Below are 55,787 nucleotides of genomic sequence, written 5' to 3' on the forward strand. Positions count from 1 at the left end.
AACATCCTGACCGAAGACAACAGCAATGCCAAAGCACTGATCCTGTATGGCCGTTGCCTGGCCGAACGCGGTGAATTGACTGAAGCCCAAGCCGTGCTGGATGCGGTCAAAAGCGACGAGCACAAGGCCGAACTGGCGGGCGCCAAGGCGCAACTGACATTTTTGCGTCAGGCAGCTGACTTGCCGGATGTTGCCGACCTGAAAACCCGCGTGGCGCAAAACCCGCAGGACGACGAAGCCGCGTATCAACTGGCGATTCAACAGTTGGCGCGCCAGCAATATGAAGGGGCACTGGACGGGCTGCTGAAGTTGTTTACCCGCAACCGCAGCTACAACGAAGGCATCACCCACAAGACATTGCTGCAAGTGTTCGACCTGCTGGGCAACGACCACCCGCTGGTCACCACCTACCGCCGCAAGCTGTTTGCAGCGTTGTACTAACCCCTGCTGGGATCTTTTTGTGGGCGCGCCCACCAATGGCAAAGCTATTCAACCCAACTGTAAACCGGTGAGTCAGCCCCGCTGACCACCTTGACCTCGGCACAATGGCGCAGGCGCACCAACAGGCGTTTGCCTGCGCTTGCGCTGCCGGTCAGCGCTTCAAGCTGCCCCAGCAATTCAGGCCCGCTCATCTGCCCGGCCTTGCGCAACAAGTCCTTGGTGGTTTCCCACACGGCATCGTCCTGATTCGCAGGCCTGACAGGCGCCTGACTGATCGGCGCTTCACTGACGTGCAATTGTGCGCCCAGCCTGGCCCAGTCGCTCTCATCCAGCTCCACCGTCAAATCCACCGGCCAGTCACCTATCGTTCCGCGAATGCGCACCATCGTCGAGCTCCTCAATTTTCATGCCGTCATGCTCCCATGCGTCTTGCGTAACGCCAAGCACACGGGCAAACTCTCGCTATAGTTGTTATAAGATCACATAACAATATTTTCACATTTCTGCTGGAGTCTTCCCATGCGCCGCTTGCTTCTTGCTTTGCCGTTTGCCTTGTTGCCGCTGGCGATGGCTCATGCCGCCGACGATCACGACCATGAACACAGCAGCCTGCCACCCCATGAACATGGCGTGGGCAGCTTGAATGTCGCACTGGACGGCCAGACCCTGGAACTGGACCTCGACGGCCCGTCAATGAATCTGGTGGGCTTTGAACACCTTGCTACTACTGACGCAGACAAGGCCAAGGTCAACTCGGCGCGCAAGCACCTGGAAGACCCGCTGGTGCTGTTCAGCATCCCCAAGGCCGCCGGTTGTGCAACTGACGCACAAGAGCTGAAGAGCCCGCTGTTTGATCCTGCCCCCGAAGAAGGCGCGGCCAAAGGCGAACACCACCATAGCGATATCGAAGCCCACTACGCATTTACCTGCAGCAAGCCTGAGGCGTTGGAGGCACTGGACCTGGCCCAGTTTTTCAAAACATTCCCGGGCACGCATAAATTCAAGGTACAACTGATTGCTCCGAGCGGTCAGCAAGCGGTGGAAGTGACGGCCAAGGCACCTACGCTGAAGTTTTAAACACCTGCCTCCCCCTGTGGGAGCGGGCTTGCCCGCGATGACATCACCTCGGTGTACCTGACAGACCGCAGCGTCTGAATCGCGAGCAAGCCCGCTCCCACAGACAGTATTCCCCCACTCCCAGGTGATTCTCTCCCCCCATGACCCAAGCACTTATTGAACTGAGCGACCTGAGCTTCAGCTGGCCGGGCCATCCCGTACTGCTGGATATTCCGGCGTTCCGCCTTGAACCCGGTGAAACCCTGTTCCTTAAAGGCCCCAGCGGCAGCGGTAAAACCACCTTGCTCGGTTTGCTGGGCGGGGTGCAAAAAGCCAACCGGGGCACCATCCGTTTATTGGGTCAGGAACTGGGCGAACTCGGCTCGGGCGCCCGCGACCGCTTTCGGGTAGATCACACGGGCTATATCTTCCAGCAGTTCAATTTGCTGCCGTTCCTGTCAGTGCGCGAGAACGTCGAACTGCCTTGTCACTTTTCCAAACTGCGCGCCAGCCGCGCCGTGCAACGTCACGGCAGTGTGGATAAGGCCGCGCAAACCCTGCTCGCCCATCTGGGTCTTAAAGACCCGGCCCTGCTGGAGCGCCGTGCAGACTCGTTATCCATCGGCCAGCAGCAGCGTGTTGCCGCAGCCCGCGCACTGATCGGCCAGCCCGAACTGGTGATTGCCGACGAGCCCACTTCCGCGCTGGACGCCGATGCGCGCGAAGCCTTTATCCAGTTGCTGTTTACCGAGTGCCGCGAGGCGGGTGCCAGCCTGTTGTTTGTCAGCCACGATCAAAGTCTGGCCCCTCTGTTCGACCGCAACCTGTCGCTGTCTGAACTCAATCGCGCCGCCGTATCGGCAGAGGTCTGAGATGTATCTGTTTCGTCTAGCGCTGGCCAGCCTGGCCAACCGCCGCTTTACCGCCCTGCTGACCGCCTTCGCCATTGCCCTGTCAGTCTGCCTGCTGTTGGCTGTCGAGCGAGTACGTACCGAGGCCCGCGCCAGCTTTGCCAGCACCATCAGTGGCACCGACCTGATCGTTGGCGCCCGCTCGGGGTCGGTCAATCTGCTGCTGTACTCGGTGTTTCGCATCGGCAATGCCACCAACAATATCCGCTGGGACAGCTTTGAGCATTTCGCCAACAACCCCAAGGTGAAATGGGCCATCCCCATGTCCCTGGGCGATTCGCACCGCGGCTATCGGGTCATGGGCACTACCGAGGCATACTTTGAGCACTATCAATACGGCCACAAGCAAAACCTGCAACTGGCCAGCGGCCGCGCCTTTGCAACCGACCCTTTTGAGGTGGTGCTAGGCGCCGAAGTCGCCGATGCCCTGCATTACAAACTGGGCGACAAGCTGGTACTGGCCCACGGCGTAGCGGCTATCAGCCTGGTCAAACATGACGACAAGCCCTTCACCGTGGTCGGCATTCTCAAGCGCACCGGGACCCCGGTCGACCGCACATTGCATATCAGCCTGGGCGGCATGGAAGCGATCCATATCGACTGGCATAACGGCGTGCCTGCCCGTGGCGCCGGGCGTGTCAGTGCCGATCAGGCGCGCAATATGGACCTTACCCCGCAAGCCATCACCGCCTTTATGCTGGGCCTGAACAGCAAGATCTCGACCTTTGCCCTGCAACGGGAGATCAATGAGTTTCGTGGTGAACCCATGATGGCGATCTTGCCGGGCGTGGCCCTGCAAGAACTCTGGAGCCTGATGAGCACCGCTGAAAAAGCGCTGTTCGTGGTTTCGCTGTTTGTGGTGCTGACCGGATTGATCGGCATGCTGACGGCGATCCTGACCAGCCTCAATGAGCGGCGGCGCGAGATGGCCATTTTGCGTTCCGTGGGTGCCCGACCCTGGCATATCGCAACCTTGCTAGTGTTTGAAGCATTGGCGCTGGCCCTGGCAGGCGTGGTTGCGGGCGTCGGGTTGCTGTATGTATGCATCGCGCTAGCGCAAGGTTATGTGCAATCGAACTACGGCCTGTATTTGCCACTGGCCTGGCCAAGTGAATATGAATGGACGCTGCTCGGCGGTATTCTGGCAGCCGCCCTGCTGATGGGCTGCGTGCCGGCCTGGCGCGCCTACCGACAATCGCTGGCCGATGGTCTGTCCATTCGTTTATGAGCCTACGTTTATGAAAAGGTCTGCAATGTCCCGCGTGCTGCTGGCGCTGTTACTGCTGGTCGCGACACCACTGTGGGCAGCCGAGCCGAAAGAGCTGACCTGGTCGGAAATGATCCCGCCGGATGCACCCCCTGAAGCTCCGGACATGACCCCGCTGCACGACCTGTCCCAGATGGGCAGCATGGAGGCCGCCCCGGCGGCCAAACAGGACTTGCCCAATGCCCCGGTAGTCCCGGCACTGGACGGCCAGCTGATTCGCCTGCCGGGGTATATCGTACCCCTTGAAGTCAGCGAAGACGGGCGCACCACGGACTTCTTGCTGGTGCCGTACTTCGGCGCCTGCATCCATGTGCCGCCACCGCCGTCGAATCAGATCGTGCATGTGACCAGCAAAGAGGGGGTCAAGCTCGACGAACTGTACCAGCCGTACTGGATCGTCGGCGCACTGCAGGTCAAGGCCAGCACCAGCGAACTGGCCGATGCGGGGTATCAGATGGATGCTCAGCGGATTGTGGTGTACGAACTGCCGGAGTAAGCCTCCACTCCAGCAAGATGGCAACGGATGTGGGAAACCATCTGCTACAGATTCTTCGAATGGTTCACGAATTTTTCACAACTTCACGCTTTCATTGAGCTGGGTCAACAGAACAGGCACTGGCGCTCATTACCATTGGTTATATAAATTTTAAATATCCCAATGGAGCTCCCATGCACAAGTCTTTGCTCAGCGCAGCCGCCCTTGCGCTCGCCGTCATCGCCCCCCTGGCCCAGGCCCACACTGAAGGCGACATCATCGTGCGTGCCGGTGCCATTACAGTAAACCCGAAAGCCGACAGCTCCAGCGTCAAGGTTGATCAAGGCCCGCTGGCGGGTGCTGATCTGGGTGGCAAGGCGACCATGAGCAGCGACACGCAATTGGGTCTGAACTTCGCCTACATGATCACCGACCATGTGGGTATCGAACTGCTGGCCGCTACGCCGTTTGAGCATGACGTAAAACTCAAGGGCACCGCCCTGGGCGCAGCCAATGGCAAGCTCGGTAGCCTCAAGCACTTGCCGCCAACCCTGAGCGTTGTGTACTACCCGCTGGATAACAAGTCCGCATTCCAGCCTTACGTCGGTGCCGGTATCAACTACACCTGGATCTACGACGAACACGTCGGCAGCCGCGCCAACGCCGAAGGTTTCGACAACTTCAAGGCGAAGAACTCCTGGGGCATGGCATGGCAGCTGGGTGCTGACTACATGCTGACCGACAACATCATGATCAACGCCCAGGCGCGCTATATCGATATCGATACCCGCGCCACAGTGGAAAACAACGCCGTTGCACCGGGCACTCGCGCCAAGGTCAACGTAGACGTGGATCCATGGGTTTACATGGTTGGCCTGGGCTATAAGTTCTAAGCCCTGCAACAATAAAAAAAGGCGCCTTTGAAAGGCGCCTTTTTTGTGGGCGGGTGGTTCTTAGCGGCCGAGCAGGCGCGCCAGCCCGACACTCATTGGCGTGGTTTCAGCCAATGTGAAGCGCTGCAACAGACGGCTGTTGTCGGCGCGGGAATGGCGGATGTCACCGGAGCGGGCCGGGCCGTGGCTGATCGGTGGCAATTCGCCCACCACTTCGCTCAGGGCTTCAAGCATCTGATTGAGTGTGGTGGCCTTGTTCAGACCCACGTTGACCGCGCCCTCTTCAGCTTTCGTAGTTTCGACGGCTTGCACCAGAATCTTCACCAGATCACCAACGTAGACAAAATCACGAGTCTGCTCGCCATCACCGAAAATGGTGATGGGCAGACCCTTTTCAGCACGTTCACTGAAAATGCTGATTACGCCCGAGTACGGCGAGGATGGATCCTGGCGCGGGCCGAAGATGTTGAAGAAGCGAAAGATCACCGGTTCCAGACCATGCTGGCGACGGTAGAAATCCAGATAGTACTCACTGGACAACTTGTCGGCGGCATAAGGCGTCAATGGCGCTTTTGGAGTGTCTTCGACAATCGACTCACCTTCGCCGTTATTGCCATACACCGCAGCACTGGAAGCGAAAACAACGCGTTTGATACCCGTTTCACGCATGGCTTCGCACACGTTCAGGGTGCCAATAAAGTTGCTCTGATGCGTGCGTACAGGATCGTCCACCGAGGCCTGCACCGAAGCAACGGCTGCCAGGTGAACCACTGCACTGCAACCAGCCATGACTTGGGCAACCAGCGCGGCATCCGCAACGTCACCTTCAATCAGCTCGACCTTCGAGTTGTCCATGGGCAAATTGCTGCGCTTGCCTGTGGACATGTCGTCGAGAATTCTTACCGAGTAGCCTTTGGCCAACAAGGCGTCTACCAGATTGGAGCCAATAAAACCGGCGCCGCCGGTGATTAAAACGGGAGCATCAACCATGACGATAAAACCTGTCCAGTAAAGCCGGGAGTGCCGCACGCCACGCGCGTGGCTTGATCCCGAAGGTGTGTAGAATTTTTTTGCACGCCAGTACCGCGTGCTGGGGCTCTTCTGCCGCATCCGGCCGCGCGGCGTGCGCCTGTGGTGTTGGCGCTTCGACTGCCAGGGTGTGCAGGTTGCGCGCCTCGGCCAGGATGGCTTGCCCCAGCGCCAGCGGCGTTGTCGCTTCATGCCCGGCGTAGTGGTAAGTGCCCCACAGCGGCGCCGCACAATCAAGCTGCTTGAGTACCGAGATAATGACCCGCGCGGCATCGTCCACCGGTGTCGGGTTGCCCCGTCGGTCATCGGCCATCAGCAGTTCGCCCGGCTTTTCAGCCTGGGCCAGAAACCGCCCGAGGGTGCCATCGGGGCTGTCATCGAGCAACCAGCCAAAACGCAGCAGTACATGTTGCGGGCAAATGGCCCGCACACTTTGCTCAATGCGCCACAGAGCCTGGCCACGTAACCCGAGCGGGACGGGTTCGTCCTTTTCGCTGTAGGCAGTCGCCCGCGAGCCATCGAACACGCGATAGCTGGAAGGTTGCAGCAACGTGATGTTGTGGTGCTGACACAGCTCGGCCAGACGCTCGACAGCGCGCTCCTGGGCAGCAAGGCGGCTCTCGCTTACTGACTGCGCCTGAAACCAGTCGAAGTAGTATGCAAGGTTGATAACCGCATCCGGGCGGGTGTCATCGAGCAGTTGCGTGAGGCTCGCAGCATCCCAACCGTCTTGCGGCGGGCGCGGGGCTAGGAAATTAATGTCTTCCTCGGCACCCAGACGAATCAGCGCCTGCCCGAGGGCATTTCCGCCGCCCAATAACATAAGGCGCATTCGCATAAAGTATGCAGGCTCAGTCTATTCAGAACGGTGATGTATACCAGAAAACCAGCCGTGAAAGCTGCTGACCATAATCAAGATAGCCGCATTTTGCGGGTTTCTGCACCGCTCGTCACGGACTAACTGCCCCCATACTAGAAGGCCATCACTGTGATCTGGGCGGGATATCTGTCAGCAGCACTGTAGAACGTTGCGCCAGAGAGTCCGCTGGCGACGCTTGCTCCTGCTCGCGCACGGGCATCAGGAACCCCTGTGGATAATGTTGTGCGAAATGAGCATCCGGGGATTTATCCACAAGCTTCTTAAGCCGGTCATTGAATGCACGGCTCACGGTGTTCTGGGCCCCGGACATGGTTCGGAACTGCGCGGTGATGGTCACGCCATCGAGGTTCATGCTGTCGACGCCGAAGATCGTCAGCGAGCCCTGCAGGCTCAGGCTGAGCAAAGGATCGTTACTGATCTGGCTCCCTGCTTCCCGAATCAGGGCCGTGGCTTTGTCCATGTCAGTGTCGTAGGTGAACTGCACCGAGAAAAAGGCGTAGGCGAACTGCCGGGAATGGTTGATCACCGCCTTGATCTGGCCAAATGGCACCGAGTGGACAAAACCTCGCGAGTCGCGCAGACGCAATGTGCGGATAGTCAGCCCTTCCACGGTGCCGGCATGGGCGGAGTCGATCACCACCCAATCGCCGACCGAGATGGTGTCTTCAATAATGATAAACAGCCCGGTAATCACATCCTGAACCAACTGCTGGGAACCAAAGCCGATAGCCAGGCCAATGACCCCGGCGCCAGCCAGAAAAGGAGCGACGTTCACCCCCAGGTTGGCCATTGTGGTGATGGTACAGATCACCACCAGAATCACTTTGATCGCATTGCGCGCCAGCGGCAGGATGGTCTTGATTCGCGTGCTCGGCTCATGACTCCCGCGCCGGTTGGTGGCAGGTTCCAGCGCTTGTTGAATGGCGGTGTCGAGTACCACCCAGGTCAGCCAGGTCACCAGAAGGATCAGCAGGATATGGCCCAGTGAATCGCTGATAACCTTGCCGGTGCTGCTGTCGGAAGCAAAGGCCAACAGCGAGAACCCCCAGATCTTCGCCAGCAGCTCAATAAAGGTCACGGCCAGGGCAATACGCAGCAAGGCGTAGACCACGCCGATAAAACGCTCTTTATAGGCCCCCGTACCGTGGGTTCGCGCCCGAAACGAATGGTGCAAAACCGTGCTCAGAAAAACCGTACCGATCAGCAGGCCCGATGTCAGCAAGGCACTGCGCAAGGCACGCTCGCTGCCCTCACCCACGCCCAGTAAATTGCGCGCGCTCACCAGCAACATCAGCAGAACCGGCCAATACCAGAGTACCGAAAAAATACGCAACGACTCTTGCAAGGCTGGCTGCCCGAGCCGCTGTGCCAGGGCTCGATTGCGGATCAGGTGGGCCACGGGGCGCCGCACCCGCACCACCAGCCAGCCCAGAATGGCGCACGCCAGCAGTCCGGCGAATACCGACAGGCAACTGGCGATATTGCCGCCGATTTGCCGGGCAATTTGCGGGCTGCTCATCGCATCGCTCAGTGCCGAAAAAAAGCCGATCAAAAACAGCGCCCGTTTCGAGTACTGACGAATAATCTGCACCGCGCGGCGCTTGTGGCCGGTTTCAAACAAGGTACTCAGTGACAGCACCAGCGCCACACAAAACACCCCGCCACTGCTGGCGTAGCTCAGGGTCAGGCCGAACGAGCGCCCCAGGGTGTCTTGCAGCATGCGGCTGGCGTACAGGGTCAGCATCAACGACACCAGCGCAGGCAGCATGTAGGGCACCACATAACTGGCCAGTGCCTGAATGCGTGGCCGGTGAATGATCGGGCGCGTCATGCACAGATAACGCGCCAGCAACCTACCTGCGAGCATCAGTCCGAAAAAAACGGCGCACCAGATAACCGTCAACAAGAAAAAATCGCCCACGCCACTCCATGAAGGATGTGTGGATGCCTGCTCGACCAGTTGCCCTGCTTCATTTGCAGCCCGCTCCGTGCGCAATCCCCAGGCGTCCAGCAGTTGCATACTCAGGCCAAGCTGGCCCTGAACCTCATCCATCCCCGCACCCAAAGCGCCCAGCAGCCCGCCATCGACCAGTACGGGGGGCTTGCCATCGTGCTCTTCGGCCTTGATCACAGAAGCCAGCGTAGGTGCGGCCTGAAGCATGCCATTGCCCGTGCACAACAGGACAAGAAGCAGTAACGCTGTTTTGAATTTAAACAAACCCGGGGCCTCCTGCACATCCTTGATAAGCCAAGCGTTTCGAAGTGATTAACCTTCAATTCATGGCGCGCCTGCATTGTCGATCAGGTACAGCGTAGTCAATGACAGGCCAGGCGTTGGGAATAATCGGTCAGGCTTTACCTGAAGTTACCACCATCAAATAGACAGCTATACAAATTGTGTAACTGCAAGTTCAGGCTTCAGATCCCTAATAAACACCAAACCGAGGTGTCAAGTGTTGGATAACTGCCGGACATGAGTGTTATCAGAGTGCTTTGCCTGAGAGGATAAACAGACCTTGAAAAGCGAGCATTTCCTGCCTCGATCCAAAGCACCGACCGAGCTGCGCTCAGGGTTAACGAGCCGAAAAGTATCTACAACAGCAAACAATCGCCCTTACTTACGCACTACAAAACACCCTGCGCAACGCAGTGAATGTTTAGACGTTAAACAACTATAAACTCACTTTAAAACCAGGCAGCCGCACCAAGTACAAACGAACATGAAAGATTATGAAACTTTCATCCAGCCGATTTACAAACACTTCGCCATGCCATAGAGTCAGCCAAACCGGGCAATACAGGTTTGTTTGCTCATTCGAGCGTTGTATTAAATTTGTAATATTTAACAGACTTGTTTGATTGGCTTCCCGGAGATCGCAAATTGGAAACAATGATCGATAGTATTTTGTCGGCCCTGGATAACCCACAGCAAAGCGCACTGCGAACAATTACTGTTATAGAAGAGAATGGAGAAGAGAAAAGCATCTCCTATGCGGCATTGGCACAACAAGCATTGGCGGTCTCTTCAGCCCTGATCGAACTTGGGGTTGTTCGTAATGACTTGGTTATTCTTGCCCTGCCGGCATCCATCGATCAATTGCTGCTACACACTGGATGCGTTTTGATTGGCGCCTTGCCTTGCACAGTAGCGCTGCCTGGAAGACTGATGGCAGACTCACCGCGCAACCAGATTTATGTTGCATGTCAGTTGTTTGCACCGCGCCTGCTGATCGCATCCGAAAGTAACGCACCCGCACTGCAGAGTTTGCTTGCTCGCATGCCTGTACGGGTGATCTCGAGCGCAGAGGTGAGCGTCGCTGCCAACGCGGGTTTGCCAATCCACGTGCAACGATGCCAAGCGGACAGCGGCCATCATGTGCAACTGACCTCTGGCTCGACCGGTCGCCCCAAGGCCGCCATCCTGAGTCATGGCAATGTCATCGCCAATGTACGCGGCATCGGTGGTGTAGTTGGCTACAGTGCTGATCGCGGTGACGCCTCTGCCTCCTGGCTACCGCTGAATCACGACATGGGCCTGGTGACATTACTGTCAAACCTGTATTACCAGGCGCCCCTGCTGTTGATGCAACCGGCGAGTTTTATCCGCAATCCGCTTGGCTGGCTCAAGCGCATGGCCAGCTTTGGCGCGACTACCACGGCTGCGCCGACTTTCGCCCTGCAGTATTGCATTCGCCGTTACCGCGAAGCTTCGATGAAAGACGTGGACCTTGGCAAGTTGCGCAATATCTTTGTCGGTGCCGAAAGGGTGGATGAAGCCTGCCTGAGGGATTTTGCACAGACATTCTCGCCGCACGGTCTTTCACGTTCTGCGCTGCAACCCTGTTACGGCATGGCGGAATCGACGCTGGCGGTGACAATGCATAATACGACCTTTAATTACGACGATCAGGCGCTCGCCTACGTCATTCCTGATCGTATCGACTCCGCCTCGCTGATCGAGCATTGGCAGGCTCGCCGCGCCGACGATAACAGCCAGAGGGTGGAAACCGTGCTGTCGATGGGCCGGCCGATTGCCGGTATGCAAGTTGCCGTAAGAGCCCTGGACAGTTCCGACGCCAAGGACCGCGAAGTGGGCGAAATTTTCATCCGCGGTTCTTCGATCATGTCCGGCTATTTGCCCGCCGAAGGCCAGACCGAGCATTACCAGAGCGGCGACTGGTTTGCGACCGGCGATATAGGTTATCGCGTAGATGAACACTTGTTTGTACTTGGCCGCAAGAAAGAACTCATCATCATTCGTGGCAGTAATTATTTCCCCCATGAAATTGAAGATGTCATTGCATCACACCCATTACTGGCCAGCGGTGGCAATGCAATGGCTGCCTTCGGCGTCTATGACGAGACGCAGAGAACCGAGAGTCTGGTAATACTGATCGAGCTTGATACGAAACAGAATCAGATCGAACTGCGCACCCAGCTTCAACTCACCTTACGTGACAAGTTCGGATTTGGTGCGCACGCCATTACATTCGTACCACCCGGAAGTTTACCACGCACTACCAGTGGCAAACTTAAGCGCCTGGAGTGCCGGAATATTTATCTGCAACTCGTGCTGACCAATAAAGACAAGGCTGATATAGAAGAGCCTGTTATTTAGAATAAAACCAAACTTGCCACCTCAAAAAACTGGCGCATTGCAACTTTTAAATACTGGATCACTCACCATGCAAACCTTGACCCAAGGTATTGATGCTAGTCCGTCATGCGCTTCATTATTGCATCTTTGCGCACAACCGGTTCTTCACCGCTTATCGATATATGGCGAACTGCCTGATCACTTGATTCACATTATCTCGCGCGCCTCTGTGCGATTGATGGATTCAGACATGTTGATTACGCAGACAATGCACAACTATGAGCATGCCGAACAATTGAACCGACCCTCGGTGGCCCTGACGCAACCGACCCATGAGTTGGAACATATTCTGGAACGCATCCAGCAAGACGGCCTGGCGTTGCACTACCGCTCATTCATGCAGAACTTCGCCCATTTGTTTTCGCTGTTCCTGACGCCGGATCAATATGAACGGGCACGCGCCAGCATTGATGGCGGTGGTGCCCTGCGTTTCCTGATGAGTGATGCCGGCGGCCCTACGCTCAATAGCTGGCGCACTATCGCCCAACCGGAAGGCGATGGTTTCAAGCTGCATATCGATAAGGTTTGGGGCATGTATGCCAACCTTGATGGCATGGCAATCGTCGCCGCCCGCACGCCTGGCTCGTTTTTTCCGTCGGCCTTCCTGGTCTGGCCCGAGCAATACAAGACACTCAAGCGCACTCTCTGCGGCGCGCCTTTTCTCGGCGATGTCGTGCAGCTGGGGAACGTCAAGGGCACGGTACAGGTTTCCCAGGATGATCGCCTGAAAGTGGGCGGCCCTGCGGTGCTCAATAAATACCTTACGACCGTACGGCCTTTCCTGGTGCGCGCACTGATGGCCCATGTTGACTGGCTGGCGAGTCAGGGCCGCATCGAACTGACCCAGGAAGAACGCGCGTCACGCGACTTCATCGCCGCCGCCGCCCGCGCCAAGACTCTATCCGAGCGCTACGAAAGTGAAGATGTGCAGCGAGTGCTGGCACTCAAATTCGCCTCCAATGAACTGCTTCTGCATCTGGTCAGCCGCTCTGCCGTGCCGAGTTTTCTCGACCAGCGTGACCTGCTGGCGTTTAGCAAAATGGAAGGCAGCTCTTACCGCTGTTATCACGAACTGCGCGCAAGCATGCGCGTGGCCAAGCCTGCGTCCGAATCACTCTAACCCCCCCCCAAAAAACTCAAGGATAAGCACCTATGACCACTACGACTGAAACCCTCAACACTCTGGAACTCCTGAAGAAAGAAGCCGCCAAGATCCTCAATATCGAAACCGTCGACACCCATGTCGGCCTGGGCGAACTTGGCATCGATTCGCTCAATGTGGTTGAGCTGATCGTGTACTGCGAACAGCTCTACGGATCCATTGATCCTGAGCAACTCAATATCACGCAGTACACCACCCTGGAGCAGATTGACATCCAGTTGCATCAGCAACAAGTCGCCTGATCCTCAGCCCCCTCATACCAGAAGCTCAACATGTCGAACTCGCAGCCCTTGGCATCAACGCCGCCGCTTGGCACCGTACCGGCTTTCAAGGTCCGTACGCTAGCTTACCGGCGCACAGAAACACCCTTTGTGTCGCCCCAGGTTAGCCTGGTGGATGCAGCGTTGGCGTTGGGGCAGCTGGTAGGCGATGAGGCTTGCCGTTATGCAAGCGACGCAGGCCCTATCGACGATTACGTGGTGAGCTCCACCGTGCTGTCACAGTTTTTGGCTGACGGTTCGCCACATGCGGGCTATTTCCAGGATGCGCTAGCTGCCCATTACGGGCGCCGTCCTGACTGGATAACCAACGCCTATGAATGCACTGGCTGGGGTTTCATCCTGCGCTATATGCAGGAGAAAGCGCAGTTCAGCGGTCGTCGCAGGCTGTTACTGCAGATTGTCGATACAGACATCCACAATTTCACTTACTGGTTGGGCAACAATCGTTGGGGGAAATCCGGTTTTGGCATCTGCACGTTAGTGATAGACGTGATTGCAGAGGCCAAAAACATGCTGCTCATCGGCACCTCAAGCCAGGCTAATGCGCTGCTGCAATTGGGACGAAACCTGCGCAGTTTCAGCGAAAGCCGGCCTGGTTTAGGTATCGCTGTACCGTTTTTTCCGGAGATGTCACGCCGCGCCCTGTTCAAGTGTTTCGACACTTCTTCCGTGCACGCCGACCATTACCAACGATTCGGCCATTCCTTCGGCAGCGACCCGTGGCTTTCGCTACTGGGCGAGCTCGGCGCGGGTTCCGCGCACGCCGGCAGCGACTGCATTGTGTCTTCGCTGGCGATGAACGGCTATTTTTCGATTGCTCAGATAACCCTCGCGTCCGATCTGCACTATGCATTGGAAGGTGAAATGTGAAGAGCGCGCAGACCTGTTCCCTGCTGTTACAGCGTAATCCGGATCATAACCTGGCTATCCCTTGTTCGGCTCGCAACCTGCCCCTGTTCGAAACGCAAGACTATGCACGCCGAAGTGTGTACGCACACGACAACCCCACGCCTGTGCTGGTCAACAACCAGCAGTACTACACCCTGCTATCTACGCTGGCCCGGCACATTTGGCAGAGCTGCGGTGAACAAACGCGTCTCTTTGCGCAGGTACGAATGCCTTCCATCGACCTTGCGTTGCCAGCAAACCTGCTCGATCCACGCGTGACGATGGGTGCCCATTTATGGAATGAAGCCTTGTTTTGGGCACGCCAGATCCAGACGCCGGTGGTCTGGATCAGCGCCGAACATATTCGTCGCGACCTGTGGGACGGTGGCGATAACCGCCTGCAAATCGCCTCCTGGAATACTGCAGAAACACCAGCCATCAGCGCGTGGTTCTTACCCGACCTGGACTACTTTGCGGCGCAGGTGTGCACATCACCTGTGCATGAGCAGTTCACCACATCTCAACCGAAATGCACGCAAGTACAGGGGTGACCATGCAAACAAAGCACGAACAGACATTGGATGATAGCCAGGCGATCAAGTGGAATTTCTCGGTCGAGGCTTACATGTCACAGACCTACGATTTCAGTGATGACAGCTTGAATGCGCTGTATCAGAAAACCAAGGCCAACCAGTGGGATGTCAATACCGACATCGATTGGAGCTACGAGCTCAATCCAGACAATCCCCTGGGCATGCCGGACGGCACGCTGCTGATCTACGGCACCGATGTCTGGAACAAAATGAATGAAAAAAACCGTGCTGAAATTCGCCATCACTCGCAAGGCTGGACCCTGTCACAGGTACTGCACGGTGAACAGGCGGCCCTGATTTGCGCCTCGAAACTGGCGGTGGCAGAAGAAAGCCTCTCGGCCCGTCTCTGCGCCGCCGGGCAAATCATCGATGAAGCCCGTCATATTGAAGCATTCGGCCGTCTGGTGAATAACAAGCTGCCCATCAGCTACCCCATGAGCAAGGCGCTCAAAGGTCTGCTGGAAGACACCATTACCAGCAGCAAGCTCGACATAACCAATCTCGGTATGCAAGTGCTGGTCGAGGGCATTGCACTGTCTCTGTTTCAAAGCATGGTCGCCTACACCAAGGACCCTTTTATCAAAGACCTGATGACTCGCATCCAGCGCGATGAGGCGCGCCACTTCGCCATTGGCCGCATCACGCTGGGCAGTGTGTACAAGGAAATGACCGCAACTGAACGCAAGGAACGCGAGGAGTTTGTGGTTGAAGGCGCTTACACCTTGTATGAACACCTGTGCGCCGACGACATATGGGAACCGATGGGCTTATCCAAAAAAGAGTGCAGCCACCTGGTCAGGAGCTCGGAAGTGGCCAACTCCATGCGCCGTTCCATTTTCCGGCGGCTGGTGCCAACCATCCGCGAAATGGGTTTGCTGACGCCCCGTGTGAGCGATGCCTTTGAAAAGCTCAAAGTGCTGGACTACGCCGCCATCCCAATGCCGGCCTAACAGGATACAGCCATGACGCCTCCAACTTGCGCTGCAAAAACCCGCTCCACCCCCTACTCGATCGGTATTGAAGCCGCCGCTTACGAATTACCCGGCGAACGCCAGGATATCCATGACTGGGGTCAACAACATAAGTTGCCAGCCGAACGCATTGAGATTATCCGCAAAGCGGGCTGCCGTTATTTTCATGTTGCACCGGACATCGACGAGGTCGAGCTGGCAAAACGCGCTGTCGCGCGCCTGCAAGATGAGCAAGGTTTTAAGGGCAGCGATATCGGCGCGTTGATCCATGTTCATACCGGACTATTCAGCGTACCGCCGGCGCCACGCAGCCTGCCGATGGAAGTGGCGACGGCTTTCGGCATAAAGCCGATCTGGGCCGGTTCGATCGCACAACTCAATTGCTCGTCGATCAGCGTCGCCATTCAGATGGCTCAGGCCTTGATGAATGTGCATAGCCAATTGCACTCAGTGTTGATCGTCTCGTCCGACCGGGTCTTTATCGAGCGTTACCGGGTGCTGCAAGCGAGCATTTTAAGTGATGGCGCCGGGTGCTTGCTGGTCACCCGTAACAGCCGGCGTAACCGGGTCGGTGCAACGGCCGTGCGCAACTATGGCAGCTGGTATCTGGGCTCCGTGACCAATAACGGGGTGAAAAAGGAAATGTTCAATCTGGAGTGGCACTACACCCGCAAAGTCATGCAGGAAGCCGTGGCCGACTGTGGCATGACGCTCAGCGATTTTTCCTGCATTTTGCCCTACAACTCCAACCACTCTGGCTGGAGCGCCTTCTGTAACGCAATGGCGATTCCATCCACCACGCTGTTTTCCGACAACATCCTGCACAAAGGCCATTCCTTTGGCTCAGACCTGGCGATCAACCTGGCCGATATTGGCTTGAGCAAGGTCGATGCCGGGGCGCACCTGATGAATATAACGGAATCGGACAACGGTTCTTTTTCGGCATTGACCCTTCATCCGGTGAATTGAAATGACAATGACCAACGCCTCCCCGCCTGTCAGGGGCGACGAAGCAACGCCCGAACAATGGCTGCTGAATCTGAAAACGCCTTGCTATGTACTGGACCCGACCGTCGTACTGGCCCGTTTCGCTGATTTGCGCGAGCGTTTGGGTACACCTTTGATCGTGTCGCTCAAGGCCAATCCAAATCTGGATTTGTTGATCCGTTGCGGCCACGCGTTTATCGACGGTGTGGAGCTGGCCAGCCAGGGCGAACTCGATATTGTGGCGGGTCGCATCAACACCCCCAAATACGTGAACAATCCGTCAATGGATGAGGATTTTATGCGCGCAGCCCTGGCATCGCGCTGCACGTTCATTATCGACAGCCTGGAGCAGGCGCAGAGACTGATTCGCGTCATCGGCAAACATCCCGCGCCGCAAACAGTATTGCGCTTGAATGCCGGCCAACTGGTCAGCTCGGGCAAACACCCGGCGGACCATTTCGGCATGAGTCGGCACGACGTCTTGCTGACGGCTGTGGCATTGGCGCAGGCCAACGTGCCAATCATCGGTCTGCATACGTTTGCTGGCTCCAATAGTTTTCACATCGATGACAAGGGTGCCGATGCCGCCGCCCTTGCCCATGCTCTCGCTGCATTTGCGCCGCAAATAGCACAACTCACCGGCATGCCGGTTGAGTTTCTTAACGTCGGCGGCGGTTTCACCGAGAACTTCAATAGCCAGCCGCAGACGTTTGAGGCTTATCGCCAGCGTATCGCACCGCTGCACAAAGCATTCAAGGTCGTCCACGAGTCCGGGCGCGGAATCTTCGCTGGCGCAGGTACCTTCGTGACCCGCGTGCGTTCAGTAAAAGCCCTGGGTGAGCGCTACGTGGCCGTCTGCGACGGTGGCCTGAGCCACAACTTCCTGCTGGCCAAAACTGAATCCATGTTGAAGAACTACGCGCAGCCGCGCCTCTTGCGGCGTCAACAGCCGTCGGCTGACGCGCCCCGATTGCCAATCCAGTTCGTTGGCAGTACCTGCAGCCGCGCCGACGTGATCGGCTGGAGCCATGACTTGTCGGCCCCGCCGAGCGTGGGCGATCTGGTGATCTTCGACAACTGCGGCGCCTATAACCAGACCTACAGCGTCAGCGCTTTTCTCTCGCAAAGTCCGGCACACACTTATATCCACCAGTCCTAGGGACGTCACCATGACCGCCCACATCAGTTTGTACGACCTTTTGAAAGACAGTGCCCAGCACCATGGTGACCGCCGTGCGTTCGCCCAAGGCGCAAGGATAGCGACTTATTCCGAACTGCTGCAGGACGTGCGCCTGACGGCAGGGAGGCTGGCCGCTAGCGGTGTACAAGCGGGCGAACGCGTCGCTGTCTATGCCGGCAAGCAGTACGAAACCGTCGTCATGCTCCTGGCGATCAATGCCCATGGTGCGATCCTGGTGCCCATCAATCCTCAGCTCAAAGAGCAACAGGTACGCCATATCCTGCTGGACAGCGGTGCCCGTTTGCTCGTCAGTACGGGCGCACGCCTCAGACGTATAGAGGCCGCGCTGAAGGACATCGAACTCGATACCTGGCCACTGGAAAAATTACAGCTCGATAACCTCAACTCGTCGGCCGACACGGCGCTTGGCAACGCATCTCCTGCAGTTACAGACAATGACCCTGCCGCCATTTTGTATACCTCCGGCTCCACGGGGCGGCCCAAAGGCGTGGTGCTGTCGCAACGTAACCTGGTGGCTGGCGCCGATAGCGTCGCTGACTATCTGCGCTTGCGCGCCGATGACGTCATCTTGGGAATATTGCCGCTGAGCTTCGATGCCGGGCTCAGTCAACTGACCACGGCGCTGGTCAGCGGCGCTTGCTACGCACCGCTGGATTTCCTGCAAGCGGGCGAAGTCCCGACGTTCTGCGAAGCACATGGCGTCACCGTGATTACCGGCGTGCCGCCACTCTGGATGCAACTGGCGTCAGTACAATGGCCGCAGCCTGCCGGCGCACGCATTCGCTGTTTTGCCAATACCGGCGGGCATATGCCGCCCCCTTTGCTGGAAAAACTCAAAAGCGCATTTCCCAATGCGCTGCCCTACCTGATGTACGGCTTGACCGAGGCTTTCCGCTCTACCTACCTGCCGCCGGAAGCCGCCATCACGCGGCCCGACTCCATCGGCAAGGCGGTACCCAACGCAGATATCCGCGTGATGCGCCAGGACGGCACCGAATGTGCCGCTGGAGAGCATGGCGAGTTGGTGCACCGCGGCGCGTTCGTCACGCTCGGGTACTGGAATGACCCGCAACTGACCGCTCAGCGCTTTCGTCCCTGGCGACAACCGGAGCAGCAGATTTCGCGCGCCGAAACAGCGGTCTGGTCGGGCGATATCGTCTACCGCGACAAGGAAGATTATCTGTATTTCGTGGCGCGTAGCGACGACATGATCAAGACATCCGGCCATCGCGTCAGCCCCACCGAAGTCGAAGAAATCCTGTTTGCCGTGGATGAAGTCACCGAAGCGGCCGCGTTTGGCGTGCCGCATCCGCAACAGGGCGAAGCCATCATCATCAGCATATTCGCCCAGCCGCAGCTACCGACCACAGCCCAGGCACTGATCAAGCTCTGCAAGGACAAACTGCCGACCTATATGGTGCCGCTGCATGTGTCCTTCCATGACTCGCCTTTGCCGCGCAATCCGAACGGCAAGATCGACCGAAAGCAGTTGAAGCAGCAGTTTTCCGAGTTTTTCTCAACTTCACTTACCGTCACGGAATAACCTCATGCTTCGAATCCGCGCTATCGCTTCCCACGTTCCCGACGCGACCCCTTTCCGGGCGGTACAGGCACAGGAAAAAAACATCGGCTATGGCCATCTGCTGTACAAGACCGCCGTCTTTTCCATGCCTCGTGGCAGGGGCAGGCTCGACGCCGAAGAAGAGCTTCGGCTGCTCCCCACGGCGGGCATCGCACTGCCAGTGGCGCCCCCCTTGCAAAGCGGCGCCGACCTGGCGCTGGAAGCGGTAGCACTATTGCGTCAGCAAGTTCCGGCAGAAACGCTGGCACAGGTTACCCATATTGTGGTGACCAATACCGCCCTTAACCAGCGCATCAATGAATCGGTCGCAGGCCGTATCCAGCATGCACTGGGTTTGCCCAAAGCGTTGCCTTTCGCCATCGGTCAATCGGGTACTGCCGGCGTGTTCAACGCACTGACCATGATCGAAGCGCTGGTCAGCCTGGGCGGCAAGGTGCTGTTGGTGGCGTCTGATAAATGGCTTTACCCGTTCTTTCGCGCCTGGGGTGACCTGGTTGTGTACGGCGATGGCGCAGCTGCCATCTTGCTCGATGGTGATGCTCAGCCTACGCCAGGCTGGGGAACGATACGCGCCAGCGCGATGCACTATGGCGCGGCCATTGACAACCCCTGGGGGCTGACGCCTGCCGCCCTGGCTCAACGCCTGCATCCGATGGCGGTGAGCGCAGCGCAAACGGCGATCGAGCGTTCCGGCCTGAAAGCCAGCGATATCGATTGGGTGTTGCCGGCAGGATTCAGCGACAGCTTCACCCTCGGCGTCAGTCGTGAACTGGGCATTGCGCAAGAGCGACATTTCGAATTCGGTGCCCGCGGCCATCAATCGAGCGCGGCCCCTTTGCTGTCGCTAATGCGCCTGCGTGCCACCCTGCCTCCCGGTAAAACGGCCACCGCCTTGCTTTGGGATGCGGCTTTGTGCGGCACCGCTGGCGCCATCGTCGCCGAGATACAGGCTGACGCCTGAACCAAGATGCAAACCGTCTAATAATCAGGAAAACCTATGTCTGCTTATAAAGTCAGCCTGCGTGAGCTTCGCTTTTTCTTGTGGGAACTGCATAAAACCGATCAGAAGTTTCTCGCTCGGGCGCCGTTCAACGACAAGAGTCGTGCCTACTACGATGCCTTGCTGGAACGCGCCAGAGAGTTCGCTTATGAGTTAGGCAAGGCCTACCAAGCCTCCGATCGCCAGGAATGCCGCTTGCTGGAAAACGGCACAGTCGAAATCCCCAAGGAGTTCCACGGACTTTGGCAACGCTATAAGGCTGAGTGGGTTCAGGTACTGGGCAACGACAGTGAATCGCAGCAACCGTCCATGCCGCCGCTGATCCGGCAAAGCATCCAGGAGATGTTCATGGGCGCCAATCCGGCGTTCATGACCTACGGCGGCTTCAATTTGCCGGCCATCAAGCTGTTCAAGCTGCACGCTAGCGCAGCACAAAAGGCCACCTACCTGCGCAAGCTTCAGCGCCACGACTGGGACGCGTGTTTCTGCGCCACCGAGAAGCAGGCCGGCAGCGACCTGACGGCCGTCACTACCCTCGCAAAGCCACTTGAAAACGGTGAATACTCCGTCAGCGGCGAAAAGGTCTACATCTCGGCGGGCATGCATTCGCTGACTGAAAACACCCTGTACTTCGTGTTGGGTCGCATCAACACCACGACCGCGACCTCCTACTCCCTCTCCTGCCTGCTAGTGCCACGCTTCTGGCCCAATCCAGAAACCGGAGAGCTGGAAGACAACCATGTTGAGTGCACTTCATTGCTGCGCAAAATGGGCTTGAAGGGCTGCGCCAATACCCAACTGGTGTTTGGTCGCAGCGGCACCACGCGTGCCGTTCTGCTCGGCGATCGCAAGAATGCCGGATTGCTGCAACTGGTGCCCTTGATGAACCAGGCACGTATGAGCACGGCGATTATCGGCCTGGGCCTGGCCTCCAGCGCCTATTTGCATTCAGTCGAATTCGCTGGCAAACGGCTCCAGGGACGTGCCATCGGCCGCACGTCCGATGCCAGCGCACCGCCGGTGCCCATCATCGAACACGCCGACGTACAGCGCATGCTCCTGGAAATGAAGGCTCGGGTAGAGGGCTGCCGTGGGCTGCTCGGCAAGTTGACCGGTGCATCGACCCAGGCGTTTGCCCTGGAAGCCGAGCCTGTACTGGACGAAGCCCAGGTCGAAAAATATCGCAAGCTGGTGCTGCTGTTCACCCCGGTATGCAAGGCTTTCGTCTCGGACCAGGCTTGGAAAATCTGCGAGCTGGCGATACAAGTGCATGGCGGTGTCGGCTATACCGATGCTTACCCGGTTGAGCAAAATGCGCGCGACGTAAAAATCCTCTCGATCTGGGAAGGCACCAACTATATCCAGTCCCAGGACCTGGTCCGCGACAAGCTGGGGTTTGGCCGGAACTCACGCCTGATCAAGTATTTGCGCGAAGAGCTGGATGCCTTCTTGAGCAGCAAAACGGGTGTCGGTACTGAGCTGCAGAAGCAATTCCCGGTGTTGGAAAACGCCATGATCGCAGTTGAGCAGGCGCTTGCACTTATCGGTGAGCACGTGCGTGCAGGTCGCACACACGAAACCAGTCAGTTCTACACCCGTTTCCTGGAAATGATCGGCCTCACAGCCAGCGCCTGGGTCTTGCTTGAATCAGCCTGCCTGGCAGAGCGTCAGTTGCACCAGCAACTGAGTGCCGAAGAAGCCGCTTTTTACCGGGGCAAGGTCAAGACCGCGCACTATTTTTTCGCCAATATCCTGCCGACGGTAACGCAACACGTACACACCCTGGAAAACCTGCTGGCCGCACACTGCAGCATTGCGCTGGATGAACTGGTGCAGGTAGAGGCTCAGAAACAACCCGCAACTTTGTTTGGTGGATCGAGCACCCTGTATCGCGGCACCAATATCGACGGCGCCACGCTTGAGCCGAATGAAGGCCTGTGGGTCAGGGGTCGCAATCTCAATGAGCTGATCGGCATCGTCGATTTCACCACTGCGTTATGGCTGGCATGGTTTGGCAACATGCCGTCCACTGCCCAAAGCCAGGCGGTTGACGCCGTGCTGGTACAGATTGCCAGCCACCTGTCGCAGATGCCCGCGTATCGGCGCGGCATCGAAGCGGTTGCCGATGGCGGCGCCGGCATGGTGCAGGCAGCGGCCTGCGGCTATCTCGGTGACATGGCCGCGCTGGAAAATCTCGCCCTCAGCGCAGCGACCGCGCGCGGTTTGCCCACACATGCGGACTTTATTCAGGGCCTGGTCAGCGTTGCGGCTGCGCCGCATTTCCTGCAAGCGGCACTCGGTTACACAGCGCCAGCCGCAGCGTCCACCCAACACGCCGAGTGTGTGTTGACGGCAATGGGCGCGACCCACAGCGACTCCCTGTCAGTGCGTGTGGTTGACGCCCTGCTGGTGGCCTGGCACGCCGGGTTCGGCTACATCACGCCGACGGTGCTGGTACCCCGTACGGCAATCGGCACCGGCGTCACCCTTGCCCAGGCGGTGGCGGCTGGTTTTATGGCAAGCGGGCCCAAGCATGTCGGCGCAGCCGAAGAAGCGATGACCTGGTTCAAGACCATCAGTGCGCAAGACAGCCATGAAGACATACGGCGAGCGGTCGACCATGTGCTCGATCAGCCGGGGCAGCTCTTTTTCGGTTTCGGCCACCCGCTGTTTGTGCAGGATCCACGGCCGCCGCATATCCGTGCCCTGTTTACCGAGTGGGGTTTCGGAGCGCGCTACCTGGAGATTTTCGACGTTGTCTGTGCCCACGTCCTGGAGCGTAAAGGCCTGCGTCCGAATATTGATTTCATCACCGCTGCGGCCCTGCTCGATCTCGGCGTGACCCAAGCCCGCTGGAGTGTCGGCCTGGGGCTCTGTGGCCGGGTTGCGGCCATGGTCGCGCATGCCATCGAGCGCCGCGATCGTCCTGCTTTCGGTGTCAGCAGCAAAGCCGCGCGCAAGTTATTGGCCACCGTTCCTGTGGGTTGGCTGTAGTGCAGGAAATGAGCCAGTCGTAAACCGCAATTGATAGTCCAACGCTAACCCCTCTTCTAACGTCATTTGATGCTGGAGCTTATAAATGTTGCTGAAAAATCTACGGCCTGCCGACGAGTACGATCGCTTTGCCTCGCAAGCACTGGAACCCTGGGATGTGTTGTTCGTCACCCGCATCCGCCAGATTGCCCGCGACATGCCGCCCGGAGCCCTGGTAGATATCGGCACCGCCACCGTAGTGGTACCGGTGCGCCTGGCGGCCGACCCCGTGTTAAAGGGCTGGCATTTCATCGGCCTCGATCTGGACGAAACCATGCTTGAAGGTGGCCGACCGCGCATCGAAGCGTTAGGCCTGAGCGATGTCATCGAACTCAAGGTGGGCGACGCCCTGGACCTGCCATTCGCGGACAACAGTCTGACCATGGCGGTCAGCCGCGCCACCTTGCACCATTTGCCGGACAAGGTGAAAAGCTTGACCGAGATGTATCGAGTACTGCAGCCGGGCGGAGTCGGCCTGGTACACGACATGCGCCGCGACGTCGCCCCTGACTTGCTGGAGAAATTCACGCAAATGCGCGCTTCAGTGGGTTATCCGCCCACCCACGTTGAAGAAAAGGTCACGCTGGAAGAAGCGCGCGCCCTGGTCATCGAGGCGGGCCTGGACCATTGCACGGTGGTCAGCAGCCCCCGTTCGGGCATGGGCGCACTGGGTTTCGAAATCCTCATTAAAAAGCCTTCACTGGTTTGATACGCAAATCCCCGGGGAAAAGGCTATGGATCAACGTATAGATCTGGTTGAGCACTTTCAGGAAATGCTGGGCAGCTCGCACGTACGATGTGGCTTCCTGTCGTCCAAGCGCATGCCGCTCGTCATTACGCCTATCGACAGCACGCTAAGCGATAACGGCGAAGCTTTTGCGGCATGGTATCGCCACAACCAGGCGATCTTTGACAGCATGCTGCTGGAATTCGGTTGCCTGTTGTTCCGTGGTTTTGCATTGCGCGAAAACTCGGACTTCCAGGCTATTGCGCAAAATTATCCTGAGCATGCGTTCGGTTACATCGGCGGCGCCACGCCACGCAAGAACATCGCGGGCAGAGTCTACGAATCGACACGCATCCCGGCCACCCTGAAAATCGGCCTGCACCAGGAAAAGGCCTACATGGCGCACTATCCACAGAAACTGGCATTCTTTTGCAAACAGCCCTCCGTACAAGGCGGCGAAACCATACTGTGTGACATGCGAGCAGTCACCCGCCGCCTGCCAGCGCAATTGATCGAACGCCTGCGCGCAGCGCGCATTCTGTACTTGCGCAATTTCCGTACACCCAGCACGCCGGAGAACGAACCGCGCAACACCAATATGCGTGAATACCACCGTCCGTGGGATGAAGCGTTCCTTACCGATGATCCGCAGCGAGTGGAACAGCTGTGCCGCGATACACAACTCAATTACCAGTGGCTCGAAGATGGCAGCGTCACGGTGTCGCATACCGGTGACGCCATCTTGAAACATCCGCTGACGGGCGAAGATATTTGGTTCAATCAACTGTCGACCCAACATAACAATGCCCGCTCCATGGGTGAGCTTGGCTACACCTACATCCAGCGCGCTTACAGGGACAAACCGGCACGCCCTTACGACGTCCGGCTGGGTAACGGTACGCCGATCCTGGAGCATGAAATCGCGCCGGTGTACGACGCACTGGAAGCGGAGGAGATCGCCTTCCCCTGGCACAGCGGTGACATGCTGTTGATCGATAACATCGCCGTAGCCCATGGCCGCAATCCCTTCAAAGGCAAACGCGATGTCCAAGTCGCGTTGTTCGATTGAACATGAATAGCCAAATCCTGCTTGCTGAGGAAACACCCGCGCCGACCAAAAACGCCGTGCAGCCTGAGATGCGGTCGGCACGCACGAGCAGTGATGAACGCTATGCGGCGGCGGCCAGACTTATCCAGGTCACAGCTGGCAGTTTTCGCTTTGAGGCCCGCGATCTGCATCTCCAACGCGGTCGGCATACCGCCATTATCGGTCCGAACGGCGCCGGCAAGACCACCCTGATCGAAGCGTTGCTGGGGTTCCGTCAGGCGCATCTGGAAGAGGCACAGATTCTGGGGGTTGCGGCGGCGCATTTTCTGCAAAGCACCCGGCATCGCAAGCGCCTGGGGGTGCAATTGCAGCGGGTCGAATATGAAGACTCATCGAATGTCAGGGAGATCCTCGATCTGCATCAGGCCCTCTACGGTAGACAAGACCCGCAGGTGGCGCAGGCACTGGATATCGATGCGCTGCGCAAACTGCCTTATCGGGCACTGTCACGCGGCCAGAAGCAGCGCCTCGATCTGTTCGTGGCGCTGGCACACCATCCCGAGCTTGCGGTGCTTGACGAACCCTTTACCGGTCTTGACCGCGCGTATATCAAACGCGTCGCGCACCTGCTGCGCCATGACCTGGCTGACCTGACCATCATCATGATTTGTCACTCGGAGGAAGAACTGGATACCGCAAGCGATGTGGTGTGGGTGTGCAACGGCGGCGTTGAGTATTGCGGCGATAAAGAAACACTGAAGAACCATCTGGTCGGCGCCTTCCATGCCTCTCTACGGCTGGATGATAGCCAGCGTCTGAACGCCATACGTCGCCAGCTGGAAAGTGATAGCGCCACGCTGCGGCTGGCAATGCCATCGGACACTGAAATCAGCGTCTATGGCACCCAGCAACTGGACCAGTCCATACGCACCCTGATCGCTAATGTCGCGTTCCAGCACTTTGAGTTCGGCCCCACCGATTACCGCGACATGTTGCATATCTGCGCCAGGGGAGAACAGGATGTTTAGCATTTTGGCGATATTGACGCGCAACGAGCTGCTGGGTTTCCTGCGCAGCAAGTCGTCGCTGTTCTGGGCGATGGGCTTTCCCATCCTGTTGCTGACCGTGATGCTGATGGCTTTCGGTCAGCGCGGGTCACTGGGTACGGTGAAGGTCGAGTTTCTCGATGCCGGCGCTCAGGAAAGCGCGGACACCAGTTGCAAAGCAGCGATCGAGCAGGCGTTTGCTGGCGCAGATCCGGTAAAGGCCGAGTTTTCAACGCTAAGCAGCCCTGCCACCGTCGCGGCAAACACGGTACGCATTGTATTCGCGGCAGGCGACGGTCCGTTGCAGGTGCAATATGACTTCAACGGCCAGTTGGCGGTACGCGCTGCTGCTCGTGTGATCGAAATCGCCGCGGTCAGGTGTTCGGCGGCCAAGCGCGGCATTGTGTCGGCAGACCTGGTGCATTTCGAAGATGCGGCGTCTGGTGCCAAGCCCTTCGACTATGGCCAGTTTTTTACCACCGGCATTCTGGTCATCGTGTTGATGTCACTGGGCATCATGTCCACCGCCCTGTCGATTGCCAGCCTGCGTGAACACAATGCACTCAAGATCTACGCATGTTTTCCAGTGCCAAAGCTGGTTTTTCTGGCGTCCGTGCTGTTGTCGCGGGTAGTGATGATGCTGGTTTCCGTGGGGTCCTTGCTGCTCGTGGCACGTTATGGGTTCGGCATCGACATCTCGCTGTGGAGTATGCAGACCTTGCGTGCGTTGCCGGTCATTCTGCTGGGCGGCGCCATGTTGCTGTGCGTCGGTCTCCTGCTGGCCAGTCGTACCTCCTCGGTGAAGGAAACCGAATTGCTTTGCCATCTGATCCATTACCCGGCCCTGTTCTTCGGCAACCTGACCATCCCTTTGAACGATGCGCCAGCCTGGATCAAAAACATGCTCTCGGTGGTTCCGATCAACCAGTTTGTCTCGGTACTGCGTCAGGTGATGCTGGACGGTACGTCCCTGCCTGCGCTGTGGCTGCCTTTGCTGACCATGGCAGGCTGGACCGCGTTGTTTCTTACCGCTGCCACTTTAATGTTCCGCTGGCACAAGAGTTAATCCCGGGACTCAGGCATTTCATTGCATCTCAATTTCAAGGAAACAAGCATGTCTGTCAGCAAGTTAGCGCGTGCCTATTGGTCGAATGCCAGTGCATTCATTCCGGTGATCGTGTTCCTGATGTGGGGGCGTTTCGGACCGGGTGACGCAGGCGTGCGCTGGGATACTGCGTATGTGGTCAGCGGCATTCTCAGCATTGGGCACATATTCTGGCTATTCAAAAACCGGCCCGGCCATTGGATCGCGTTGGGCGTCGACCTGTATTTGCTGATCGGCGCGTTATTGGCTGCGGTATCTGCCCCTACGTTGCAAGTCTGGGGTCAGGAACTCGGCGCTGCGCCCGTGCTGGCGTGCGTATTGGTGATTGGCGTGGGGGCCACCTGGTTGTCTCCACTGGGTTTCGTCGGCGAAGCCAGCAACGATAGGGCGTTGGTCCGACGGCTCTCCGTGATGCTGCTGATTACCGCAGCAATCGCCGTCGCGGTGGCGCTGGTTTTGCGCCATAACACGTTGCTCGGCGGCGTGTTGCCGATCATCGCCCTGGTGCTGGTACGCAGTCAGTTGCAGAAGCGCGTGGTTGTGGCGCAATGAGCGACATGGAACATATACAGGCGTTTCTGGCCGAAGTGGCCGAACACCTGGGGCTGGCGTCGCTGCTAACCGGGGATGCCTGTGCGCCCTATGAAACCGACGTGATGCAATACCGCGGCCGCGCTGCAGCGGTCGTAATCCCGCAGGATACCCAGGCGGTCAGCACGCTGATGCGATTAGCTGTGCGCCATCGCATACGCCTGGTCGCCCAAGGCAACCGCAGCGGGCTGGTGGGCGGCGCCATCACCGACAACTCCGGCAAGCAAGTGATCGTGTCCCTTTCGCGCATGCGCCAAGTGCGCGAGATTGATCCCTTGAACCGCACTGTCATTGTCGAAGCGGGCGCGCTCTTGTCAGAGCTCAATCGCAAGCTGGAAACCCATTCGCTGTATTTTCCTATCGATATCGGCAGCGATCCGGCGATAGGCGGATTGATCGGCGCCAATGCTGGCGGCAGCCGCTTGCTCAAGCATGGCGACGTGCGGCATAACCTGCTCGGCATCGAAGTGGTACTGGCCGATGACAACGGTACAGTCGTGCAACTGCTCGCGCCGTTGCGCAAGAACAATACCGGGCTGGACCTCAAGCAGTTGTTTGTCGGCACCGGCGGCGCCTTCGGCATCATTACGGCGGCGACGCTTGAGCTCCAGCGTATCGACCAGTCGACGCAAAGCGTTTTTGTTGCCTTGCCTGACCATGCGACAGCACTTGAGGTGCTGCAGGCCTTCGAAGAGCATTTTGGCGATCTACTGTGCGCTTTCGAAGTGATCTCCGAGCCAGCGCTGGCCATTACCCTGCGCAATTTCCCCACGCTGCGCCACCCGTTCGGGCAATCATCGGCACGCTGTTATGCGTTGATCGAGATCGCCAGCAGCATGCCTGGCTTGCACGCGCTGTTTGCAGAGCGAACCGAACAAGTGTGGGAGCAGCTGTATGAAAGCGCGCGGGTTGTCGACGCGGTCCTGGGGCATTCCAGCAGCTTTTGGCCGCTGCGCGACAACCTGCCGCTGGCCATCGCCAGTGAAGGCATTCCACTCTCGTTCGACGTGGCGTTTTCGCGCTCACGCTTGGTGGCTTTCCGCGAGCAGGCGGCACAGTGGCTGCAGCACGAACATCCGTTGCTGCAACTTTACGATTTCGGCCATTTTGCCGACGGCGGCTGTCATTTGATTGTGCTGGTGCCCCACGCCCATATCGCCCAGTACGGTATCGCCCGGCTAGTCGCTGTACGTAGCGGCATCTATAGGCTGGTGTCAGAAAACGGCGGCAGCTTCAGTGCAGAGCATGGCGTCGGGCCGGTGAATGCAGCCTATTACAGCAAGCACACGACGCCCAAGGTGCAGGAAATCAGCAGGGCCATGCAGCAATTGATGGATCCGCAGGCTGTGTTGGGCCGCTACCGCTATACATAGAACGAAAAAATGCAGGTCTGACGATGACACAGCAAGATAGAGAAAATCCGATGATTACCGGCGACATGCTCATTGGCCGCTCGGCCGTGCGGGGCAACCAAGGATTGCTGTCGGCAATCAACCCTGCCACCCATGAAAAGCTAGGCCCCGACTTCGGCGGCGGCGGTATCGCTGAAATTGAGCAGGCCTGCACGCTGGCGCAGCAGGCCTGTGATAGCTACCGCGAAACCACGGCAGAGCAACGTGCTCAATTCCTGGAAGCAATCGCCACTGGCATCCTGGCGTTGGGGGCAACGCTGATCGAGCGCGCTTCCCTGGAGTCGGGATTGCCTGCAGCGCGCCTGATCATCGAACGGGGCCGCACCGTGAGCCAGTTGCGGTTATTTGCCAAGGTCGTGCGCGACGGTCACTACCTGGGAGCCACCCTCGACTCTGCCTTAGCGACGCGCATCCCTTCTCGCCCCGACCTGAGGCTGCGCAAGATCGCACTCGGTCCGGTTGCTGTTTTTGGCGCCAGCAATTTCCCCCTGGCTTTTTCGGTTGCCGGCGGCGATAGCGCCGCAGCCTTGGCCGCTGGCTGCCCGATAGTGGTAAAGGCCCATGAGGCTCATCTGGGTACGTCTGAACTGGTAGGCCGGGTGATCCAACAAGTGGCCGCTGCCCACAATTTGCCAGAGGGCGTGTTTTCCCTGCTCATAGGCGACGGTAACCGGTTCGGCCAGACCCTGGTCAGTCATCCCGCGATCAAGGCAGTCGCCTTCACGGGTTCGCGACAAGGCGGCCTGGCGCTGTCGCGTACAGCGGCGCAAAGGAGCGAACCGATTCCGGTATACGCCGAAATGAGCTGCATCAATCCCATGTTCCTGTTGCCGCATGCACTGTCGAAGCGCTCCAGCGAGATCGGCCGTGGATTCGTTGATGCCCTGACGATGAGTGCCGGGCAATTGTGTACTAATCCGGGCCTGGTGATTGCTATAGAAGGTCAGCATCTGACCCAGTTTTGCAGCACGGCCCTGGATGCCCTGCGCAAAAAGGCGGCGGCAACCATGCTGACGCCGGGAATTCATCATGCCTACCTCGCCGGTATCGAGGAGCTGGGCAATATCAACGGGGTTACGACGCTGGGGCAAGGTTGCCCGGCCGAAAGGCCATGTGCAGCACAAGCCACATTGTTTGTAACGGATGCCACCACCTTTCTGACTACAGGAAGACTGGGCGACGAAATATTCGGTCCCGGCTCGTTGATAGTCGCCTGCAAAAATGAAGATGAAATGCTTGCGGTCGCCGAGCACCTGTCAGGGCAACTGACTGCGACATTGCAACTGGATGACGCTGATCTTGGGCTGGCAAGAAAACTGTTGCCCATCCTTGAGCGCAAGGCGGGTCGCATCGTGGCGAACGGTTATCCGAACAACGTCGAGGTATCTCACGCGATGGTGCATGGCGGCCCGTTCCCGGCCAGTTCGGATAGTCGTAGTAGCGCCGTCGGCGCCAGTGCCATAGACAGGTTCTTGCGGCCGGTGTGTTATCAGGACTTGCCTGCGGCCTTGATGCCAGCTGCGCTACAAGATGGCAATCCGCTAGAACTCTGGCGGACGGTCAATGGTAATTGTGTTCCTGCCTGAATCGGGGAGAAAGCGAGATGAGTCCCACCTTTAATAGTTAAAAAACTTACGACTAAAAACCATAAAAAAAGCCCCTAATAAGGCAATACTGTTCACTTAAGAGCAACGCTACTCAATTGTGGGAGCGGGCTTGCCCGCGATGGTCTTCAGAGCGACGCATTTACTCAGTAAATACGCGTCATCGTTCACGACCATCGCGAGCAAGCCCGCTCCCACAGAGTTGGAAATCGCTTAAGTGAACAGCATTGCCTAATAAGGGGCTTTTCAGCAGATTTTTTACATTAATGTCTCAGGTAATTCTCAGAACGGGATATCGTCATCAAAGCTGTCGAAATCCGGAGCTGGCTGCGGTGCCTGCTGTTGCGGTGCAGGGCGCGACTGCTGTTGCTGTTGCTGCTGCGGTGCAGGGCGTTGAGCCTGCTGACGCGGAGCCGACTGTTGTTGCTGGTAGTTGTTGCCACCACCCTGGTTTTGCTGATCGCCCTGTGGACGGCCACCCAGCAGCTGCATGGTGCCTTGCATGTCGACCACGATTTCGGTGGTGTAACGCTTGATGCCGTCTTTTTCCCATTCGCGGGTCTGCAGCTTGCCTTCGATGTACACCTGCGAACCCTTGCGCAGGTATTCGCCAGCGATTTCGGCAACTTTGCCGAACATCGACACACGGTGCCATTCAGTCTTTTCGACTTTCTGGCCGGTTTGCTTGTCAGTCCATTGTTCGCTGGTTGCCAGACTCAGGTTGGTCACGGCATTACCGTTAGGCAAGTAGCGAACTTCGGGATCCTGGCCGCATGTGCCGACCAATATAACTTTGTTAACCCCACGGGCCATAACGTTCTCCTAGGCTTCGCACGTCGGCGCTGGGTTAACCAACTGCTCGAGTGTCGCGCGATCCAATAGTTCGGTGTCCAATTTGATATAAATCGCCGACTCTTCAGCCACGATCACTGCATCTGTAACGCCAGTAACAGCCTTTAAACGCTCAGCCAGACCTGCTTCGCGCAGCGCCTCAGGTGATAACGGCAAGCGCAGGCTTGTTACATAGGGTGGTTCACGCATGGTAACAGCAAAGGCCAGCCAGAGTGCAGCCAGACCTGCGCATCCAAGGAACACAACCGACAAACCGCCATGCTGGAACATCCAGCCGCCGAGTATGCCGCCCAGTGCCGAACCAAGGAACTGGCTGGTGGAGTAAACCCCCATTGCCGTGCCCTTGCCGCCTGCGGGTGAAACCTTGCTGATCAGCGAAGGCAGTGACGCCTCAAGCAGGTTGAAGGCCGTGAAGAACACCACAGTGCCAATCACCAACGCCCGCAAGCTGTCGCCGAACTTCCAGAAGAATAGCTCAGTGAGCATCAAGGTCACGACGGCGCCGAGTAAAACTCGTTTCATTTTGCGTTTCTTTTCGCCGTAGATAATGAACGGAATCATGGCGAAAAAAGAAATCAGCAAGGCCGTCAGGTACACCCACCAGTGCTGTTCCTTGGGCAAACCGGCCTTTTCGACCAGCGCCAGCGGCAAGGCGATAAAGCTCGACATCAACATGGCGTGTAACACAAAAATGCCAAGATCCAGACGCAACAGGTCGGGGTGACGCAGGGTTGGCAGCAAGGCCTGCTTCGCCACGCCGGACTCACGATGCTGCAAGGTTCCGGTAGAGCGCGGCACCATGAACATCACAATCACAATCCCGCACAGCGCCATTGCCCCGGTCGCCAGAAACAGCCCGGACAACCCGAAGGCACGGGTCAGCAGCGGCCCCACGACCATGGCGACGGCAAAGGACAAACCGATGGTCATGCCGATCATGGCCATGGCCTTGGTGCGATGCTGCTCACGGGTCAGATCTGACAGCAACGCCATGACCGCTGCAGAAATAGCCCCTGCGCCTTGCAGGATGCGTCCCGCAATAACGCCCCAAATCGAATCGGAATTGGCCGCCAGCACACTGCCCAGGGCGAAGACGATCAACCCCAGGTAAATAACCGGACGCCGACCGATACGATCAGAAATCACCCCAAAGGGGATCTGAAAAATAGCCTGGGTCAGGCCATAAGCGCCAATTGCCAGGCCGATCAAGGCAGGCGTCGCGCCAGCAAGGTCCATCCCATAGGTCGCCAGAACCGGCAACACCATAAACATGCCAAGCATACGGAAGGCGAACACAAGGGCCAGACCGCTTGCTGCTCGGGTCTCGCCGCTACTCATGCGTTCGCTGTGGGGATCGTGCATGGAAAAACCTCATGTGAACCGGCGGCGATTCTATCAGTCCCATCGTGTAACAGCACATACACGAGAGCGGCGCGACGCTTTGTCACGCAAAAGTTATAAAGGCTGCTTGAATGACATCGTGCCATCAAGGCCTGCACAGCTTTCGCACAGATCCGTATACTCATCCGTTTACGTTATGCCCGCCAAGCGAGGCCGCAGTGGACAAGATCCTGATACGTGGGGCACGAACCCACAACCTGAAGAACATCGACCTGACCCTGCCAAGGGACAAACTGATCGTCATCACCGGACTGTCTGGCTCCGGCAAATCATCCCTGGCGTTTGACACGTTGTATGCCGAAGGGCAGCGGCGTTATGTCGAGTCGCTGTCAGCCTATGCGCGACAGTTCCTGTCGATGATGGAAAAACCTGACGTCGATACCATCGAAGGTCTGTCACCGGCGATTTCCATCGAGCAGAAATCGACCTCGCACAACCCGCGTTCCACGGTTGGCACCATCACCGAAATCTACGATTACCTGCGTCTGCTGTATGCCCGCGTAGGTATCCCGCGCTGCCCGGATCACGACATTCCTCTGGAAGCCCAGACCGTGAGCCAGATGGTCGACCTGGTGCTGGCGCAGCCTGAGGGCAGCAAACTGATGTTGCTGGCGCCGGTAATTCGCGAGCGCAAGGGCGAGCATCTTTCGGTGTTTGAAGAACTGCGCGCCCAGGGCTTTGTCCGGGCCAGGGTCAACGGCAAGCTCTGCGAACTGGACGAGTTGCCCAAGCTCGACAAGCAGAAAAAGCACACCATTGATGTCGTGGTCGACCGCTTTAAAGTGCGTGCCGATCTGCAACAGCGCCTGGCCGAGTCATTCGAAACAGCGTTGAAGCTGGCCGACGGCATTGCCCTGGTTGCGCCGATGGACGATGAGCCGGGCGAAGAGATGATCTTCTCCGCGCGCTTCGCCTGCCCGATCTGCGGCCACGCGATCAGCGAGCTGGAACCCAAGCTGTTTTCCTTCAACAACCCCGCCGGTGCATGTCCGACCTGTGACGGCCTGGGGGTCAAGCAGTTCTTCGATATCAAGCGCCTGGTCAATGGCGAACTGACGCTGGCCGAGGGCGCCATACGCGGCTGGGACAGGCGCAACGTTTATTACTTTCAGATGCTCGGGGCCCTGGCCAAGCATTACGACTTCAGCCTTGAAGTGCCGTTCAGCGAGCTGCCGGCCGACAAGCAAAAAGTCATCTTGTACGGCAGTGGCACGCAAAACGTTGATTTCCGCTACCTGAATGATCGTGGTGACATCGTCAAACGTGCTCACCCGTTTGAAGGCATCGTGCCGAACCTTGAGCGTCGCTATCGCGAAACCGAATCGGCGACCGTGCGTGAAGAGCTGGCCAAGTTCCTCAGCACCCAGTCCTGCCCGGACTGCCGTGGCACCCGTCTGCGTCGTGAGGCGCGTCATGTGTGGGTTGGCGAAAAAACCCTGCCAGCTGTCACCAATATGCCGATTGGTGATGCGACCGAGTACTTCAGTACCCTGAGCCTGACCGGGCGCCGTGGGGAAATTGCCGACAAGATCCTCAAGGAAATTCGCGAACGCCTGCAATTTCTGGTGAATGTGGGCCTCGACTATCTGTCACTGGATCGCAGCGCCGATACCTTGTCAGGCGGTGAAGCCCAGCGTATTCGTCTGGCCAGCCAGATTGGTGCGGGGCTGGTTGGGGTGCTGTATATCCTCGACGAGCCCTCCATCGGCCTGCACCAGCGTGATAACGACCGTTTGCTGGGCACCCTCAAGCACCTGCGCGATATCGGCAACACGGTGATCGTGGTGGAGCACGACGAGGACGCCATTCGCCTGGCCGACTATGTGGTTGATATCGGCCCGGGCGCGGGCGTGCATGGCGGCCATATCGTCGCTGAAGGCACACCGGCCGAAGTCATGGCACACCCTGACTCGCTGACCGGCAAATACCTGTCGGGCCGGGTGAAAATCGCCGTGCCTGCCCAGCGCACGCCACGCAACAAGAAGCTGACGCTGTCGCTCAAGGGCGCCCGCGGCAACAACTTGCGCAATGTGGATCTGGAAATTCCGATCGGCCTGCTGACCTGTGTAACCGGGGTTTCCGGCTCGGGTAAATCGACCCTCATCAACAACACGCTCTACCCGCTCAGCGCCACCGCACTCAATGGCGCCACCACGCTGGAAGCAGCCGCGCACGACAGCATCAAGGGGCTGGAGCACCTGGACAAGGTCGTCGACATCGACCAAAGCCCGATTGGCCGAACGCCGCGCTCCAACCCTGCGACTTACACCGGGCTGTTTACCCCGATCCGTGAATTGTTCTCGGGCGTGCCTGAGTCCCGCTCCCGCGGTTATGGCCCGGGGCGTTTCTCCTTCAACGTGAAGGGCGGACGCTGTGAAGCCTGTCAGGGTGATGGCCTGATCAAGGTAGAAATGCACTTTCTCCCGGACATCTACGTGCCGTGCGATGTGTGCAAGAGCAAGCGCTACAACCGTGAAACCCTTGAGATCAAATACAAGGGCAAGAGCATCCACGAAGTGCTGGAGATGACCATCGAAGAGGCGCGAGTATTCTTTGATGCAGTCCCTGCCCTGGCGCGTAAGCTGCAAACGCTGATGGATGTAGGCTTGTCCTATATCAAGCTCGGACAATCGGCCACTACGCTGTCAGGCGGTGAGGCACAACGGGTCAAGTTGTCCCGCGAACTGTCCAAGCGTGATACCGGCAAGACCCTGTATATCCTCGATGAGCCTACAACCGGTTTGCACTTTGCCGATATCCAGCAATTGCTGGATGTGCTGCATCGCCTTCGCGATCACGGCAATACCGTGGTCGTGATCGAGCACAACCTGGACGTGATCAAGACGGCTGACTGGCTGGTGGATCTTGGGCCGGAAGGCGGCTCCAAGGGTGGGCAGATTATTGCGACAGGTACACCAGAAGATGTGGCCGAGATGAAGCAATCACATACTGGCTTCTATCTGAAGCCACTGTTGATTCGCGACAAGGCTTAAATCGCGGTACAAAAAAGCCCCTGCCATCGTGAGATGGCAGGGGCTTTTTATTGATCGACAATCAAGCTCTTGTGGCGGCGGGCTTGCTCGCGATGCAGACGCTGCGGTATGGCTGGATCAGCGCGGTGATGCCATCGCGGGCAAGCCACGCTCGCACCTAAGGCAAAAACACCCCAACTTCATCTAAATCAGAACTGCGATTGCAGGTAGTTCTGCAGACCGATCGACTTGATCAGGCCCAGCTGTTTTTCCAGCCAGTAGGTATGATCTTCCTCGGTATCCGCCAACTGAATGCGCAACATGTCGCGGCTTACATAGTCCTTGTGCAGCTCGCACAGGGCAATGCCTTTACACAGGGCAGCACGTACCTTGTATTCAAGACGCAGGTCGGCAGCGAACATCTCAGGCACCGTGGTGCCCACATCCAGATCATCCGGACGCATGCGCGGAGTACCTTCGAGCATCAGAATCCGGCGCATCAACGCATCAGCGTGTTGTGCCTCTTCTTCCATTTCATGGTTGATGCGCTCGTAAAGCTTGGTAAAGCCCCAGTCCTCGTACATACGGGAATGGACAAAATATTGGTCACGCGCAGCCAACTCGCCGGTCAGCAACGTGTTGAGATAATCGATTACATCCGGGTGGCCTTGCATCGCCTTACATCTCCCTGCTTGAAAGACTGTAGTTTGAACCAAGCCGACTGAGAGGTCACGGCCAAATCGCAATAAAAACCCTGTTTTGACGAGAAAACAGGGTTAAAAAACGCAAAAACCGCCCAATTGAGGGCGGTTCTGCTTCTCACTTAGAGTTAGTTACGCTGTACACCCAGCGCCTTTGCAACCCCGTCACCGTAAGCCTGATCAGCATTGTAGAAATGCTGGAGCTGACGCTCGACGACATCACTCGTTACACCGGCCATAGCGCCTGCAATGTTGTTGATCAGCAGAGCTTTCTGCTCGTCATTCATCAGACGGAACAGGGCACCGGCGTGGCTGTAGTAATCGCTGTCTACGCGATGATCATAACGATCAGCAGCACCACTCAGGGCCAAGGGTGGCTCAGCGTATTGAGGCGCTTGTTTCGGTGCGTCGCCATAACTGTTTGGCTCATAGTTCGGGGCAGCACCACCATTGTTGCCAAAGGCCATGGAGCCATCACGCTGATAGTTATGCACAGGCACCCGTGGCGAGTTGATAGGCAAGTGCTGGTGGTTGGTGCCTACACGGTAGCGATGGGCATCGGCATAGGCGAACACACGGCCTTGCAGCATGCGGTCAGGCGACAGACCGACACCCGGGACCATATTGCTCGGGCCAAACGCTGCCTGCTCCACTTCCGCAAAGTAGTTCAGCGGGTTGCGGTTCAACTCCAGCTCACCGATTTCAATCAGCGGGAATTCTTTCTGCGACCAGGTCTTGGTCACGTCAAACGGGTTCTCATAATGGGCTGCAGCTTGCGCTTCGGTCATGACCTGCATGCACACGCGCCATTTCGGGAAATCACCGCGCTCAATGGCTCCAAACAAGTCCCGTTGGGCGTAGTCCGGATCGGTACCGGCAAGACGTGCTGCTTCAGCAGGTGGCAGGTTCTTGATGCCTTGCTTGGTCTTGTAGTGCCATTTGACCCAGTGACGCTCACCGGCCGCATTGATCAGGCTGTAGGTGTGGCTACCAAAGCCATGCATGTGACGGTATCCATCAGGAATACCGCGATCGGAAAACAGGATGGTGACCTGGTGCAACGACTCAGGCGAGTGCGACCAGAAGTCCCACATCATCTGCGCACTTTTAAGGTTGCTTTGCGGCAAACGTTTTTGCGTGTGGATAAAGTCAGGAAACTTCAGCGGGTCACGAATAAAGAACACGGGGGTGTTGTTGCCCACGATATCCCAGTTGCCTTCTTCGGTATAAAACTTGAGGGCAAAACCACGCGGGTCGCGTTCGGTATCAGCCGAGCCACGCTCGCCGCCTACGGTGGAGAAGCGCAGAAAGGTCGGGGTTTGCTTGCCGATGGTGTCAAACAGCTTGGCGCTGCTGTACTGGGCCATGTCGCGGGTGACGGTGAAGGTACCGTGGGCGCCAGAACCCTTGGCATGTACGCGACGCTCAGGGATGTTTTCACGGTTGAAATGCGCGAGCTTTTCGATCAGATGAAAATCGTCGAGAAGCAAAGGGCCACGAGGGCCGGCAGAACGAGAATTCTGGTTATCAGCAACTGGAGCGCCGCTGGCGGTTGTAAGCGTTTTGGTCTGGCTCATGGGTTTGCTTCCTCAGTCAGTCTTTGTACTGCCGGCTAATCGGCTGACGAGGAGTATTGACCATGTTCTGTGCATGGGCAAATGCATTAAATGATCAGAATCAATAGAAAAGCATAATCACACAGGCACAAAAAACCGGGCACTAGGCCCGGTTCTTTGTAGAGACTGACGTCTTACTCAGCGGATACAGCTTCACCGCCAACTGGACGATCAACCAACTCGACGTACGCCATAGGCGCGTTGTCGCCAGCGCGGAAACCGCACTTGAGGATGCGCAGGTAGCCACCCTCACGAGTTGCATAACGCTTGCCCAGATCGTTGAACAGCTTACCAACCATAGCTTTCGAACGAGTACGGTCGAAGGCCAGACGGCGGTTAGCAACAGAATCAATCTTGGCCAGAGTAATCAGCGGCTCAGCAACACGACGCAGTTCTTTGGCTTTCGGCAGAGTCGTTTTGATCAGCTCGTGCTCGAACAACGACACTGCCATGTTTTGAAACATAGCCTTGCGGTGCGAGCTAGTGCGGCTCAGGTGACGACCACTTTTACGATGACGCATGGTTCATTCCTTACCAAACACAACGTTCGGTGATTACGACGATCAGGCAGTCGCCTTGTCGTCCTTCTTAAGACTTGCAGGCGGCCAGTTGTCGAGGCGCATGCCGAGGGACAGACCACGGGAGGCCAGAACGTCCTTGATTTCAGTCAAGGATTTCTTGCCCAGGTTCGGAGTCTTCAACAGTTCTACTTCGGTGCGCTGAATCAGGTCACCAATGTAGTAAATGTTCTCCGCCTTAAGGCAGTTGGCCGAACGCACGGTCAGTTCCAGATCGTCAACAGGACGAAGCAGGATCGGATCGATCTCGTCTTCCTGCTCGATTACCACTGGCTCGCTGTCACCTTTGAGGTCGACGAATGCAGCCAACTGCTGTTGCAGGATGGTTGCAGCACGACGAATGGCCTCTTCAGGATCCAGTGTACCGTTGGTTTCCAGATCAATAACCAGCTTGTCCAGGTTAGTACGCTGCTCGACACGGGCGTTTTCCACCACGTATGCGATACGGCGAACCGGGCTGAACGAAGAGTCAAGCTGCAAGCGACCAATGCTGCGGCTTTCGTCTTCATCGCTCTGACGCGAGTCTGCTGGTTCATAACCACGACCACGAGCTACGGTGAGCTTCATGTTCAAGGCGCCGTTAGACGCCAGGTTGGCGATTACGTGATCGGGATTAACGATCTCGACATCATGATCCAGCTGAATATCGGCAGCGGTAACCACCCCCGAACCCTTCTTCGACAAGGTCAGCGTAACTTCGTCACGGCCGTGCAGCTTGATAGCCAGACCTTTAAGGTTCAACAGGATTTCAATTACGTCTTCCTGTACACCTTCGATGGCGCTGTACTCGTGGAGCACACCGTCAATCTCGGCCTCGACTACTGCACAGCCTGGCATTGAGGACAACAGGATGCGGCGCAGCGCGTTGCCCAGGGTGTGGCCAAAACCACGCTCGAGAGGCTCGAGTGTGATTTTAGCGCGGGTTGGACTGACAACTTGCACATCAATATGGCGAGGTGTCAGGAACTCATTTACCGAAATCTGCATGGATGCACCTATTTTCTAGCCCTTACTTGGAGTAGAGCTCGACAATCAGGCTTTCGTTGATGTCGGCGGACAGATCACTGCGAGCAGGAACGTTCTTGAAAACGCCCGACTTCTTCTCAGTGTCTACTTCTACCCATTCTACGCGGCCACGTTGGGCACACAGATCGAGAGCTTGGACAATGCGAAGCTGGTTCTTTGCTTTCTCGCGGATAGCGACCACGTCACCAGCACGAACCTGGTAGGACGGAACGTTTACGGTCTGACCGTTAACGCTGATCGACTTGTGCGATACCAACTGACGAGATTCGGCACGAGTAGAACCGAAACCCATACGGTATACGACGTTATCCAGGCGGCATTCGAGCAGTTGCAGCAGGTTTTCACCGGTTGCACCTTTCTTGCCAGCAGCTTGTTTGTAGTAGCCGCTGAACTGACGCTCGAGAACGCCGTAGATACGACGGACCTTCTGCTTTTCACGCAGTTGGGTACCGTAGTCGGATTGGCGACCGCGGCGTTGGCCGTGGATGCCTGGAGCAGCTTCAATATTGCACTTCGATTCGATAGCGCGCACACCACTCTTCAGGAAGAGATCAGTGCCTTCACGACGTGCCAGTTTGCATTTTGGACCAATGTAACGAGCCATTCTTTACAGTCTCCTGATTACACGCGGCGCTTCTTCGGCGGACGGCACCCGTTGTGCGGGATTGGCGTCACGTCGGTGATGCTGGCGATCTTATAGCCACAGCCGTTCAAAGCACGGACAGCGGACTCACGACCTGGACCTGGGCCCTTGACGTTAACGTCAAGGTTTTTCAGGCCATATTCCAGCGCAGCTTGACCAGCACGTTCAGCAGCTACTTGAGCAGCGAACGGGGTGGACTTGCGAGAACCGCGGAAACCCGAACCACCAGAGGTAGCCCAAGAAAGCGCATTACCCTGACGATCCGTGATGGTCACGATGGTGTTGTTGAAAGACGCGTGGATGTGGGCGATGCCATCAACCACTGTCTTTTTAATTTTTTTACGAGGACGAGCAGCAGGTTTTGCCATGACTAAATTCCTGTCGATTCGCTGGTGCGATTACTTGCGGATCGGCTTACGCGGACCTTTGCGAGTACGCGCGTTGGTCTTGGTACGCTGACCGCGCACTGGAAGACCACGACGATGGCGCAGACCGCGGTAGCAGCCCAAGTCCATCAAGCGTTTGATTTTCATGTTGACTTCACGACGCAGGTCACCTTCAGTGGTGAACTTCGCCACTTCGCCACGCAGCAACTCAATCTGCTCGTCGCTCAGATCCTTGATCTTAGCGGCTGGGTTTACACCAGCATCCGCACAGATTTTCTGTGAGGTAGTGCGACCAACACCATAGATGTAGGTCAGCGAGATAACAGTGTGCTTGTTATCTGGAATGTTAACGCCTGCAATACGGGCCATTCAGTGGGACTCCAATTGACAGCTACCTACGCCCCGGAAGCCAAGAAATAGGGCGCGAGATAATATCGCTGTAATAACAAATAATCAACCCAGCAGCGCACTAGCTGCTGGGCTTCAAACAGATCACACTCAGCCTTGGCGCTGTTTGTGACGTGGTTCCGCGCTGCAAATTACCCGAACAACACCTTCGCGGCGAATAATCTTGCAGTTACGGCACAGCTTTTTCACCGATGCACGAACTTTCATCACCAACTCCTCTCACCTTACGGGGTAGTACTTCAGCGAAGCATGCCGCTGCCGTAGCCCTTCAGGTTGGCTTTCTTCATCAGGGATTCGTACTGGTGCGAAACGAGGTGCGATTGTACTTGGGACATGAAGTCCATAACAACCACAACAACGATCAGCAACGAGGTCCCGCCAAGGTAGAACGGAACGTTTGCCGCAACCACCAGGAACTGGGGCAACAGGCACACGGCCGTCATATAAAGAGCACCGAACAGAGTCAAACGAGTCAAAACGCCATCAATATAGCGTGCCGACTGCTCGCCTGGACGGATACCCGGAATAAAGGCACCGGACTTCTTCAGGTTTTCCGCTACGTCTTTCGGATTGAACATCAACGCCGTATAGAAGAAGCAGAAGAAAATAATCCCTGCACTAAACAGCAGAATATTCAACGGCTGACCAGGAGCGATCGACTGCGAGATGTCCTGCAACCAGCCCATACCTTCAGACTGACCGAACCAGGCACCCAGCGAAGCCGGGAACAGCAAAATGCTGCTCGCAAAAATAGCCGGAATAACACCGGCCATATTCACTTTCAGCGGTAGGTGGCTAGTCTGCGCAGCAAACACCTTGCGGCCCTGCTGACGCTTGGCGTAGTGAACAGCAATACGACGCTGGCCACGCTCAATGAACACCACAAAACCGATAATCGCTACTGCCAGCAAACCGATAGCAACCAGAGCGAAGATATTGATATCGCCCTGACGTGCAGACTCGAAAGACTGCCCGATTGCTCTCGGAAGACCGGCGACGATACCCGAAAAAATCAACATCGAGATACCGTTGCCAACACCACGTTCAGTAATCTGCTCACCCAGCCACATCATGAACATTGCACCCGCCACAAAAGTGGTTACTGCAACGAAATGGAAGCCCAGGTCACCAGTGAACGCTACGCCCTGCCCTGCCAGACCAATGGACATGCCAATAGCCTGAACAAGAGCAAGAACGACAGTGAGGTAGCGGGTGTACTGGCTTATCTTGCGACGGCCAGCTTCACCTTCCTTCTTCAACTGCTCCAGCTGCGGGCTGACAGCGGACATAAGCTGCATGATGATCGATGCCGAAATGTACGGCATGATCCCCAGCGCAAAAATACTCATCCGCTCCAGCGCGCCGCCGGAAAACATGTTGAACAAGCTAAGTATGGTCCCCTCATTCTGTCGAAACAGGTCCGCCAGCCGGTCCGGGTTGATACCTGGAACTGGGATGTGTGCGCCTATCCGGTAGACGATAATCGCCAGGAATAGAAAACGCAGTCGAGCCCAGAGCTCGGATAACCCGCCTTTGCTGAGCGCTGAGAGAGCACCTTGCTTAGCCATTTATTCCTCGAACTTGCCGCCAGCTGCTTCGATAGCCGAACGCGCACCTTTGGTGGCGCCGATTCCCTTGCCGATTGTGACAGCGCGAGTCACTTCACCGGACAGCATGATTTTCACACGCAGTACGTTGACGTTGATCACGTTGGCATCTTTCAGGGTCTGCACAGTAACGATGTCGCCTTCCACTTTAGCCAGCTCGGACAAACGCACTTCTGCGCGATCCATGGCTTTCAGGGAAACGAAACCGAACTTAGGCAGACGGCGATGCAGCGGCTGTTGACCGCCTTCAAAGCCTGGAGCAATGGTGCCACCGGAGCGGGAAGTCTGACCTTTGTGACCACGGCCACCAGTCTTACCCAAACCACTACCGATACCACGGCCCGGACGATGCTTTTCGCGACGGGAACCCGGCGCTGGACTCAGATCATTGAGTTTCATCGATTAACCCTCTACACGCAGCATGTAGTAAGCCTTGTTGATCATCCCGCGATTCTCGGGAGTATCAAGTACTTCTACAGTGTGACCGATGCGACGCAGACCCAGACCCTTAACGCACAGTTTGTGGTTAGGGATGCGGCCGGTCATGCTTTTGATCAGCGTTACTTTAACGGTAGCCATGATCAGAAGATCTCCTTGACGCTTTTGCCACGCTTGGCGGCAATAGATTCAGGAGACTGCATAGCTTTCAAACCTTTAAAAGTGGCGTGAACCACGTTTACCGGGTTAGTCGAGCCGTAGCACTTAGCCAGTACGTTCTGAACGCCAGCAACTTCGAGGACAGCACGCATAGCGCCGCCAGCGATGATACCGGTACCTTCAGAAGCAGGCTGCATGTAAACCTTGGAAGCGCCGTGGGCGGATTTCATGGCGTACTGCAGAGTGGTGCCGTTAAGGTCCACTTGAATCATGTTGCGGCGAGCAGCTTCCATTGCCTTCTGGATCGCAGCAGGCACTTCACGTGACTTGCCACGGCCGAAGCCAACGCGCCCTTTACCATCACCAACCACGGTCAACGCGGTGAAAGTGAAGATACGGCCGCCTTTAACGGTTTTGGCTACGCGGTTAACTTGAACCAGCTTCTCAATGTAGCCTTCGTCGCGCTTTTGGTCGTTATTTGACATAACTTAGAACTCCAGCCCAGCTTCACGAGCAGCCTCAGCCAGCGCTTTCACGCGGCCGTGGTACTTGAAGCCAGAGCGGTCGAAAGCCACCTGCGAGACGCCAGCGGCTTTTGCACGCGTAGCGACCAGCTGGCCAACCTTTGTGGCCGCGTCGATGTTGCCAGTGGCACCATCACGCAGTTCTTTGTCCAAAGTCGAGGCGCTTGCCAGGACTTTGCTGCCGTCGGCCGAGATGACCTGGGCGTATATATGCTGAGCCGAGCGGAACACGCAGAGACGCACGACTTCTAGTTCGTGCATTTTCAGACGTGCTTTGCGAGCGCGGCGCAGTCGAGTAACTTTTTTGTCGGTCATTTGCTATGCCCTACTTCTTCTTGGCTTCTTTACGACGGACGACTTCGTCCGCGTAACGTACACCCTTGCCTTTATAAGGCTCTGGCGGACGGAAACCGCGGATCTCAGCGGCCACCTGACCTACCAGCTGCTTATCAATACCCTTGATCAGGATATCGGTTTGGCTAGGAGTCTCAGCGGTGATGCCTTCCGGCAACTCGTAATCCACTGGGTGCGAGAAGCCAAGAGCCAGGTTCAGCACTGTGCCTTTTGCTTGCGCTTTGTAACCAACACCGACCAGCTGGAGCTTGCGCTCGAAGCCTTGGCTTACGCCTTGGACCATGTTGTTTACCAACGCACGAGTGGTACCAGCCATTGCGCGAGTTTGTTGATCGCCATTGCGAGCAGCGAAACGCAGCTCACCAGCTTCTTCAACAATCTCAACGGACGAATGGATGTTCAGTTCTAGAGTGCCCTTGGCACCCTTCACCGAAAGCTGTTGGCCGGCGAATTTTACTTCGACACCAGCTGGCAGCTTAACGGGGTTCTTAGCGACGCGTGACATGCTTATCCCCCCTTAGAACACAGTGCAAAGAACTTCGCCGCCGACACCGGCAGCGCGCGCAGCACGATCCGTCATCACACCTTTGCTGGTGGAGACGATAGACACACCCAGACCGCCACGAACTTTCGGCAGATCTTCGGAGGACTTGTACTGACGCAGGCCTGGACGGCTAACGCGCTTAACTTCTTCGATAACCGAACGGCCTTCGAAGTACTTCAGCTCGATAGACAGCAGTGGTTTGATTTCGCTGCTGATCTGATAATCCGCGATGTAACCTTCGTCTTTGAGAACTTTGGCTACAGCTACCTTCAACGTGGAAGATGGCATGCTTACGACGGACTTTTCAGCCATCTGGGCATTACGGATTCGAGTTAGCATGTCCGCTAACGGGTCCTGCATACTCATGGGCTAGACGCTCCTGATACAAAAAGAATTAGCCTTGCGGCTACAACTGTCGCCGAGTACTCAATGCTTAAAAAGCACGGGCTCAGGCGAGCCGGTCATTCTAGACATACGCCAGAAATGAATCAAGCCCCAATAGGGGCTTGATTCATATTCAAGGTCACCGGCTGTCAGGATCTTGCAACCCTGACAGGGGTAACTTTGCCTGTACGCCTTACCAGCTGGCTTTAACCAGACCTGGTACGTCGCCACGCATTGCTGCTTCACGCAATTTGTTACGGCCAAGGCCGAACTTGCGGTAAACACCATGCGGACGGCCAGTCAGGCGGCAGCGGTTACGCATGCGCGCAGCGCTTGCGTCACGTGGCTGCTTCTGCAGAGCTACTTGAGCTTCCCAACGTGCTTCTGGACTTGCGTTCAGATCCACGATGATTGCTTTCAGTGCTGCACGCTTCTTGGCGAACTTGGCAACCGTGAGCTGACGTTTCAGCTCGCGGTTTTTCATGCTCATCTTAGCCATGGTCCTACTCCAATCAGTTGCGGAACGGGAATTTGAAAGCACGCAGCAAGGCGCGACCCTCATCATCCGTTCGAGCAGTGGTGGTCAGGGTAATGTCCAGACCGCGGAGGGCATCGATTTTGTCGTAGTCGATTTCCGGGAAGATGATCTGCTCTTTAACGCCCATGCTGTAGTTACCACGACCATCGAAGGACTTGGCATTCAGGCCGCGGAAGTCGCGTACCCGAGGCAGGGAGATCGACAGCAGACGATCCAGGAATTCGTACATACGCTCACGGCGCAGAGTAACCTTAACGCCGATCGGCCAGCCTTCGCGAACTTTGAAGCCTGCGATGGACTTGCGAGCGTAGGTCACTACACATTTTTGACCCGTGATTTTTTCCAAATCAGCTACAGCGTGCTCGATGATTTTCTTATCACCGATCGCTTCGCCCAAACCCATGTTCAGGGTGATTTTGGTAACGCGCGGAACTTCCATCACGTTCGAAAGCTTAAGTTCTTCCTTAAGTTTCGGAGCGATTTCCTTCCGGTAAATCTCTTTTAGTCGTGCCATGGTCTCATCTACCTAGCAGTGTTCAAGCATCAACCGCTTTTTGGGTCGACTTGAAGACACGAATTTTTTTGCCTTCTTCTACTTTGAAACCAACGCGATCTGCTTTGCTGGTTTCGCTGTTGAAGATGGCCACGTTAGAAGCGTCCAGTGGAGCTTCTTTCTCGACGATACCGCCTTGTACGCCCGACATCGGGTTAGGCTTGGTATGACGCTTAACCAGGTTCAGACCGCCAATAACCAGACGGTTGTTAGCGAGAACCTTAAGCACCTTACCGCGCTTACCTTTGTCTTTGCCGGCGATCACGATGATCTCGTCGTCACGACGAATCTTTTGCATGTCGGATCTCCTTACAGCACTTCTGGGGCGAGCGAGACGATCTTCATGAACTTCTCAGTACGAAGTTCACGGGTCACTGGCCCAAAGATACGGGTGCCGATCGGCTCTTGCTTGTTGTTCAGAAGAACAGCAGCGTTGCCATCAAAGCGGATAATGGAGCCATCAGCACGACGTACGCCGTGACGAGTGCGGACTACAACAGCAGTCATCACTTGGCCTTTTTTCACTTTACCGCGAGGAATTGCTTCCTTCACGGTAACTTTGATGATGTCACCGATACCAGCGTAACGACGATGGGAGCCACCCAGCACCTTGATGCACATAACGCGGCGTGCACCGCTGTTATCGGCCACATCGAGCATGGATTGAGTCTGAATCATATAATTTCTCCGACCCCTAGTCCTTAGACTTCCACAGCGCGTTCGAGAACATCAACCAGAGCCCAAGACTTGGTCTTGGCCATCGGACGAGTTTCACGAATAGTGACTTTGTCGCCGATGTGGCACTGATTGGTTTCGTCGTGCGCGTGCAGCTTAGTCGAACGCTTAACGTATTTACCGTAGATCGGGTGCTTAACGCGACGCTCGATCAGTACGGTGATGGTTTTGTCCATCTTGTCGCTGACAACACGGCCAGTCAGCGTACGGACAGTCTTTTCGGCTTCAGCCATGATTACTTACCTGCCTGCTGTTTGAGCACAGTCTTCACGCGAGCGATGTCACGTTTAACATGCGAGAGCAGATGCGACTGCCCCAACTGGCCAGTTGCTTTCTGCATACGCAGATTGAACTGGTCGCGCAGCAAGCCGAGCAGTTGCTCGTTCAGCTGCTGTGCGGATTTTTCACGAAGTTCATTCGCTTTCATCACATCACCGTCCGTTTAACAAAGGCGGTGGCGAGCGGCAGCTTTGCAGCAGCCAGGGCAAAAGCCTCACGCGCCAGCTCTTCAGTAACACCCTCGATTTCATACAGGACTTTGCCTGGCTGAATCTGGGCAACCCAGTATTCCACGTTACCCTTACCTTTACCCATACGAACTTCGAGGGGCTTTTTGGAAATAGGCTTGTCCGGGAATACACGGATCCAGATCTTGCCGCCACGTTTAACGTGACGGGTCAGTGCACGACGCGCTGATTCGATCTGACGAGCGGTGAGACGACCACGAGCTACAGACTTCAGCGCGTATTCGCCGAAGCTGACTTTGCTACCGCGCAATGCCAAGCCACGGTTGTGGCCAGTCATTTGCTTGCGGAACTTCGTACGCTTTGGTTGCAACATTTGGCGTACCCCTTACTTAGCAGCTTTTTTACGAGGCGCTGGTGCTTGTGGCTTCAGCTCTTCTTGGCGACCACCAATTACTTCGCCTTTGAAGATCCAAACCTTTACACCGATCACACCGTAAGTGGTGTGAGCTTCGTAGTTGGCATAGTCGATGTCGGCACGCAGGGTGTGCAATGGCACACGACCTTCGCGATACCATTCAGTACGTGCGATTTCAGCACCGCCGAGACGACCGCTCACTTGGATTTTGATGCCCTTGGCACCAATGCGCATAGCGTTCTGTACAGCGCGTTTCATCGCGCGACGGAACATTACACGACGCTCCAGCTGCTGAGCTACGCTCTGCGCAACCAGCATACCGTCGAGTTCCGGCTTGCGGATCTCTTCGATATTGATGTGCACAGGCACACCCATTTGCTTGGTCAGGTCCTGACGCAGTTTCTCAACATCTTCACCTTTCTTCCCGATAACGATACCTGGACGAGCGGTGTGGATGGTGATACGTGCAGTTTGGGCCGGACGATGGATATCGATACGGCTTACGGACGCGCTTTTTAGTTTGTCTTGGAGGTATTCACGCACCTTCAGATCAGCGAACAAATAGTCCGCATAAGTCCGGCCGTCTGCGTACCAGACGGAGGTGTGCTCCTTGACGATTCCCAGGCGAATGCCAATGGGATGTACTTTCTGACCCATCTCTTCGACTCCGTTACTTGTCAGCAACCTTGACAGTGATATGGCAAGACCGCTTGACGATGCGATCAGCGCGGCCTTTGGCACGCGGCATGATGCGCTTCAGCGAACGCCCTTCGTTGACGAAAACGGTGGCGACTTTCAAGTCGTCAACGTCTGCGCCTTCGTTGTGCTCGGCGTTGGCTACGGCCGACTCCAGCACTTTCTTGATGATCTCGGCGGCTTTCTTGTTGCTGAAAGCCAACAGGTTGAGCGCTTCGCCCACCTTCTTCCCGCGGATCTGGTCGGCGACCAAGCGGGCTTTCTGGGCGGAGATTCGAGCGCCCGACAACTTAGCGGCTACTTCCATCGTTCCTTACCCCTTAACGCTTGGCTTTCTTGTCTGCCACGTGCCCACGATAAGTGCGGGTACCGGCAAACTCGCCTAGTTTATGGCCAACCATGTCTTCGTTCACAAGAACTGGGACATGAAGACGACCGTTATGCACAGCGATGGTCAGACCGACCATTTGTGGCAGGATCATCGAACGACGCGACCAGGTTTTCACCGGTTTGCGATCGTTCTTTTCCGCCGCCACTTCGATCTTCTTCAGTAGGTGAAGATCAATAAAAGGACCTTTTTTCAGAGAACGTGGCACTGTCGTATCCCTCTATTTACTTGCGACGACGGACGATCATTTTGTCGGTACGCTTATTACCACGAGTCTTCGCGCCCTTAGTCGGGAAGCCCCATGGCGATACCGGATGACGACCACCAGAGGTACGACCTTCACCACCACCATGTGGGTGGTCAACCGGGTTCATGGCAACACCACGAACGGTTGGGCGAACGCCACGCCAGCGTTTGGCACCAGCTTTACCCAGCGAACGCAGGCTGTGCTCGGAGTTCGAGACTTCGCCCAGCGTTGCACGGCATTCAGCCAATACTTTACGCATTTCACCAGAGCGCAGACGCAGGGTCACATAGACACCATCGCGAGCGACCAGCTGAGCCGAAGCACCAGCGGAACGAGCGATTTGCGCGCCTTTACCCGGCTTCAATTCGATGCCGTGTACGGTGCTACCAACTGGAATGCTGCGCAGTTGCAACTGGTTGCCCGGCTTGATCGGAGCCAAAGCACCCGAAATCAGCTGGTCGCCAGCGCTCACGCCCTTAGGCGCGATGATGTAACGGCGTTCGCCGTCTGCGTACAGCATCAAAGCGATGTGAGCAGTACGGTTTGGATCGTATTCGATACGCTCGACAGTGGCTGGAATGCCATCTTTGTCGTTGCGACGGAAGTCGACCATACGGTAATGCTGCTTATGACCACCACCGATGTGACGGGTAGTAATACGGCCATTGTTGTTACGACCACCAGTCTTCGATTTCTTCTCGAGCAGCGGTGCGTGAGGAGCGCCTTTATGCAGCTCCTGGTTGACCACCTTGACCACATGACGGCGGCCAGGGGAAGTCGGTTTGCATTTAACGATTGCCATGATGCACCCCTTCCTTACTCAGCACTGCTGCTGAAATCGAGATCTTGGCCTGGCTGAAGGGAGATTACTGCCTTCTTCCAGTCATTACGCTTGCCCACGCCGCGAGCGGTGCGCTTGCTCTTACCCAGAACGTTCAGGGTAGTAACACGCTCAACTTTCACGCTGAACAGGCTTTCGACGGCCTTCTTGATTTCCAGCTTGGTTGCATCAGTAGCAACCTTGAAAACGAACTGGCCTTTTTTGTCTGCCAGAACCGTAGCCTTCTCGGAAACGTGCGGGCCAAGCAGAACTTTAAATACGCGTTCCTGGTTCATCCCAGCAGCTCCTCGAATTTCTTCACGGCCGACACGGTGATCAACACCTTGTCGTATGCGATCAGACTAACTGGATCGGAACCTTGCACGTCACGTACATCAACGTGTGGCAGGTTGCGAGCAGCCAGGTACAGGTTCTGATCAACACCTTCAGACACGATCAAGACATCAGTCAGACCCATGCCATTCAGCTTGTTGAGCAGATCTTTGGTTTTCGGTGCTTCAACAACGAAGTCCTGAACCACGACCAGACGATCAGTACGCACCAGCTCAGCAAGGATGGAACGCATTGCTGCGCGATACATCTTCTTGTTCAGCTTCTGAGAGTGATCCTGTGGACGCGCTGCGAAAGTGGTACCGCCGCCGCGCCAGATTGGGCTACGGATAGTACCGGCACGAGCACGGCCAGTACCTTTCTGACGCCAAGGGCGCTTACCGCCACCACGAACGTCGGAACGGGTCTTTTGCTGCTTGCTACCTTGACGGCCGCCGGCCATGTAGGCCACGACTGCTTGGTGAACCAGCGTCTCGTTGAACTCGCCGCCGAACGTCAGTTCGGAAACTTCGATCGCCTGAGCGTCATTTACATTTAATTGCATGTCAGCTTCCCCTTAACCGCGAGCCTTGGCCGCTGGACGTACAACCAGGTTGCCGCCAGTAGCGCCAGGAACAGCACCCTTGACCAACAACAGATTGCGTTCAGCGTCGACGCGCACTACTTCGAGGGACTGCACGGTCACGCGCTCAGCGCCCATATGACCGGACATTTTTTTGCCCTTGAATACACGACCAGGAGTCTGGCACTGGCCAATAGAGCCCGGGACGCGGTGGGAAACGGAGTTACCGTGAGTGTTATCTTGGCCACGGAAATTCCAACGCTTGATCGTACCCTGGAAGCCTTTACCTTTGGACTGACCGGTCACATCGACCATCTGACCTGCGGTGAAGATTTCAGCGTTGATCAGATCGCCTGCCTGGTACTCGCCTTCTTCAAGACGGAATTCCATTACGGTACGACCGGCTGCAACGTTTGCTTTAGCGAAGTGACCCGCTTGAGCAGCAGTTACACGCGAAGCGCGACGCTCGCCGACAGTGACTTGCACTGCACGATAGCCATCGGTTTCTTCAGTTTTGAACTGGGTGACGCGATTCGGCTCGATCTCAATGACCGTAACCGGAATGGAGACACCTTCTTCGGTGAAAATACGGGTCATACCGCATTTACGACCGACTACACCAATAGTCATGTTGTAAACCTCATGAGTGTACGGGGCTTTCACCCGCTATGGCCGCCCATTTCAGAGCGTTACACGACTAAGACCCAAGTCTTAGCCGAGGCTGATCTGCACTTCCACACCGGCCGCAAGATCAAGCTTCATAAGAGCATCAACGGTTTTATCCGTTGGCTGGACGATGTCCAGTACGCGCTTATGAGTACGGATCTCGTACTGGTCACGCGCGTCTTTGTTGACGTGCGGGGAGACCAGAACGGTGAACCGCTCTTTACGGGTAGGCAGTGGAATTGGACCACGCACTTGAGCACCAGTACGTTTCGCGGTTTCCACGATTTCCTGGGTTGATTGGTCGATCAGGCGATGGTCAAAGGCCTTCAACCTGATACGGATTTGCTGATTTTGCATTGGATTTCAGACTCCGATTGCTATTCCCACCGAGCGCAATACGCCCGTTTAAAGGAGGCGCAATTCTATAGATGGCCCAACTGGGTGTCAACTCAATAAAAAAAGCCCCCGCTGAGCGGGGGCTTTTTCAGGCAATCAAAGCTTAAGCAATGATTTTGGCTACAACGCCAGCGCCAACGGTACGACCGCCTTCACGGATTGCGAAACGCAGACCGTCTTCCATTGCGATGGTTTTGATCAGGGTGACAACCATTTTGATGTTGTCGCCTGGCATTACCATCTCAACGCCTTCCGGCAGTTCGCAGTTACCAGTTACGTCAGTTGTACGGAAGTAGAACTGAGGACGGTAGCCTTTGAAGAACGGAGTGTGACGACCGCCTTCTTCTTTGCTCAACACGTACACTTCAGCTTCGAAGGTAGTGTGTGGCTTAACCGAGCCTGGCTTAACCAGAACCTGGCCACGCTCTACGTCGTCACGCTTGGTGCCGCGCAGCAGCACGCCGCAGTTCTCGCCCGCACGACCTTCGTCGAGCAGCTTACGGAACATTTCAACGCCGGTGCAGGTGGTAACAGTAGTGTCACGCAGACCAACGATTTCCAGCGGATCTTGAACGCGAACGATACCGCGCTCGATACGACCGGTAACAACAGTACCACGACCCGAAATCGAGAATACGTCTTCGATTGGCATCAGGAATGGCTTGTCGATTACGCGAACTGGATCTGGGATGTAGCTGTCCAGAACTTCAACCAGTTTACGAACGGCAGTGGTGCCCATTTCGTTGTCGTCTTTGCCTTCCAGCGCCATACGAGCCGAACCGATGATGATCGGAGTGTCGTCGCCTGGGAAGTCGTAAGTCGACAGCAGGTCACGAACTTCCATCTCAACCAGTTCCAGCAGCTCAGCGTCGTCTACCAGGTCAGCCTTGTTCAGGAAGACCACGATGTACGGAACGCCAACCTGACGGGACAGCAGGATGTGCTCACGGGTTTGTGGCATCGGACCATCAGCGGCCGAACAAACCAGGATAGCGCCGTCCATCTGGGCAGCACCGGTGATCATGTTCTTCACATAGTCAGCGTGACCTGGGCAGTCAACGTGAGCGTAGTGACGGATCAGCGAGTTGTATTCAACGTGCGCAGTGTTGATCGTGATACCACGAGCTTTTTCTTCTGGCGCGCTGTCGATTTTATCGAAATCAACGATTGCCGAACCGAAAACTTCGGAGCAAACACGGGTCAGAGCTGCAGTCAGCGTGGTTTTACCATGGTCAACGTGACCGATAGTGCCAACGTTGACGTGCGGTAGGGAACGATCAAATTTTTCTTTAGCCACGACAATTAACTCCTTGCCTAAAGGACTGAACTAAATCAGCCTTGTTTTTTAGTAACAGTTTCGACGATGTGCGCCGGAGCTGTATCGTATTTTTTGAATTCCATAGAGTAGCTTGCGCGACCCTGGGACATGGAACGAACGTCGGTCGCATAACCGAACATTTCGCCCAACGGCACTTCAGCACGAATAACTTTGCCGGAGACCGTATCTTCCATACCCTGGATCATGCCGCGACGACGGTTCAAGTCGCCCATCACGTCACCCATATAGTCTTCAGGTGTAACAACCTCTACCGCCATGATCGGCTCAAGCAGCTCACCGCCACCTTTGGTAGCCAGTTGCTTGGTCGCCATGGAAGCAGCCACCTTAAACGCCATCTCGTTGGAGTCGACGTCGTGGTAAGAACCATCAAACACGGTAGCCTTCAGGCCGATCAGCGGATAGCCGGCAACAACACCGTTCTTCATCTGCTCTTCGATACCCTTCTGGATAGCCGGGATGTATTCCTTAGGAACCACACCACCTACCACTTCGTTCACGAACTGCAGACCTTCCTGACCTTCGTCAGCAGGTGCAAAACGGATCCAGCAGTGACCAAACTGGCCACGACCGCCGGACTGACGAACGAACTTGCCTTCGATTTCACACTTCTTCGTGATGCGCTCACGATACGAAACCTGAGGCTTACCGATGTTGGCTTCGACGTTGAACTCACGGCGCATCCGGTCAACCAGGATGTCCAGGTGCAGCTCGCCCATGCCAGAGATGATCGTTTGACCAGTCTCTTCATCAGTTTTAACGCGGAAAGATGGATCTTCCTGAGCAAGCTTGCCCAGTGCAACACCCATTTTTTCCTGGTCATCCTTGGTCTTAGGCTCAACGGCAACCGAAATAACCGGCTCCGGGAAGTCCATGCGAACCAGGATGATTGGCTTGTCAGCGTTGCACAAAGTCTCACCAGTGGTGACGTCCTTCATGCCGATCAAGGCCGCGATGTCACCAGCGCGTACTTCCTTGATTTCTTCACGGGCGTTTGCGTGCATTTGCACCATACGACCCACGCGCTCTTTCTTGCCTTTAACCGAGTTGATTACGCCGTCACCGGAGTTCAACACGCCCGAGTAAACACGGACGAAGGTCAAGGTACCCACGAATGGGTCGGTAGCGATCTTGAACGCCAGAGCCGAGAACGGCTCGCTGTCGTCTGCATGACGCTCCAGCTCGATGCTCTCGTCATCCGGGTCAGTACCCTTGATGGCAGGAATATCGGTTGGTGCAGGCAGGAAGTCGATAACGGCGTCGAGAACCAGGGGAACGCCCTTGTTCTTGAACGAAGAACCGCAAACAGCCAGGACGATCTCACCAGCGATAGTACGCTGACGCAGAGCCGCCTTGATTTCCGCGATGGTGAATTCTTCACCTTCGAGGTACTTGTTCATCAGCTCTTCATTGGCTTCGGCAGCAGCCTGAACCATGTTGTCGCGCCACTCGTCAGCAAGATCTTTCAGCTCAGCTGGAATCTCTTTGCGAACAGGAACCATACCTTTGTCAGCATCGTTCCAGTACACAGCTTCCATGTTGATCAGATCAATCTGACCCTGGAAGTTGTCTTCGGAACCGATAGCCAACTGGATTGGAACTGGAGTGTGGCCCAGACGCTTCTTGATCTGCTCAATAACGCGCAGGAAGTTGGCACCAGCACGGTCCATCTTGTTTACATAAACAAGACGTGGAACGCCGTATTTGTTGGCTTGACGCCATACGGTTTCCGACTGAGGCTCAACGCCCGAGGTACCACAGAACACAACGACAGCGCCGTCGAGTACGCGCAGGGAACGTTCAACTTCAATAGTGAAGTCAACGTGGCCCGGGGTATCGATTACGTTGAAGCGATGCTCATCTTTGTACTGCTTGGCAGAGCCCTTCCAGAAGGCGGTGATAGCAGCAGAAGTAATGGTAATACCACGCTCCTGCTCCTGAACCATCCAGTCTGTGGTCGCGGCGCCATCATGCACCTCGCCCATTTTGTGACTTTTGCCAGTGTAAAACAGTACGCGCTCGGTGGTGGTGGTTTTACCAGCATCCACGTGAGCGACGATACCGATGTTACGGTAGCGACTAATCGGAGTAGTACGAGCCATAAAGCCCTCGCAAAATTAGTGAAGCTGAATTTAGAAGCGGTAGTGCGAGAAAGCTTTGTTAGCTTCGGCCATACGGTGCACG

General features: G+C 56.5%; 64 protein-coding genes (2 of these 64 cut by a window edge). 25 read left to right on the forward strand and 39 right to left on the reverse strand.

The features are described from left to right. Positions 1–441, forward strand: the 3' portion of a protein-coding gene (gene trxA / locus ACZRMH_RS13195; RefSeq protein WP_464013775.1) for a thioredoxin. Its footprint begins 435 nt before the window's first position; 441 of the gene's 876 nt are visible here — the last part of the coding sequence; the start codon falls outside the window, past its left edge; its stop codon occupies positions 439–441. A 44-nt stretch (positions 442–485) separates the two neighbouring features. Here the strand turns inward: trxA and ACZRMH_RS13200 are convergent, their stop codons facing one another. Next, positions 486–827, reverse strand: a complete 342-nt coding sequence (locus ACZRMH_RS13200) for a hypothetical protein (protein ID WP_464013776.1) — start codon at positions 825–827, stop codon at positions 486–488. A 133-nt stretch (positions 828–960) separates the two neighbouring features. Here ACZRMH_RS13200 and ACZRMH_RS13205 point away from each other — a divergent pair, with 133 nt between their 5' ends. The 5 genes from ACZRMH_RS13205 (at position 961) to ACZRMH_RS13225 (ending at position 5,043) form a co-directional block, all read left to right on the forward strand. Continuing rightward, positions 961–1,518, forward strand: a complete 558-nt coding sequence (locus ACZRMH_RS13205) for a DUF2796 domain-containing protein (RefSeq protein WP_464013777.1) — start codon at positions 961–963, stop codon at positions 1,516–1,518. Between the two features lie 140 nt (positions 1,519–1,658). Then, positions 1,659–2,369, forward strand: coding sequence for an ABC transporter ATP-binding protein (locus ACZRMH_RS13210; RefSeq protein WP_464013778.1), 711 nt, complete (start codon positions 1,659–1,661; stop codon positions 2,367–2,369). A 1-nt stretch (position 2,370) separates the two neighbouring features. After that, positions 2,371–3,636 carry an ABC transporter permease gene (locus tag ACZRMH_RS13215; protein ID WP_464013779.1) on the forward strand — a complete coding sequence of 422 codons (1,266 nt, stop codon included), beginning with the start codon at positions 2,371–2,373 and terminating at the stop codon, positions 3,634–3,636. Positions 3,637–3,661: 25 nt separating this feature from the next. Continuing rightward, the gene (locus tag ACZRMH_RS13220) at positions 3,662–4,171 is read left to right on the forward strand and encodes a DUF3299 domain-containing protein (RefSeq protein ID WP_464013813.1); all 510 of its coding nucleotides are present in this window, start codon (positions 3,662–3,664) and stop codon (positions 4,169–4,171) included. 173 nt (positions 4,172–4,344) lie between these two features. Further along, the gene (locus ACZRMH_RS13225; RefSeq protein ID WP_464013780.1) at positions 4,345–5,043 is read left to right on the forward strand and encodes an OmpW/AlkL family protein; all 699 of its coding nucleotides are present in this window, start codon (positions 4,345–4,347) and stop codon (positions 5,041–5,043) included. A gap of 60 nt (positions 5,044–5,103) precedes the next feature. On the opposite strand, the gene ACZRMH_RS13230 is transcribed toward ACZRMH_RS13225, so the two are convergent. The 3 genes from ACZRMH_RS13230 to ACZRMH_RS13240 all read right to left on the reverse strand — a co-directional run bounded on the left by ACZRMH_RS13230 (position 5,104) and on the right by ACZRMH_RS13240 (position 9,170). After that, the gene (locus ACZRMH_RS13230) at positions 5,104–6,033 is read right to left on the reverse strand and encodes an NAD-dependent epimerase/dehydratase family protein (protein ID WP_464013781.1); all 930 of its coding nucleotides are present in this window, start codon (positions 6,031–6,033) and stop codon (positions 5,104–5,106) included. Next, positions 6,026–6,910 carry a sugar nucleotide-binding protein gene (locus ACZRMH_RS13235; protein WP_464013782.1) on the reverse strand — a complete coding sequence of 295 codons (885 nt, stop codon included), beginning with the start codon at positions 6,908–6,910 and terminating at the stop codon, positions 6,026–6,028. The genes ACZRMH_RS13230 and ACZRMH_RS13235 overlap by 8 nt, the downstream gene beginning before the upstream one ends. A gap of 145 nt (positions 6,911–7,055) precedes the next feature. Beyond that, on the reverse strand, positions 7,056–9,170 hold the full coding sequence (locus tag ACZRMH_RS13240) for a mechanosensitive ion channel family protein (RefSeq protein WP_464013783.1): 2,115 nt from the start codon (positions 9,168–9,170) through the stop codon (positions 7,056–7,058). A 672-nt stretch (positions 9,171–9,842) separates the two neighbouring features. Between ACZRMH_RS13240 and ACZRMH_RS13245 the strand changes: the two genes are divergently transcribed. The 18 genes from ACZRMH_RS13245 (at position 9,843) to ACZRMH_RS13330 (ending at position 30,822) form a co-directional block, all read left to right on the forward strand. After that, positions 9,843–11,570, forward strand: coding sequence for an AMP-binding protein (locus ACZRMH_RS13245; RefSeq protein ID WP_464013814.1), 1,728 nt, complete (start codon positions 9,843–9,845; stop codon positions 11,568–11,570). Between the two features lie 229 nt (positions 11,571–11,799). Continuing rightward, positions 11,800–12,729 carry a hypothetical protein gene (locus tag ACZRMH_RS13250; RefSeq protein WP_464013784.1) on the forward strand — a complete coding sequence of 310 codons (930 nt, stop codon included), beginning with the start codon at positions 11,800–11,802 and terminating at the stop codon, positions 12,727–12,729. A gap of 32 nt (positions 12,730–12,761) precedes the next feature. Next, complete coding sequence (locus ACZRMH_RS13255) at positions 12,762–13,013, forward strand: acyl carrier protein (protein WP_464013785.1); 252 nt, start codon at positions 12,762–12,764, stop codon at positions 13,011–13,013. Positions 13,014–13,043: 30 nt separating this feature from the next. Further along, entirely contained in the window at positions 13,044–13,922 is an 879-nt protein-coding gene (locus ACZRMH_RS13260; RefSeq protein ID WP_464013786.1) for a hypothetical protein, read from the forward strand. Beyond that, a complete protein-coding gene (locus ACZRMH_RS13265; RefSeq protein ID WP_464013787.1) occupies positions 13,919–14,491 on the forward strand; it encodes a hypothetical protein in 573 nt (190 codons plus the stop codon). Before ACZRMH_RS13260 ends, ACZRMH_RS13265 begins: the two co-directional genes overlap by 4 nt. Positions 14,492–14,493: 2 nt before the next feature. Next, positions 14,494–15,483: a ferritin-like domain-containing protein gene (locus ACZRMH_RS13270; protein ID WP_464013788.1), complete on the forward strand. Its 990-nt coding sequence runs from the start codon at positions 14,494–14,496 to the stop codon at positions 15,481–15,483. 12 nt (positions 15,484–15,495) lie between these two features. Then, on the forward strand, positions 15,496–16,473 hold the full coding sequence (locus ACZRMH_RS13275; RefSeq protein WP_464013789.1) for a hypothetical protein: 978 nt from the start codon (positions 15,496–15,498) through the stop codon (positions 16,471–16,473). A 7-nt stretch (positions 16,474–16,480) separates the two neighbouring features. Beyond that, complete coding sequence (locus tag ACZRMH_RS13280; protein WP_464013790.1) at positions 16,481–17,650, forward strand: type III PLP-dependent enzyme domain-containing protein; 1,170 nt, start codon at positions 16,481–16,483, stop codon at positions 17,648–17,650. Positions 17,651–17,660: 10 nt separating this feature from the next. Beyond that, complete coding sequence (locus ACZRMH_RS13285) at positions 17,661–19,235, forward strand: acyl-CoA ligase (AMP-forming), exosortase A system-associated (RefSeq protein WP_464013791.1); 1,575 nt, start codon at positions 17,661–17,663, stop codon at positions 19,233–19,235. Between the two features lie 4 nt (positions 19,236–19,239). After that, on the forward strand, positions 19,240–20,235 hold the full coding sequence (locus tag ACZRMH_RS13290) for a hypothetical protein (protein WP_464013792.1): 996 nt from the start codon (positions 19,240–19,242) through the stop codon (positions 20,233–20,235). A 36-nt stretch (positions 20,236–20,271) separates the two neighbouring features. Beyond that, on the forward strand, positions 20,272–23,268 hold the full coding sequence (locus tag ACZRMH_RS13295; protein ID WP_464013793.1) for a citrate/2-methylcitrate synthase: 2,997 nt from the start codon (positions 20,272–20,274) through the stop codon (positions 23,266–23,268). An 85-nt stretch (positions 23,269–23,353) separates the two neighbouring features. Next, positions 23,354–24,016, forward strand: coding sequence for a class I SAM-dependent methyltransferase (locus tag ACZRMH_RS13300; RefSeq protein ID WP_464013794.1), 663 nt, complete (start codon positions 23,354–23,356; stop codon positions 24,014–24,016). Between the two features lie 25 nt (positions 24,017–24,041). Continuing rightward, positions 24,042–25,103, forward strand: a complete 1,062-nt coding sequence (locus tag ACZRMH_RS13305; protein ID WP_464013795.1) for a TauD/TfdA family dioxygenase — start codon at positions 24,042–24,044, stop codon at positions 25,101–25,103. Positions 25,104–25,105: 2 nt separating this feature from the next. After that, positions 25,106–26,110, forward strand: coding sequence for an ATP-binding cassette domain-containing protein (locus ACZRMH_RS13310; RefSeq protein ID WP_464013796.1), 1,005 nt, complete (start codon positions 25,106–25,108; stop codon positions 26,108–26,110). After that, the gene (locus ACZRMH_RS13315; RefSeq protein ID WP_464013797.1) at positions 26,103–27,194 is read left to right on the forward strand and encodes an ABC transporter permease; all 1,092 of its coding nucleotides are present in this window, start codon (positions 26,103–26,105) and stop codon (positions 27,192–27,194) included. Before ACZRMH_RS13310 ends, ACZRMH_RS13315 begins: the two co-directional genes overlap by 8 nt. A 48-nt stretch (positions 27,195–27,242) precedes the next feature. After that, complete coding sequence (locus ACZRMH_RS13320; RefSeq protein ID WP_464013798.1) at positions 27,243–27,785, forward strand: permease; 543 nt, start codon at positions 27,243–27,245, stop codon at positions 27,783–27,785. After that, the gene (locus tag ACZRMH_RS13325; RefSeq protein ID WP_464013799.1) at positions 27,782–29,197 is read left to right on the forward strand and encodes an FAD-binding oxidoreductase; all 1,416 of its coding nucleotides are present in this window, start codon (positions 27,782–27,784) and stop codon (positions 29,195–29,197) included. The genes ACZRMH_RS13320 and ACZRMH_RS13325 overlap by 4 nt, the downstream gene beginning before the upstream one ends. A 23-nt stretch (positions 29,198–29,220) precedes the next feature. Then, positions 29,221–30,822 (forward strand): aldehyde dehydrogenase (NADP(+)), encoded by a 1,602-nt coding sequence (locus tag ACZRMH_RS13330; protein ID WP_464013800.1) that lies wholly within the window; start codon positions 29,221–29,223, stop codon positions 30,820–30,822. A 300-nt stretch (positions 30,823–31,122) separates the two neighbouring features. Here the strand turns inward: ACZRMH_RS13330 and ACZRMH_RS13335 are convergent, their stop codons facing one another. Together ACZRMH_RS13335 and ACZRMH_RS13340 are read right to left on the reverse strand one after the other, a co-directional pair. Continuing rightward, on the reverse strand, positions 31,123–31,653 hold the full coding sequence (locus ACZRMH_RS13335) for a single-stranded DNA-binding protein (protein ID WP_138738716.1): 531 nt from the start codon (positions 31,651–31,653) through the stop codon (positions 31,123–31,125). A gap of 9 nt (positions 31,654–31,662) precedes the next feature. Further along, a complete protein-coding gene (locus tag ACZRMH_RS13340) occupies positions 31,663–33,054 on the reverse strand; it encodes an MFS transporter (RefSeq protein WP_464013801.1) in 1,392 nt (463 codons plus the stop codon). Positions 33,055–33,251: 197 nt separating this feature from the next. Between ACZRMH_RS13340 and uvrA the strand changes: the two genes are divergently transcribed. Next, positions 33,252–36,086, forward strand: coding sequence for an excinuclease ABC subunit UvrA (gene uvrA / locus ACZRMH_RS13345; RefSeq protein ID WP_464013815.1), 2,835 nt, complete (start codon positions 33,252–33,254; stop codon positions 36,084–36,086). 188 nt (positions 36,087–36,274) lie between these two features. Here the strand turns inward: uvrA and bfr are convergent, their stop codons facing one another. The 33 genes from bfr to rpsG form a co-directional block, all read right to left on the reverse strand. Then, entirely contained in the window at positions 36,275–36,739 is a 465-nt protein-coding gene (bfr, locus tag ACZRMH_RS13350) for a bacterioferritin (protein WP_106116893.1), read from the reverse strand. Positions 36,740–36,894: 155 nt separating this feature from the next. Next, positions 36,895–38,343, reverse strand: coding sequence for a catalase (locus ACZRMH_RS13355; protein WP_464013802.1), 1,449 nt, complete (start codon positions 38,341–38,343; stop codon positions 36,895–36,897). 173 nt (positions 38,344–38,516) lie between these two features. Further along, entirely contained in the window at positions 38,517–38,903 is a 387-nt protein-coding gene (gene rplQ, locus ACZRMH_RS13360) for a 50S ribosomal protein L17 (RefSeq protein WP_016779185.1), read from the reverse strand. Between the two features lie 42 nt (positions 38,904–38,945). Further along, complete coding sequence (locus tag ACZRMH_RS13365; protein ID WP_003176403.1) at positions 38,946–39,947, reverse strand: DNA-directed RNA polymerase subunit alpha; 1,002 nt, start codon at positions 39,945–39,947, stop codon at positions 38,946–38,948. 22 nt (positions 39,948–39,969) lie between these two features. After that, positions 39,970–40,590: a 30S ribosomal protein S4 gene (rpsD, locus tag ACZRMH_RS13370; protein WP_003444359.1), complete on the reverse strand. Its 621-nt coding sequence runs from the start codon at positions 40,588–40,590 to the stop codon at positions 39,970–39,972. A gap of 17 nt (positions 40,591–40,607) precedes the next feature. Beyond that, entirely contained in the window at positions 40,608–40,997 is a 390-nt protein-coding gene (gene rpsK, locus ACZRMH_RS13375) for a 30S ribosomal protein S11 (protein WP_007924177.1), read from the reverse strand. Positions 40,998–41,027: 30 nt separating this feature from the next. Beyond that, a complete protein-coding gene (gene rpsM / locus ACZRMH_RS13380; protein WP_016779184.1) occupies positions 41,028–41,384 on the reverse strand; it encodes a 30S ribosomal protein S13 in 357 nt (118 codons plus the stop codon). 129 nt (positions 41,385–41,513) lie between these two features. Then, the gene (rpmJ, locus tag ACZRMH_RS13385) at positions 41,514–41,630 is read right to left on the reverse strand and encodes a 50S ribosomal protein L36 (RefSeq protein WP_002555468.1); all 117 of its coding nucleotides are present in this window, start codon (positions 41,628–41,630) and stop codon (positions 41,514–41,516) included. A 32-nt stretch (positions 41,631–41,662) separates the two neighbouring features. Beyond that, complete coding sequence (gene secY, locus ACZRMH_RS13390) at positions 41,663–42,991, reverse strand: preprotein translocase subunit SecY (protein WP_029611193.1); 1,329 nt, start codon at positions 42,989–42,991, stop codon at positions 41,663–41,665. Continuing rightward, complete coding sequence (gene rplO, locus ACZRMH_RS13395; RefSeq protein WP_016779182.1) at positions 42,992–43,429, reverse strand: 50S ribosomal protein L15; 438 nt, start codon at positions 43,427–43,429, stop codon at positions 42,992–42,994. A 3-nt stretch (positions 43,430–43,432) separates the two neighbouring features. Beyond that, positions 43,433–43,609 (reverse strand): 50S ribosomal protein L30, encoded by a 177-nt coding sequence (gene rpmD / locus ACZRMH_RS13400; RefSeq protein ID WP_003186033.1) that lies wholly within the window; start codon positions 43,607–43,609, stop codon positions 43,433–43,435. Between the two features lie 2 nt (positions 43,610–43,611). Further along, positions 43,612–44,112, reverse strand: a complete 501-nt coding sequence (rpsE, locus tag ACZRMH_RS13405; protein WP_003186035.1) for a 30S ribosomal protein S5 — start codon at positions 44,110–44,112, stop codon at positions 43,612–43,614. 3 nt (positions 44,113–44,115) lie between these two features. Next, entirely contained in the window at positions 44,116–44,466 is a 351-nt protein-coding gene (gene rplR, locus ACZRMH_RS13410; RefSeq protein WP_016779181.1) for a 50S ribosomal protein L18, read from the reverse strand. A 10-nt stretch (positions 44,467–44,476) separates the two neighbouring features. Beyond that, positions 44,477–45,010, reverse strand: coding sequence for a 50S ribosomal protein L6 (gene rplF, locus ACZRMH_RS13415; RefSeq protein ID WP_016779180.1), 534 nt, complete (start codon positions 45,008–45,010; stop codon positions 44,477–44,479). A gap of 12 nt (positions 45,011–45,022) precedes the next feature. Further along, on the reverse strand, positions 45,023–45,415 hold the full coding sequence (rpsH, locus tag ACZRMH_RS13420) for a 30S ribosomal protein S8 (RefSeq protein WP_003444366.1): 393 nt from the start codon (positions 45,413–45,415) through the stop codon (positions 45,023–45,025). Between the two features lie 211 nt (positions 45,416–45,626). After that, the gene (gene rpsN / locus ACZRMH_RS13425) at positions 45,627–45,932 is read right to left on the reverse strand and encodes a 30S ribosomal protein S14 (protein WP_003444367.1); all 306 of its coding nucleotides are present in this window, start codon (positions 45,930–45,932) and stop codon (positions 45,627–45,629) included. 13 nt (positions 45,933–45,945) lie between these two features. Continuing rightward, a complete protein-coding gene (rplE, locus tag ACZRMH_RS13430) occupies positions 45,946–46,485 on the reverse strand; it encodes a 50S ribosomal protein L5 (protein ID WP_003444368.1) in 540 nt (179 codons plus the stop codon). A gap of 22 nt (positions 46,486–46,507) precedes the next feature. Further along, positions 46,508–46,822, reverse strand: coding sequence for a 50S ribosomal protein L24 (gene rplX / locus ACZRMH_RS13435; RefSeq protein ID WP_016779179.1), 315 nt, complete (start codon positions 46,820–46,822; stop codon positions 46,508–46,510). Between the two features lie 11 nt (positions 46,823–46,833). After that, positions 46,834–47,202, reverse strand: a complete 369-nt coding sequence (gene rplN, locus ACZRMH_RS13440) for a 50S ribosomal protein L14 (protein ID WP_002555479.1) — start codon at positions 47,200–47,202, stop codon at positions 46,834–46,836. Between the two features lie 23 nt (positions 47,203–47,225). Then, complete coding sequence (gene rpsQ, locus ACZRMH_RS13445; protein WP_003194644.1) at positions 47,226–47,492, reverse strand: 30S ribosomal protein S17; 267 nt, start codon at positions 47,490–47,492, stop codon at positions 47,226–47,228. 2 nt (positions 47,493–47,494) lie between these two features. Continuing rightward, positions 47,495–47,686 carry a 50S ribosomal protein L29 gene (gene rpmC, locus ACZRMH_RS13450; protein ID WP_464013803.1) on the reverse strand — a complete coding sequence of 64 codons (192 nt, stop codon included), beginning with the start codon at positions 47,684–47,686 and terminating at the stop codon, positions 47,495–47,497. Next, a complete protein-coding gene (gene rplP / locus ACZRMH_RS13455) occupies positions 47,686–48,099 on the reverse strand; it encodes a 50S ribosomal protein L16 (protein WP_261740739.1) in 414 nt (137 codons plus the stop codon). The genes rpmC and rplP overlap by 1 nt, the downstream gene beginning before the upstream one ends. Positions 48,100–48,111: 12 nt before the next feature. Beyond that, the gene (gene rpsC / locus ACZRMH_RS13460; RefSeq protein ID WP_003176422.1) at positions 48,112–48,798 is read right to left on the reverse strand and encodes a 30S ribosomal protein S3; all 687 of its coding nucleotides are present in this window, start codon (positions 48,796–48,798) and stop codon (positions 48,112–48,114) included. A gap of 13 nt (positions 48,799–48,811) precedes the next feature. Continuing rightward, complete coding sequence (gene rplV, locus ACZRMH_RS13465) at positions 48,812–49,144, reverse strand: 50S ribosomal protein L22 (protein ID WP_003444373.1); 333 nt, start codon at positions 49,142–49,144, stop codon at positions 48,812–48,814. A gap of 13 nt (positions 49,145–49,157) precedes the next feature. Continuing rightward, positions 49,158–49,433, reverse strand: coding sequence for a 30S ribosomal protein S19 (rpsS, locus tag ACZRMH_RS13470; protein WP_003232420.1), 276 nt, complete (start codon positions 49,431–49,433; stop codon positions 49,158–49,160). Positions 49,434–49,449: 16 nt separating this feature from the next. Further along, positions 49,450–50,274, reverse strand: a complete 825-nt coding sequence (rplB, locus tag ACZRMH_RS13475; RefSeq protein WP_095037963.1) for a 50S ribosomal protein L2 — start codon at positions 50,272–50,274, stop codon at positions 49,450–49,452. Positions 50,275–50,288: 14 nt separating this feature from the next. After that, complete coding sequence (gene rplW / locus ACZRMH_RS13480; RefSeq protein WP_003444375.1) at positions 50,289–50,588, reverse strand: 50S ribosomal protein L23; 300 nt, start codon at positions 50,586–50,588, stop codon at positions 50,289–50,291. Continuing rightward, entirely contained in the window at positions 50,585–51,187 is a 603-nt protein-coding gene (gene rplD / locus ACZRMH_RS13485; RefSeq protein ID WP_464013804.1) for a 50S ribosomal protein L4, read from the reverse strand. Before rplD ends, rplW begins: the two co-directional genes overlap by 4 nt. A 12-nt stretch (positions 51,188–51,199) precedes the next feature. Then, a complete protein-coding gene (rplC, locus tag ACZRMH_RS13490; protein ID WP_003444377.1) occupies positions 51,200–51,835 on the reverse strand; it encodes a 50S ribosomal protein L3 in 636 nt (211 codons plus the stop codon). Positions 51,836–51,916: 81 nt separating this feature from the next. Then, the gene (rpsJ, locus tag ACZRMH_RS13495; protein WP_003186070.1) at positions 51,917–52,228 is read right to left on the reverse strand and encodes a 30S ribosomal protein S10; all 312 of its coding nucleotides are present in this window, start codon (positions 52,226–52,228) and stop codon (positions 51,917–51,919) included. Positions 52,229–52,370: 142 nt separating this feature from the next. Continuing rightward, positions 52,371–53,564: an elongation factor Tu gene (gene tuf, locus ACZRMH_RS13500; protein WP_464013805.1), complete on the reverse strand. Its 1,194-nt coding sequence runs from the start codon at positions 53,562–53,564 to the stop codon at positions 52,371–52,373. Positions 53,565–53,599: 35 nt separating this feature from the next. Further along, positions 53,600–55,705 (reverse strand): elongation factor G, encoded by a 2,106-nt coding sequence (gene fusA / locus ACZRMH_RS13505; protein ID WP_464013806.1) that lies wholly within the window; start codon positions 55,703–55,705, stop codon positions 53,600–53,602. A 30-nt stretch (positions 55,706–55,735) separates the two neighbouring features. Further along, positions 55,736–55,787, reverse strand: partial view of a 30S ribosomal protein S7 gene (gene rpsG / locus ACZRMH_RS13510; protein ID WP_019824369.1) — the 3' portion only. The gene runs 419 nt beyond the window's last position; 52 of the gene's 471 nt are visible here — the last part of the coding sequence; its start codon lies beyond the right edge, outside the window; the stop codon is at positions 55,736–55,738.

Source organism: Pseudomonas sp. B414 (assembly GCF_055408445.1).

Bases quoted from the DNA above. Each gene is read 5' to 3' on its own strand.
- ACZRMH_RS13225 (WP_464013780.1), top strand. From the start codon at position 4,345: ATGCACAAGTCTTTGCTCAGCGCAGCCGCCCTTGCGCTCGCCGTCATC.
- ACZRMH_RS13205 (WP_464013777.1), top strand. From the start codon at position 961: ATGCGCCGCTTGCTTCTTGCTTTGCCGTTTGCCTTGTTGCCGCTGGCG.
- ACZRMH_RS13310 (WP_464013796.1), top strand. From the start codon at position 25,106: ATGAATAGCCAAATCCTGCTTGCTGAGGAAACACCCGCGCCGACCAAA.
- rplP (WP_261740739.1), bottom strand. From the start codon at position 48,099: ATGTTGCAACCAAAGCGTACGAAGTTCCGCAAGCAAATGACTGGCCAC.
- ACZRMH_RS13215 (WP_464013779.1), top strand. From the start codon at position 2,371: ATGTATCTGTTTCGTCTAGCGCTGGCCAGCCTGGCCAACCGCCGCTTT.
- ACZRMH_RS13340 (WP_464013801.1), bottom strand. From the start codon at position 33,054: ATGCACGATCCCCACAGCGAACGCATGAGTAGCGGCGAGACCCGAGCA.
- rpsC (WP_003176422.1), bottom strand. From the start codon at position 48,798: ATGGGTCAGAAAGTACATCCCATTGGCATTCGCCTGGGAATCGTCAAG.
- ACZRMH_RS13230 (WP_464013781.1), bottom strand. From the start codon at position 6,033: ATGGTTGATGCTCCCGTTTTAATCACCGGCGGCGCCGGTTTTATTGGC.
- ACZRMH_RS13355 (WP_464013802.1), bottom strand. From the start codon at position 38,343: ATGAGCCAGACCAAAACGCTTACAACCGCCAGCGGCGCTCCAGTTGCT.
- ACZRMH_RS13285 (WP_464013791.1), top strand. From the start codon at position 17,661: ATGACCGCCCACATCAGTTTGTACGACCTTTTGAAAGACAGTGCCCAG.
- rplB (WP_095037963.1), bottom strand. From the start codon at position 50,274: ATGGCAATCGTTAAATGCAAACCGACTTCCCCTGGCCGCCGTCATGTG.
- rplD (WP_464013804.1), bottom strand. From the start codon at position 51,187: ATGCAATTAAATGTAAATGACGCTCAGGCGATCGAAGTTTCCGAACTG.
- rplN (WP_002555479.1), bottom strand. From the start codon at position 47,202: ATGATTCAGACTCAATCCATGCTCGATGTGGCCGATAACAGCGGTGCA.
- secY (WP_029611193.1), bottom strand. From the start codon at position 42,991: ATGGCTAAGCAAGGTGCTCTCTCAGCGCTCAGCAAAGGCGGGTTATCC.
- rplE (WP_003444368.1), bottom strand. From the start codon at position 46,485: ATGGCACGACTAAAAGAGATTTACCGGAAGGAAATCGCTCCGAAACTT.
- ACZRMH_RS13365 (WP_003176403.1), bottom strand. From the start codon at position 39,947: ATGCAGATTTCGGTAAATGAGTTCCTGACACCTCGCCATATTGATGTG.
- rpmJ (WP_002555468.1), bottom strand. From the start codon at position 41,630: ATGAAAGTTCGTGCATCGGTGAAAAAGCTGTGCCGTAACTGCAAGATT.
- rpsQ (WP_003194644.1), bottom strand. From the start codon at position 47,492: ATGGCTGAAGCCGAAAAGACTGTCCGTACGCTGACTGGCCGTGTTGTC.
- ACZRMH_RS13295 (WP_464013793.1), top strand. From the start codon at position 20,272: ATGTCTGCTTATAAAGTCAGCCTGCGTGAGCTTCGCTTTTTCTTGTGG.
- bfr (WP_106116893.1), bottom strand. From the start codon at position 36,739: ATGCAAGGCCACCCGGATGTAATCGATTATCTCAACACGTTGCTGACC.
- rpsK (WP_007924177.1), bottom strand. From the start codon at position 40,997: ATGGCAAAACCTGCTGCTCGTCCTCGTAAAAAAATTAAAAAGACAGTG.
- ACZRMH_RS13220 (WP_464013813.1), top strand. From the start codon at position 3,662: ATGTCCCGCGTGCTGCTGGCGCTGTTACTGCTGGTCGCGACACCACTG.
- rpsH (WP_003444366.1), bottom strand. From the start codon at position 45,415: ATGAGTATGCAGGACCCGTTAGCGGACATGCTAACTCGAATCCGTAAT.
- rplX (WP_016779179.1), bottom strand. From the start codon at position 46,822: ATGCAAAAGATTCGTCGTGACGACGAGATCATCGTGATCGCCGGCAAA.
- rplW (WP_003444375.1), bottom strand. From the start codon at position 50,588: ATGAACCAGGAACGCGTATTTAAAGTTCTGCTTGGCCCGCACGTTTCC.
- ACZRMH_RS13255 (WP_464013785.1), top strand. From the start codon at position 12,762: ATGACCACTACGACTGAAACCCTCAACACTCTGGAACTCCTGAAGAAA.
- ACZRMH_RS13330 (WP_464013800.1), top strand. From the start codon at position 29,221: ATGACACAGCAAGATAGAGAAAATCCGATGATTACCGGCGACATGCTC.
- rplO (WP_016779182.1), bottom strand. From the start codon at position 43,429: ATGAAACTCAATGATCTGAGTCCAGCGCCGGGTTCCCGTCGCGAAAAG.
- ACZRMH_RS13300 (WP_464013794.1), top strand. From the start codon at position 23,354: ATGTTGCTGAAAAATCTACGGCCTGCCGACGAGTACGATCGCTTTGCC.
- ACZRMH_RS13260 (WP_464013786.1), top strand. From the start codon at position 13,044: ATGTCGAACTCGCAGCCCTTGGCATCAACGCCGCCGCTTGGCACCGTA.
- ACZRMH_RS13280 (WP_464013790.1), top strand. From the start codon at position 16,481: ATGACCAACGCCTCCCCGCCTGTCAGGGGCGACGAAGCAACGCCCGAA.
- ACZRMH_RS13245 (WP_464013814.1), top strand. From the start codon at position 9,843: ATGATCGATAGTATTTTGTCGGCCCTGGATAACCCACAGCAAAGCGCA.
- fusA (WP_464013806.1), bottom strand. From the start codon at position 55,705: ATGGCTCGTACTACTCCGATTAGTCGCTACCGTAACATCGGTATCGTC.
- ACZRMH_RS13325 (WP_464013799.1), top strand. From the start codon at position 27,782: ATGAGCGACATGGAACATATACAGGCGTTTCTGGCCGAAGTGGCCGAA.
- rpmD (WP_003186033.1), bottom strand. From the start codon at position 43,609: ATGGCTACCGTTAAAGTAACGCTGATCAAAAGCATGACCGGCCGCATC.
- rplR (WP_016779181.1), bottom strand. From the start codon at position 44,466: ATGACCGACAAAAAAGTTACTCGACTGCGCCGCGCTCGCAAAGCACGT.
- rpsD (WP_003444359.1), bottom strand. From the start codon at position 40,590: ATGGCTCGTTACATTGGTCCAAAATGCAAACTGGCACGTCGTGAAGGC.
- ACZRMH_RS13235 (WP_464013782.1), bottom strand. From the start codon at position 6,910: ATGCGAATGCGCCTTATGTTATTGGGCGGCGGAAATGCCCTCGGGCAG.
- ACZRMH_RS13335 (WP_138738716.1), bottom strand. From the start codon at position 31,653: ATGGCCCGTGGGGTTAACAAAGTTATATTGGTCGGCACATGCGGCCAG.
- rplQ (WP_016779185.1), bottom strand. From the start codon at position 38,903: ATGCGTCATCGTAAAAGTGGTCGTCACCTGAGCCGCACTAGCTCGCAC.
- ACZRMH_RS13275 (WP_464013789.1), top strand. From the start codon at position 15,496: ATGACGCCTCCAACTTGCGCTGCAAAAACCCGCTCCACCCCCTACTCG.
- rplF (WP_016779180.1), bottom strand. From the start codon at position 45,010: ATGTCACGCGTCGCTAAGAACCCCGTTAAGCTGCCAGCTGGTGTCGAA.
- ACZRMH_RS13270 (WP_464013788.1), top strand. From the start codon at position 14,494: ATGCAAACAAAGCACGAACAGACATTGGATGATAGCCAGGCGATCAAG.
- ACZRMH_RS13200 (WP_464013776.1), bottom strand. From the start codon at position 827: ATGGTGCGCATTCGCGGAACGATAGGTGACTGGCCGGTGGATTTGACG.
- ACZRMH_RS13315 (WP_464013797.1), top strand. From the start codon at position 26,103: ATGTTTAGCATTTTGGCGATATTGACGCGCAACGAGCTGCTGGGTTTC.
- ACZRMH_RS13210 (WP_464013778.1), top strand. From the start codon at position 1,659: ATGACCCAAGCACTTATTGAACTGAGCGACCTGAGCTTCAGCTGGCCG.
- rpsN (WP_003444367.1), bottom strand. From the start codon at position 45,932: ATGGCTAAGATGAGCATGAAAAACCGCGAGCTGAAACGTCAGCTCACG.
- rpmC (WP_464013803.1), bottom strand. From the start codon at position 47,686: ATGAAAGCGAATGAACTTCGTGAAAAATCCGCACAGCAGCTGAACGAG.
- rplC (WP_003444377.1), bottom strand. From the start codon at position 51,835: ATGACTATTGGTGTAGTCGGTCGTAAATGCGGTATGACCCGTATTTTC.
- rpsE (WP_003186035.1), bottom strand. From the start codon at position 44,112: ATGTCAAATAACGACCAAAAGCGCGACGAAGGCTACATTGAGAAGCTG.
- ACZRMH_RS13250 (WP_464013784.1), top strand. From the start codon at position 11,800: ATGTTGATTACGCAGACAATGCACAACTATGAGCATGCCGAACAATTG.
- rplV (WP_003444373.1), bottom strand. From the start codon at position 49,144: ATGGAAGTAGCCGCTAAGTTGTCGGGCGCTCGAATCTCCGCCCAGAAA.
- ACZRMH_RS13305 (WP_464013795.1), top strand. From the start codon at position 24,042: ATGGATCAACGTATAGATCTGGTTGAGCACTTTCAGGAAATGCTGGGC.
- ACZRMH_RS13320 (WP_464013798.1), top strand. From the start codon at position 27,243: ATGTCTGTCAGCAAGTTAGCGCGTGCCTATTGGTCGAATGCCAGTGCA.
- ACZRMH_RS13290 (WP_464013792.1), top strand. From the start codon at position 19,240: ATGCTTCGAATCCGCGCTATCGCTTCCCACGTTCCCGACGCGACCCCT.
- rpsJ (WP_003186070.1), bottom strand. From the start codon at position 52,228: ATGCAAAATCAGCAAATCCGTATCAGGTTGAAGGCCTTTGACCATCGC.
- rpsM (WP_016779184.1), bottom strand. From the start codon at position 41,384: ATGGCCCGTATTGCAGGCGTTAACATTCCAGATAACAAGCACACTGTT.